Here is a 40,860-nt window from a genome sequence, read left to right as displayed (position 1 = left end):
TACTTGGCTCGTTGCTCGCGGGAATAAACAGGAGGCAGATGCGATGATTGAGCGAAAAGAATATTTACAGCGTCTATATGACTGGAAAGACGAACAGGTTATCAAAGTAGTCACCGGAATCCGCCGATGCGGTAAATCCACTCTGCTAAAGCAATATCAGGAAAAGCTTCTGCAGAGTGGTATTTTACCGGAACAGATTATTTCCATCAATTTTGAAGATTTGGAATATGAAGAGCTGCTGGACTACAAAGCTCTGTACCGTTATATAAAAGAACGGCTCTGCGAGGGGAAAATGACTTATATTTTTCTGGATGAAATCCAGAAAGTGGATTCCTTTGAAAAAGCAGTAGACAGTATCTATATAAAGGATATGACGGATATCTACATCATCGGTTCTAATGCCTATATGCTTTCCGGTGATCTGGCAACACTGCTGACCGGAAGATATGTGGAGATTTCCATGCTGCCGTTTTCCTTCCGGGATTATTATGCTTTAACGGCTCCTGAGCTGTCACCTGATGCCGCTTTTGCGGATTATATGCGCTACGGCGGCTTTCCATATCTGTCCACAATGAAAAAGACACCGGAAAAGGCTGCGGTCTATCTGGAGGGTATTTATAATACCGTTATAATAAAGGATATCGAAGACCGGCAGAACCGCAGGGAAAATGATCCGTCCAAGCGGAAAATAACCGATATTGCACTGCTGAAAACAATCGCCCGCTATCTGGCAAGTGTGGTCGGCAGTCCCGTCTCCGTTAAAAGTGTTACGGATTATCTGACCTCAAACGGACGTAAAATCTCCCCTAACACCGTAAGTGATTATATGGAAGCCCTGAAGGAATCCTTTATATTTTATAAAGCCGATCGTATCGATATCGTTGGAAAACAACTTCTGAAATCCAATTCCAAATGGTACGTTGTTGATTTGGGGCTGCGCAGCCACATGCTTCCCCGGCAGAAGTACGATTTAGACTTCTCCATTGAAAATATTGTCTATTTTGAGCTGCTGCGCCGCGGCTGCCAGATCAATATCGGAAAATCAGGAAACACGAAGGTTGATTTCGTCGCACACAGTCAGGATGCCTGCTGCTATTTCCAGGTAACTGCAGACATGACCTCTGAAGAAACCTTCTCCAGGGAAATGAGGCCGCTGGAATCCATCCGTGACAATTATGAAAAAACCGTCCTCACGCTGGACAGATTCACCGCCGGCAATTACAACGGCATCAAAGTAATCAATGTTATTGACTGGCTGCTGAATCCATAAAACAAAAATACCAATCCCCGAAGCCGAGAAACAATCTCCGGGGACCGGCTTTTCTTTTAAAGGACCAGTTCATCTATTTCTTCTGGAATGGCAAATAACGCTCCTCTCTGATCAGCTTCAAAGAATCACCATACTCTGTCATTCCAGATTTTCTATAGCCCCAACTATGCTCATCCCGGCAATTTTCCTTAAAGGGATGCAGGTCGCCGCCAGACAGGCTGTGATTGAAAGAGCCGTGGCCTGAACCATCGGAAGAAAGGGCAAAGGCGCCAGGCTAAGTTCCTCCTGCGCCGCCGCCTGTACAAAAACAGTGCAGATATATCCGGCGGCGCATCCGAGAATGGCGGCGATCAGGCCGTAATAAACACCTTCCCAGAGAAAGGTCCGGTAAAGGCTTCCCACGCTCATGCCGATAGCACGCTGTGTCCCGATTTCATTAATCCTCGTGTGGATATTGGTATAGACGGTGTTAACGATGTTAAGCAGCCCAATCAGTCCTATAAAAAGTATCAGCCCCCAGGCGAGCATTTTAATCTGGGCGAAGCTTTCCTCCAGCTGTTTGTCCGTCTGCTCAAAGGAGAGACAGCTGGTTCCCGGTATCCGGCGGGACAGCTCCTCCAGCGTGGTGTCGAATGCTTTTCTGTCCGCATCCTTTTTCAAAACAGGAAGTATCTCCTCATAGACGCTTTTGCCCGTAAGCTCTGTGTACAGGCCGTTGTTTACAATCATCTGAACACCGTTGACAAACCCGCTGCTTCCGATGCTGATATAGCCGCCGTAATCGTCCAGCACATACAGAACAGGGATTTCCTTTCCCCTAACGTGGATGGTTTCCCCTGCCCGGATGCCGGTTCTGGGAACCTGCTTCCCGTCATAGGCAAAAGGGACAGGGTTGCGGATTACGCAGCCCTCACCGGCTTTCAAAGCCTCCAGCTGTTCTTTTGTAAGCTGTGCTTTGAAAAATTTATCCATATACAGCCCGCTGAGTCCGGCGACCTGAAAGGTTTCGCCTGGCTGCAGGGAAAAATCCAGGGCCATCTCTTCTATTCTGTTTTCATCGTTCTGCAAGTATATGGAAAGCTGCAAAGCGGCGGCGGCCTCCACATTTTCATTTTGTTCCAGCTCTTCCAATATCTCCGGAGTAAAGCCAACGGTTTCATTGATCACGGAATAATCCCCCAGATGCGCCTCCTCCAATGAGCCTGCCGTATTCAGCAGGGAAACAAAGCTTTGCAGGGCAATAAAAACAGTAATGCTCATAACCAGGGATAATATGGTAATGGCCATCCGCCCCCTGTTCCTTTTCAGGTTGAGACGGGCATAATAAGCTTCAAAGCTCCTGATCCGTTTCACCTTCCGCCCTCTGCGCCTGACTCTGGTATCGGTATGGGATATCGCCACGACAGGCGGCACATTCGCAGCCGACCGGGCGGCAGGCAGGGCCGCAATCAAAGCAAAGCCTAAAGTGATAACGGCGCTCAGCGCAAGGAAAAGGCCTTTCCCGCCGCTGTTTTCTGCAATCAGCCGTTTCAGCTGTGCGGTATCGTTCACTAAAAAAATGTCCGGTGACAGCATTCCGGCCGCGGCGGACAGAATCCCCTCTGCCGAAAACATCCCCAACAGCATTCCGGCGGGGATTCCGCCAATACATAACAGGAGGATTTCGGTGGTGACGATGGCGTAGAGCTGTCCTTTTTCTCCTCCCATGGCCCGCAGCGTCCCGAACTGTCTGATCCGTTTGGATACGGCGATCTTCAGAATGTTATAAATGACCAGCCCCGCTGCCAGCAGGACCAACGTCCCCGCCAGAAGGCCCGCCACCGTCAGAAATGGAAAGCCCTGATCCGAAACCTCCGTATCGGCGGCCTCTTCATCATAGGGTATCCCCAAAGCCCTGAGATACGTCACATTATAGATTGTGTCCAGCTCATGGACATGAAGACGTGAAACCAGATCATCCATAGTATCCTGAAAGGCGCCCTTTTCAGAGGTGCGGATGTCCACAAGATAGTAAATATAGGAATCCGGCAGGACCTGTTCCGCCGTCCCCTCTCCCACAATGCCGCAGACGATTCCCGCCGCATAACCCATATAATTGCTCTCAGTAATCCCTGTAAGGATAAAATTAGACTGATACGTCAATTCTTCTGTTTCAACGCCATGCCGGAGCGTTTTTGCCGCCGTGAGGGTAATGGTATCGCCCACCTTGCCCTCAACCCCCATCAGACGCAGCGCATCCTCCGGCAGCGCGATTTCCATCGCCCGTTCCGGCAGCCTTCCTTCCCGTAGCCGCGTAAAGGATGGAAAAATCTTCCCGCTGCCATCCCGGAACTCAATCAGATCCAGATGAAGCGCCCTGCTCAATTCCACCGTGCCCAGGCTTACGGACACCCCCGTATAAGAAAGCCTGGGATCGTTTTGCAGAGCCTCCGCCTGCTCCTCATTCATCTGCACAAACGTCGCATAACGGTCGCCTCCAATCGCGATGGCCTGCTGCTGCCGCATGGCGGAAAGAACGCCGGCGGACTGCCCGATCACTGTTGTCATCGCCGTGGACAGGATGATTGCAGCCAGAATTAAAAAAGAGGTCATTTTCTGTGCCAGAAGCTCTTTAAAAGCCAGTGTGCGATATGATTTCATCCTGCCGTCACCTCCGAAAGCACGCCGTCTGTGATATGGAACTGCCGTTTTGCCATCCGCGCTATACGGCTGTCGTGGGTAATGATTACGAGGGATTTATCCATATCCTCCCAGATATTCTTCAATACCTCCATGACCTCGCTGCCGCTGCGGTTATCCAGGTTGCCTGTCGGCTCGTCGGCAAAAATAATGTCAGGCTGCGCAATCAGCGCCCGTGCAATGGCCACCCGCTGCTGCTGCCCGCCGGACAGCTCCCCCGGCAGATGCGTCAGGCGGCCGCCAAGCCCCAGGACATCGGTGAGCCGCTTTACATAGGCTTCCTCCGGCTGCTTTTTATCCAGCAGGAGGGGCATGATAATATTTTCCCTGGCCGTCAGTACCGGGAGCAGGTTAAACTGCTGGAATACAAAACCGATGCGCCTGCGCCGGAAGGCGGACAGCTCCCTGTCGCCCATGCTGTAAATATCCCTGCCATCGTAAGTCAGGCTGCCCGAGGACGGCCTGTCCAGCCCGGAAAGCAGGTGGAGCAGCGTGCTCTTCCCGCTTCCCGACGGCCCCATTATGGAAATGAATTCCTTCGAGGCGATCTGTAAATCCGCTTTATCCAGAGCCACCACCCGGTTCTCGCCGCTGCCGTAAATCTTTGTCAGTCCCTTTGCCGTTATGTTCATAAAAAAACACTCTCCTTTTCCAAGTAATAAGGAGAGTGTAGCGCATGGATCTCAAGAAACGCTCAAGGCTATTTATTAATTTGAAAAACCGCCGTTGCGGCCGCTCCATGACCCTGTACATTTTTCAGCGTCAGCGTTCCGCCATGTTTCATGCAGATCATCCGACAGACATACAGTCCCATGCCAAAGTGCTCCGCATCTTCCTTCATTTTTCAGAAGGGTTTCGGCCCGTCCTGCACGAGAGCGGCGGGATAGCCGGGGCCGTCATCCCGGACAGATAACGTAAGGAAGGAATCCCGGATACCGAGACGGAGGGCTATCTCACGTTCCGCAAAGCGCGCGGCATTCCCAAGCAGGTTCTCCGCCACTGTCAGAAACAATCCATAATCCAGAAGCACCGTACCTGTCCCGGACTGCTGTCCCGGGGCAGAATTATATATCTCGGACTGCTGCCCCGAGACGGTATCTGCCGCCTTTTCCCCAGCGCAGACAGACACCTTCAGTTTCGGAGCCAGCAGCCTCGCCGTTTCTTCCAGCTCCTCAAGCAGTACAGCACAGGATACTTCCTTTTTGCAGACCGGCATTTGCTCCAGCCGCTGGATGCTGCCCATCACCTCCACATACTGCTCAATGCGCAGCGTATAGCTCTCAAGCCGGGAAAGCGCCTGTTCGTCCGCCGTCCCCTGCCGCAGCTGCTTCACGGTACCCTTCAGGACCGTTACAGGATTGCGGAGATCGTGGGAAAAGGCCGCGTTCAGCCGCTTTCGTTCCTCCGCCTGCCTCCAAAGCTCCTGATTTGATTTTAATAATTCTGCTCTCATGGTTTCAAACGCCGCACACAGCTGCCCCAGCTCATCGTCCGACACCACCGGAATTGCAAAATCCAAATCCTGCTTCCTGATGCGCAGCACACCTTCCTGTAATATCATAATCGGCGCCCTGCATTTCAGGCGGTAGAACAAGGCCCCCGCACCGGCAAGGCCGCAGACCGGAAAAAGAATACAGGAAAAAATCTGGATATACCCCAATGCCGCCGACACCGCCCTCTGTTCCCCCGTCGGTTCCTCCAAATAAGTTATCATCCCATCCGGGCCAAACGCAATGCCTCCGGCGGGAAAGGCTGAACGGAGCGCGCTGCAGCCAGCCCAGACCGCGGCCGTCAGAAGCAGGGAGCCTAAAAGACACATGACGGCCAACAGGAAAAAGGCCTTCTTTAGCCCCATATTTTTTATCCGTTCCACTTATATCCGCACCCCCAGACCGTTTCAATATAATTATGAAGCGTATGCGCGCCCAGCTTCGCCCGGATTTTCCTGATGTGCTCCATAACAGTATCGCTGCTGCCTTCACCGTCAATACCCCAGACGGTTTCATAGATACGTTCCCTCCCGAAAACCTGCCCCTCATTCAGAGAAAGAAGCTCCACGATATCAAACTCCCTTTTTGACAGGGCCACCGGTTCACAGCCTGCCGCAACCGTCCGGGCTGAATAATCAATAGCCAGCTCACCGAAGAAACGGACCGTCATACATTTCTCCCGTCGTTTTTCCCGCCGCAGATGTGCGTCCACTCTGGCTCCCAGTTCCTCCAAATCAAAGGGTTTCACGATATAATCATCTGCCCCGGCCTGAAAGCCGCTGATTTTATCCGCAGACTCCACCCGCGCCGTCAGAAATAAAATGGGACAGCTGATATATTCCCTTAGCCTCCGGCAAACCGCAAGGCCATCCATTTCAGGCATGTTGATGTCAAGAAGAATAAGCTCCGGATTCCGGGCGGCCTTTTCCAGCGCTTCTTTGCCGCTGTATGCGGTCAGGACCTCATATCGCGCCTGAAAATAACTCTTCATCATATCTACTATGCCGTACTCGTCATCCACGATCAATATTTTCTGTTTCATCACCTTTTCTCCCATTTATTTCTATCCTATTATGTTAAGTATAAACGGTAATTCTCAAGATTTTCCCAAAATGGGGAGGGAAAATTAATTACTGTTTTTCCGTATTCCCTCCTTCTGTTTCCCTCCTATAACATCCTCCAGGAAAACCGGCCGGTATCCGTTTTGGTGGAGAATGCACAGGGCGGAATGAAGCTTCTCCTCAAAGTCCGGCTGCCAGGCAGCATAATCTTCATAAAAATACTGCTCATGGGTCATCAACTGGATAAACGGCGTATGCTGCCCCCGTTCCACATTCTGAATTATGTTTTCAATAATAGCTTCCGTCTCGCCGAACCCATGCTGGTTCAGAATGATATCGTTGTGCGCGAAGGTCAGGCCCGTCTGTGCATCATATACGAATTCTCCCCTGCGAAGTTTTTCCGCCTCATCCGGCGAAAGATGATAATGAAGGGCTTCCCTTCCCGTTTTTTCATAAAACATGCCAATCAGGCCTCTGATACCGTGATTTCCAAGCATGGAACAGCCCTCCGGGGACGCTGCCGCATAATGTATGGTAGTGGTGCGGGCCACAGCGTCCGGTCCTGCGATTCGGTAAAGCTGTGACATGACATCTTCAAAATCGCGCTCCAAAAGCGCTACATCATCTTCATAAGGATATGGGGGATCATTATGGCGCGCATGAAAAGAAAATTTAAGCCATCCCGAATTTTCTTTTAATTCCTTTTTATAAATATCGGGAACATCAGCCAGTGAAAAACTTCCGGGATAATAGCTGTAGAACATATTGAGCTGAAACTTGCAGCCAAATTCTTTATGCTGACGGAAGAGCATCGCCAGATAAGGGCTCTGTAATAAAGACGGTTCCTTCCGCCGGCAGGCATTTTCCATAAAACGGATGTTATCATCAAGCGTAAAACAATATATTTTTTCCATAAATGTGCTCCTTTTATTCGTTGGAAATTTCAATGACTGCCGGAATATGGATTGTGACCACCGTCCCGGCGCCCGGGACGCTTTTGCAGGATAATCCATATTCGTATCCATAGGCTATCTTTAAACGGTCAATAATATTTTTAACACCATATCCGCCCGGCTCCCGTGCGATTTCACCCGGTGGAGAAGAAAATACCGCATCGGCTTTTTCCTGTGGCATTCCGATTCCATCATCGGCCACCTCTATATATACGTCTTCCCCTTTCCGGTATCCATGTACCGTAATGGTCCCCGTTCCGTCCTCCCGTTCATAAATTCCATGGATCGCCGCATTTTCAATGATTGGCTGGAGCACTATTTTTATAATGTACAGATTTTCGATTTCAGGGGAAATATCCCTACGACACCAACGGCAACTGGGGCATCCGAAATGATAAATACTGGAAATCAGTGGAAGGCGGAATCCCCAATTATGACAAATTATATGACAAGTGGATAAAAACAGCGCAGGCAGGGGAATTCGCAGCATTTACCTTTAACAATGAAAGTGTGAAAAATCAGGTTGCAGCTATGAATGATATTTATAACACCAATATCAAACTGCTCTACCTTGGCTTTACAGATGATCCCCAAAAGGACATAAAGGCAACACAGGAAAAGCTGAAGGCCGCCGGAGCCGATGAGGTTTATTCGGAAATGACACGGCAGGCAAAGGAATGGAAGGATTCTTTGCAGGAATAGGCGGCAGTATATGATCTTATTGGAAACAGTCTCTGTCCGGCAAAGACTCAGGCCATAACCAAAACGGTCCGCGGACAAAGCGCCGCGGACCGTTTTCTTATCCGCAATGCATTGTCCCTATACTCTCCGGGCAGCTTCCCATACCATCCATCCGTGCAATGTCGGCCGCCCATTATTTTTTGGGAGCCGTTTTTTTCAACAGGAACAGACGGTTCAGTCCCTCCTGCCACGGATACCTGAACTCCATATAGCGTTCCACGCGGCCATAAGAGGCCAGTATCCTTTTCCAGTGTTCCGTTGTTTCCTGATGAAGCCGGAGAACCCCGTCTTCCTCATACAGATGATCCCCCATTTTCTGATAATCAAACCTTTTTAAGTCCTTGGGGGAATAAAAGGGATTCAGTTTAATGAACCAGTACCCTCCGGGGGCAAGAACACGATCCAGGTTCCGCAAGACGCTCTCGTCCGCCTTCTTTGGCATCACGTCCAGAACGTTTGACAATATGACTCCGTCAAATTCACCGGCCCCAAAGCCGGCCAGCAGACTGCTGTTTCCCGTAAAAAAATGCAGTCCCCGGTATCCGCTCATATTTGCCGTCTTCCTTGCAAATTCAATCCCCCGTTCCGCCTCATCGATTCCAACGCCTTTTTTCCCCGGAAAATTCTGGATATATTGAAAAATAATATCTCCTGTTCCACATCCAAAATCCAGTACATAACTGGTTTTTTCGCCGAATTCCCGCAGACAGTTATCAAAGCCCGGTTCCACTGTCAGGTCCGTATTCCTCAAATCCACTGCCTGATATTCTGAGTAGATTTCATTCCATATACCTGTTTTTCTTCCATATGATTCCATTTATCCCCTTTCCGTTTCTGTTTCAACCTGCATTCCCGGCAACACCTGATACTTTATAATAATTTTTTAATATCACCTTCTTCCCTCATATATAGGACACCCTCAAAACAAAGCGAGGAGTCAGATCCTCTGCCCCTCGCCGTTTAATCATATTATATGGTTATTCCATGGAGATGTATTTCTCTTTCTTATCTGACTACGTTGTACCACTTGTTACCGGCGCTGTCAATATAGCTGTCACCAGCGCCACCACCCGTTTATTTCCCTGGCTTCTCCTTTCGTTCGGAACAAAGTAACGATTATTTAATCTATGAATACAATATCATACCGCCGTTTTCCCGGTATCCACTGTTCCACAATTCCTGAAAAGACAAATACCGGTAACCTCCATAGGTTGTTTCTTTTACATAAAGCTCCCCCTCGAACTCTTCATATCCCGTCAGCATGAACCAGTGCCACAGCAAATCCTTGAATTTATTATTCTTATGCCGAAGCAGCAGATACGGAATCGGGAACTTACTGTCAATCTGATTCTTTACCACCTGCATCGCTTCCTGTACCGGATTGGAATCTGAGTAAGCACCCAACTGCAAATCCGTGTTGCCAATATCCCGAAGATACCTCCCCATTCCATCCACATAGATATCCAGCCGATCGATTCCTTTCAATCTTGGCCGCAGATATGGCTTCATCAACATGGAAAAATCCAGATAATCACTCTTATTGAGATTTTTAATATCAAACGGATACAGCTTCTTCTTCACGCCTGCTTTTTCCATTGAAATACAACTGTCACAAGCCGCGGCGGCAGCACATCCGCCCATATGCATCCAATAATCCCGAAACCAGTCCTGATTCCCGCCAAATGAATTTTCTATATAAAAATACTCCAATTCCTTTTTCATATATATCCGCTCCTGTTCCTGTATAAACAAGCTTCCGGGTTCCTCATTTTCCTGCCATTCCTTCATGATATCCAGAGGGAAGCAGTCCTCTACGACAAACTTATTATACAACGAAAAGGACCTGAGTGACAGACTTTACCATATCTTTTAGCCTGCCCTCAACTGCCTGAAAACATCCTTTCAATACAATTTCTTTTATGCTGCCGCAGTCCCGTCCCTCGTCAGAGCGGCGGTTGTATCAATCAGGACTACCATCAGGCGCTGCCAGGTGCTGTTTTAATGGACAATGCTATTATACGCAGGTGTTCCGCAGATGTTTTGGAGTAACACCGGGCAGATAATTGATCTGTACCGAGCTTTTCAAAGCCGGGATAGTCTTTTGCTTTCGCCATATCACATCCCCATCTACATTCCATAATTCATAGCGTATACAGGAAATGATAGAATATGCAGTTCAATTACGGTTTATAATTCGTATATAATCCTTGCGTTGCATTTCGTACCGCAATATAATAAAAACAAATTGCCTGCTGTAACATTTTACGGACATTCACCTGTTATAATAATTTCAAAACCCTAAAGCGAGGAATAATGATATGAAACAGATTTTGATTGTCGAGGACGATAACCTTTTGAATAAAACGTTGGCCTACAATCTGGCGTCTGACGGCTACGGGATTACTTCCGCTGCGAACGCAAGGACAGCCGCCTCTGCTCTGAAGGCAGAAGTGTTTGATTTAGTGCTGCTGGATATTAACCTGCCCGATGGCAGCGGTTACGACCTGTGCCGCCTGCTCAAACCGAAATACCCTGACACGGTGGTAATTTTCCTGACCGCAAATGATCAGGAGTGCGACCAGATACGGGGCTATGAAGCCGGAGCGGTGGACTACATCACAAAGCCCTTTTCCATCGGGGCCTTACAGCGGAAAATCAGTGCCATGTTCGCCATGTTGGAACACCATAAACCGGCAAAGGACATTTACGACGACGGGCGGCTGTTTCTGGATTTTTCGGAGCAAACCGCCAGCTTGAACGGCAAGCCCCTCCCCCTCTCCGCTATGGAATTTAAGATGCTGAACCTGTTCTGCAAAAATCCGAAGCAGGTGTTGACCCGCCAGCAGCTTTTGGAAAAGCTGTGGGACGTGGATGAAAAATATGTGGATGAACATACCCTTACCACGTCTATAAGCCGTATTCGCAGCAAGATTGAGGCAGACGGAGAAAACTATATCAAGACCGTTTACGGGATGGGCTATCAATGGATGGGAGGCGAAAAGAAATGAAGCTAAATCGCCTCTCTGTCAAAAGGCTGTGCCTGCTGATTGGGGCCGGGGCGCTGCTCTCCATGTTGGCAATTACCATCACGTTTTATGCCCTGACTGGAAATAAACTGTTTTTTCTTATGGGCGCTGCGCTGATGATCTGCGCCCTGTTTTGGCTATTCCTGCTGGTGCTGTTCTTTGGAAAGCGGCTGTCCCTCTTTACTTCCGAATTATGCCGGACATTGGATAACATGATCAACGGCAGCGCCGAACCGCAAAGGGCCAGTGACAGCGAAACACTCTTTGCCCGGATCAGCCACCGCCTGACCCGGCTCTATGAGATTATGCAGGAAAACCGCTGTAGGGTGGACGAGGAACGCAAGGAGCTTCAAAGCCTTGTATCGGACATTTCCCATCAGGTAAAAACGCCGGTCAGCAATCTGAAAATGGTAACGGACACGCTTTTAACAAAGCCGGTCACCGAACAGGAACGGACGGAATTTTTGCAGGGAATCCGCAGCCAGACGGATAAGCTGGATTTTCTCTTTCAGGCGCTTGTAAAAACCTCCCGCCTGGAAACCGGGGCAATTCTGCTGACAAAGAAAGATGGTTTGCTATTTGATACCCTGGCACAGGCCATGAGCGGGATTGTCTATGCTGCGGAGAAAAAAGGCATTGCCGTCACCGTGGACTGCCCGCAGGATTTACGCCTGTACCATGACAGCAAATGGACAAGCGAAGCCTTGTTCAATCTTCTGGACAACGCGGTAAAGTACACGCCTGACGGGGGAAAAATCCGCGTGACCGTGGAACAGTGGGAAATGTATGTAAAGATAGATGTAAGCGACAACGGCAAAGGAATTTCCGAGTCCAATCAGGCCGCCATTTTCCGGCGATTTTACCGGGAGGAAGAAGTACACGGAGAGTCGGGCGTAGGTATCGGCCTGTTTCTGGCCCGTGAGATCATTACCCGGCAGGGCGGCTATATCAAGGTGGTGTCCGAAGTCGGCAAAGGCTCTGCCTTCTCTGTTTTTCTTCCCAGCCGGTAATGCAAGCGGCAGCCTGCCCTCCATCGGCTGGCCGCCGCCTTTTCAGTCATTTTTTGCCGCCTCGGACATTTCTGAGACATTTGTGGTTTACACTGGCTTCATCAACAGGCGGAAGCCTTGAAAGGAGCATTTCTGATATGCGTATTTTACAGACGATTGACCTTAAAAAGTATTATGGCGTTAAACCCAACATTACCCGCGCTCTGGACGGTGTAAACTTTTCCGTGGAGCAGGGCGAATTTGTGGCCGTGGTGGGAACCTCCGGCAGCGGCAAATCCACGCTGCTTCACATGATGGGCGGACTTGATACGCCTACCTCCGGTAGCGTAATCGTCCGGGGCGACGAACTGGCAAAGAAGAACGATAAAGAACTGACGATCTTCCGCCGCCGCAATATCGGCTTTATCTTTCAGAACTACAATTTGGTGCCGATCTTGAATGTGTATGAAAACATCGTCCTGCCCGTGGAGCTGGATGGCGACACAGTAGATCAGAACTTTATGGACGGCGTGGTGCGTATGCTGGCCTTGGGGGATAAGCTGAAAAATATGCCGAACACCCTCTCCGGCGGCCAACAGCAGCGTGTGGCGATTGCCCGCGCCCTGATTACCAAACCGGCGATTATCCTTGCCGATGAACCGACCGGAAACCTGGACAGTAAAACCAGCGCCGACGTTCTGGGACTTTTGAAGCGCACCAGCGGGGAGTTTCGCCAGACCATCGTCATGATCACCCATAACACCGAAATCGCCCAGCTTGCCGACCGTATTGTGCGGATTGAAGACGGCAGGATCGCCGTCGAAAGGAGATAACCGGAATGACATGGCCTTTTGAAAATGATACCAACTTTTTTGTAAAGAAAATAGCAAAGGCAGACTTGAAAAGCCACAAAATGAAAACTGTGCTTTTAAGTATCATTATTATCCTGTCAACTTTCCTGATGGCAGTTGTATTTATTGTCTTTCTGAACGATGCCCTTGATCGGGCAAATAGTTCTGCTTACCATGCCATGTATCAAGCCGTCTCCCCTGAAACCATTGCAATCTTGGAAACAGAACCTCAATTTGACAAAGTGGGTTTTTATAAGTATTTTGGCAGCAGCACGACAGAAAGCGGACGGGCCAATTATGCTTATATGGATAAAATGGTTATGGATGCGACTGGATGCCATATTCTTGGCGGGACGTTTCCCCAAAAGGAAAACGAAGTTTTAGTATCTAAACAATACTTGAAGATCAGCGGACAATCCCATCAAATTGGCGATATGATAACGCTCTCCTATATTGATAGTTTGACCCACCGCCCAGTGACACGGGATTTCAATATCTGTGGCTTGATAGAAAACGCGGAACAGGAAAAAGCAAAGCAATACGATTTTTTGTTTTCAGATGCTTACCGGCTTTCCGTGATTCAGGAAAATGCCGATGTGGAAACTTCCCGTTTTACAGACCAACGTCCGGATACGCTTGACGTGGTTGTATGTTTGGATACATCATCCTCCAGCATGACGGCAGAGGAAACACTGGAGTTACTCAAGGCAATTGGAACCTCTGCCGGAGTAAGCGATTACAATGTTATCCTGAATTATGATTATATCGAGGGTGTAAAATTTGAGCCGACGCAGATTTTTCTGTTTGCCTCCTTTGCCCTGCTGCTTATGTTTGCAAGCAGTTTTGCTATATACAGCATTTTCTATATTTCCGTTACAGACTCTATCCATACTTTCGCACAGCTAAAATCGTTAGGGACAACTGGAACGCAATTAAAAGCTTTCTTGCGCGTTCAGGGAAACATTTTGGCAATACGGTGTATTCCTGTCGGGATGCTGCTTGCATTATTTTTCGGAATGTTGCTTTCGTCAGGTACATGGATTCTGGAAGACATGGTAATTGCGTTTGCTTCGGGCCTTTTAATAAAATGTGTTATCAGTCTTTCTCTACAAAAACCCACAAAAATCTTAGCAAAGATTTCTCCGATTGAAGCTATGAAATATGTTGAAGCCAGAGACCAGAAATGCCATAAAACCTTAAACAAAATTACGCCAAAAAGCCTTGCTGAAAATAGTCTGAGGGTAAATAAAAAGAAAAACAGGATGTCCATAATCTCACTTTCCATAAGCGGGACACTAATTATTGCTATGGCGCTGTTCATTGGTTCCATAAACTTAAAAACTATGATGCTGCAAACCTATCCGCTGAATGAAAACTTCATGATTGGCGTATCACTAGATAATTTTTATGAACGTCTGCCGCAAATAGCAAAGGATAATCCTTTTACGGACGATCTTTTACGGGAAGTGACTAATATTGTCGGCGTTGAAAAAGTAATAAAGGATGAAAGTATCATCGTCCGGGTAAAAGCTCCCATACTCACAGACAGCGATGGAGAACCCATGCGGGAAGTAATAAATTCTATATCGCCTGAACTCATTGAAAATGTGGGAGAAATTGTAGATGGTAATGTGGATTATACAACTTTGGGAACAGATGGCGTCATATTAAACCAGTTTCGGATTGATAGAAGCAATGTCCCAATGGACTTTAGTGTAGGTGATAAAATTACCTTTGAGATCAATACCGGGGATGGCGTAACCGAAAAAGAATTTTCCGTAAAAGGAATTGCCTATTTTCAGGATGTTGGGCTGTTTTATGTATCTCCTGATACTATTCATGAAGTATCTTCTTATAATTGGACAACACATATTTCAGTTTTCTGTGCGCACGATAATGAGCGGGCAGTGCAAAACAGCCTGCAGGAATTGGTCAACAGGAATACAAATCTCACTCTGAAAGTGTATCTGGACGATTTTTCAATGATCGAAAACTGGATGAATGCAATTATGGGCAGTGTTTACGGTGTTTGTTTATTCCTATTCCTATTTGGTATCCTTAATATGGTAAATATGCTGATTACCAGCATGATCGTGAGAAAGCAGGAGTTTGCACTGCTGCAGGCTGTAGGAATGAGCGGAAAACAGCTGCGGTCGATGCTTTATCAAGAGGGACTTGGCATAAGTCTGAAATCCCTTTTAGTGTCTGTCATTTTAGGTGTCGTTTGTGGTTATGGGCTTTCTTATCTGGGCCGCGACATTCTTTCTTTTAAGTTTATTTCGTTCCATTTTTCTGTGTTCCCTGTTTTGCTGTTTGGTATATTGATGATTGGGCTTCAAATGGCAATCAGCTATTCCATTTGCAAAACGATTGAGAAAAAGACATTGACTGAGCGGCTGCGATCAGAATAACGCAATTGGCAGTGATTTTCTGCTGAAATGCGTTTAGCTTAGCGGAGAATGTCCCAACTTGAAATATTTTTTTTAGAATAGTTATCAAGATTATAAGCTGCCATTTCTGGGTGAAGGGCTGGTTAAGCAGCTCTTCACCCAGAATCTATAATACAAGCAAAAGGGCGTGGCTTTCACCATGCCCTTAAAAAATATTCTTTTATCTACAGTTTTTACTATACTTTTTATTCCACACCCATTTTCTTTAATTCTTCCATCGCCTGTGCCTGATTTTCAAAGCAAATGCCATGGATTCCAAGCCGTTTGGCAGCCTCCACATTCATCTGCATATCATCTAAAAAGACGCATTCTTCCGCCTTCAGATGATAACGATCTAAAATCAAATGGTAAATCTCCGGCATAGGCTTGAGCAGTTTATCCTGAAAAGACAGGATCCCGCCATCCATATAAGGGAGGAAATCCAATGCAAGCCAGCATTCCTGCAATATTTTCCGGGATATATTAGACAGTACCAGTACCCTATAGCCTTTTCTTTTCAGTTCCTTCACCCAGTCAACAGCATAACCGTAATGTGTCATTATACCAGTGATACTGCTTACTGCCTGTCTGATTTCAGCTTCAATTTCAGGATCATTTTCCACAAAAAGAGAAACTATAGCTTCATCGCTCATACAGCCACGGTCATATTCGTTCCAGTCACCGCTTAAAACAGTGGCACGGCCCAGCCGGTCCGCCATCGCCGCATCAAAGCCCAGCTTTTCATAGTACTCATGCCAGGCAAATCCTGCAAGTACATTCCCAATATCAAAAATAACCGTCCGAATCATATTTTTATTCCTTTTCTGCTTTTGACAGACCGAGGGAAAGGACTTCAATTTTGTTTTCATTCCACTGTCAAAGCAAAAAACAAAAAGAAGTCCTTTCCACCGATGTGATATTCTAAGAGAACGCAATTATCAAAGATTGTTCCACAGCTTCTCATAATCCGGAACAACATTTTCGTCCTCTGCAACAAGATACAGACGGCAGCCATGAGGAGGAATATCCACTACCAGCTGATCTTTCCATAATTCCTCTTTTTCCCCTGTTTTAAAGCGAAATACATTCCAACCGGAAGGGATTCCGAGACTTTCCAGCGTATAGGCAGCGCGGAAATCCGTTTCCGCTTTGTTCATGACAAACACAAGTGCCTTTTTTTCCTCTTTATGTACCATCACAATCTCCGGCCGAACTTCGGAAAGAAACGGCAACGTGGGCTTTCTCCGTTTATCGGGCTGAATAAATTCAAAAAGCTTCTCTCTGTCGGGCGCTATCCGATGAAGCGGGTCTGAGGTATAAATACAGCCTCCCGATAAAGCGGCCAGCAATGCCAAGCTGTGAATATCACGTTCTGTCAGTCGAATCTGGAAATCCCGAAGCATCACCGCATCCGGGTCTGTCTGGAAATAATTATGGTTCATATAATTGCTGCCAACCAGACAGCGCATCATATTCTGAGGACAGAACCCGCCATCCCATCTGGAACCGACATCCCCGCCGATTCTCATACCATCCGCATAGCCGACGAACGGTAAATAAGGCGCGATACAGCCAAGCCAATAGCTTTCTTCCCCGATCGCTTCCCGAATCACCTGTAAAAATTCCCTGAAATATTCCACAGAGGTTTTACCCGGTACATAACGCTTCACCCGGCTGCTGTCCTGAAGCCCCCAGAGCATAAAGTCTGTCTTAAACAGCTCTACACCCCATCCCCGGAAGGTTGTAAAGACCTTTTTCATATAGGCCATGGCATCCGGATGGGAGGTATCCAGGCAATAGTATTCTTCATCCTGATAGCCCCAGACCTTGGGTTCATTATCCATAACCCACAAAACCAAAGGCTTTCCTTCCAAATCGTGTAATATCCAGTCCGGATGCTCCCGATACAGCCTGCTTCGGTTTCCTACCATAAAAGCGCCCACCCAGACGCCCGGTGTATATCCGGCCTCACGAATCTCCCGGAATGCCGCTTCCAGCCCCTCCGGAAACCGTTCACTGGGTTCCAGCCAATCCCCCATGGACGGGCAATAGCCTACATCCATCTGAAAATACCTGATTTTCTCACCGCTTCCCTGCCCGGCAAAGCCCTTTACATATTCTCTCAACTGAGCCATGTCAAAATTCTGGTAGCAATAATACCAAGAGCACCAGTGATACGCAGGAGGCATGAACAGTCTCGCGGACATATTCCGGCCAATCTCTTCCGCTGCCTTATTCAGGCCGTCTTCCAGGGAATCTGTCAAAATAAACTTTACTTTTTCAAAAACCTCCTGCCCTCTGTTCGTATTTTCCATTCTTACATGGAAAGACAATTGCTCCACTTCCTCCATGTTTCTGAGATCATCTCCGTCCGTGTACCGGTTTTTCTCACCGGCATTCAATTCACAGATTGTCTCATAATGGTTCTGGGAAGTAGTGTAAATCGTAAGGAAATCTTTTCCATACTGCAGAGAACATAAGCCATAGCTTAACAGAGTCCCTTTTTTCAGAATTTCTTCTTTCCCGTAATAACCAGTGTCCTTTCCCATTCCTTCCGCTGCCTGGTAGAAGCCTTCCGCCTGAATATCCGCCAGCAGGAAAAAATGAATGGTATGGACTGGAACCTCATAATTTTCCAGCGCATATTCCAGTGCAAAGCAATTCTCATCAGCTTCCGGCAGCCTGCACGCGATATTTCCATGCGCTGTCACCCATACCACACGCTTATCCTCTCTGATAATCTGTAATGCATGGACGGGATGTCCGTCAATACCGGGATACATATTTTTGATAAGACAGGTACTTTCATTGTATACCGTAAGGCTGCCGTCATTTTCAATTCTGCATGATAACCCCATTTTTTCTTCTCCTCATTGATTCTTTCCTTCACAAAATCTCTTGTCAAACGCCTTTAAACTGCGTTAATTACCGAATATCCATCCACCTTTATCCTCAGATCCTCCGGCTCCTCAATTCCGTACCAGGCCAGTTTCAGTTTTATCTTATTGCCGCCCAAATCTTTATCTGCTTTGTGATAAAATGTCCAGCCGCCTGTCCCCGGCAAATCCGTTCCGCATTCCCAGTGATAAGCCGGGTACAGCGGGCTTGCATTGGTAAAAGGAATGACAGAACCGTCTTCTTTTTCTGCCCAGACAACCGCAGACTCCTGATTCAATGCGATTCTGACAGGGCTCTCCGGTTTAGCCGTAACTGCCACATATCTGTTCTCCAACTCAATACCCGGCTCATACTCCAGCGTATACACAGCTTTGGGAAGCCTGTTTGTCAGCAGGTTATTTCCCTTCCATCCTTCAGCACTCACTTCCCGGACTCCCAGAGCTGTCTGTTCGTATACCTTTATGTTCTCCACACACAGCATATCCAGCTTCATACGCAGATACCGGATGTCCGCCGTTTCCCTGAATTCAATGGCAACCCTGTCCAGCTGAGAATCGCAATACATGGGAACTCTCTTGTAGAAAACCTTCATTTTTTCCTTTCGGAATTCCCTGCAGTCCCTGCTGTATTCACAGTATACCATATCCTCATAATCCATAATATTCCCGGTATATCTGGTAGGGCCGTATCCCTTATCCGATAGTTGTATAACCACCTTTTTCACCGGATAGACCGCTCCTAAATCCAGCCGCCACACACTGTCCTTTCTGACGGCATCCGCATAATCATTCCATTGTGTCAGCGGATCTCCATCCCATGCATTTTCCGCAACGCCGCCGCACTCCCTCTTGATTTTCTTCAAAAACGCTTCCCTGCATGCTGCAACAGCTTTCTGCTTCGATGGCGGCAGCTGCAAAAGAGCCTGTGCCTCAGATGCATCACTGGAAACCTGGAATTTTGTAAATTCTGCATTCCGGATATCCGACTCCTCCGGCCTCCTGGCTTCTGCGTTTCCCAAATAAACGGAGGAAGCTCTCATCATTCCGGCCTTCAGTGTGGAAATACGGATATCCTGTTCCCGGCTTTCTTCCTCCGTATTCACTTCAATCAAAGCGACACTGAAGGGAGACATGGAAAGACACAGCCTGTCTCCGGCAGAATTCAATGCTTCTCCTTTAACCGGATATAAAATGCGTGCGCTGCAGCCTTTAAAATCAGGCAATAGTTCCTTAAGCTCCATCGTAACCTCAGAAACATTCCAGTCATCATTTACCATACACAACAGCGCCTGTTGTTCCCCTTTATGCAGGTAACAATGAAATTCTTCCAGATATTCCGTATGTGATAACAGTTCCTTTTTCTCCTCAGCCAGCCGTGATAAATAACCCAAATCCTTAAAATCCTCATCCGGAAGCATAAAGAGACAGCCATATACCTCCGGCGAAAGCATCAGGGCTCTTCCAAAGGCCTGTACCACAAATTCGGACTGCCATCCATGGCTGATTCCGTTCATACAGATTCCATGATCCTCCAGAAGCGCGCTGTATTCGCCAAAGTAAGACGGGCACTTCCGCTCAAAGCTTGCATACCTGGTAAAGAGTCTGGCCTTGTGCTCGTTATATAAAAATACGTCCGGATAGCTTTCCGCTCCCTGCCAGAGGGTAGAATCCAAAATTCCCAGAATATAGGGGGAATTCGTAATCCGATGATTGATAACAATCAGCCTTGGATTGATTTCACGGCATTCCTGCATCAAACGTTCAAAGCGCTGCATGTATTTCTCATTATGATAAGGGTCATCCGTCAGAGGCACCGATACACAGGCATCAATCTTAAACAGATGCAGCTTCCACTCCCGTACCATATTGGTAATATCCCCGATTCTGCCCTCCGTGTATTCAAATTCATCGCCAAACCCGTCCGGGCCAATCCATACGCCAAAATCCATCCCTAACTTACGGCACCGTTCTGCACAGACACGCAATCCGTCAGGGAACAATTCCTCATGTACCAGACGATATTTGTCAAAAGTTCTTCCCCATCGGCTTTCCACCGCACCATCATCTACTGCATAGATGTCAAAATGTACGCCATACTCATTTTGCAGCCACTCCATGAAATCCAGATTCCGGTTCATCTCCCCGGCATTGGTTCCCTCCGAGGCGTGGGTCAGCCAGTCGAAATAAAAACTCGCCCGTCTTGTCTCCCGCCCCCGCAATCTCCGGAGATGTTCCATAAATGCCCGGGCTGCCTCCCCTTTCCGGGAAATTCCTGCCGTAAACGTCCTTGACCTCCATGTACCTCCGGTTTCCAGTTTATCCCCGATATACTGGCGGCATACAAAGTTTTTCCCTTCGTTTAGGGTATGCTGTGCAACCGGCCAGTCAATTCCGAAAAACAGGCTGCCTTCCGCAAAAAAGGGATAGGCCTCCATCTGCGCCTGTATATTCAAATCGGTATTCCCCGCATCCCCATGCCCGATTTCCGTACTGCTGCTGCACAGATATACATCACCTTCATAACAGCCCTTTATCAAATCCAGATAATCCAGTGCAACCGGCGCTCCTGTATTTTTTATTTCCATGTAACAATTCAATTCATTCTCCAGAAGACTGTTATGTAAGATAATCTGTATCTCCTGACACTCAGCCTGTAAGACCACTTCCGTCCCGCTGATTTCTCTGACTGCAAAATCCATGTCCTTCCCGGCCAGATTTTTCTTTGCCAAGTCAGACACTAAGCTGAATCCACAGTCAGAAAAAAGATTCTCCTGTCCGGTCAGCTTATTATAAATCCGCACAAGACCACCCGTATCGGACAGTATTACCTTTAAATCGTCATTTTCAATTTGATACATCCTTATACCTCCTGCGATACTGCACCTATCAGCAGTTTGGAAGGGACCCCCAACCTTCACGTTCCTCTGCATCCATCCGGTTTTTCAGGGCGCAGGATCGGCTGCCTGCGCCCCCACGATCAACGAACTCTGTTATTTTCCATACTCCCAGTGAAGCAGCATGTAAACACTGGCTGCCCAAGTATAGCCGGGTGCTCTCAGGCCTTCCCCGGTCAGCGCATCGAAATTCTCGTAATTTCCTTTTGCAATTTTGCAGGACATATGACAGTATTTTGCCGCAATCTGCTCTGCCAGGGAAGCATATCCTCCTCTGCGCAGGCCGTCAATCAGCAGATAAGTCGTCGGCGCCCAGATAGGGCCTCTCCAATATCCATCCGATTCATACTCTTTGCTGGACGGCATTTCTGTTGCCAGCCCGTTTGCCGTAAGGAAATCCTTTTCCAGAATTGTTTTCAGCTTCTCTCTTTTTTCCTTATCCAGAAGCTCTCCGAGAACCAGCGGCATCAGCGCCAGAAGACAGGTGGAATTTCCGTCACATGTATGTGCTCCGCTCATTTTCGCTACAAAGCGTTCTCCATTCCAGCTATGTTCGTAAAATCTTTCCAGCAACTCGTTGGCTTCTTTCTCCCAATGCTCTGCCTCTTTCGTCCAGCAGCAGCTGGTATCTTCCTTTTTCTCCAGCTCTTTTGCAATTCTTGACAGCGTCTGCATCTGCAGAATTAGAAATGCAGGCAGATCGGGTGTCTCGACAAAGAAGCCGCAGTCAAACAGTGTTGCATTATCCCAGCCGCTGTCACAGCCCTGCGGATACTCCGGTATACCGTCATGATCCGTATCGCTGTATTCCATCCACCAGCCGGTCAGTTTCTTCAGATAACCAAAAACTTTTCTTAATTCCGCTGCTTCAAAATCATACTGATCCATCAGTCTGGAGAAACACCATCCATGGATAGGCGGCTTGGTCACGCCCCATACAATCTCGCTATGGGGATTCCACATATCCGGCAGCACCCCATGCTCCGATTGCAGGACAAACGGTGCCTCAAACTGCTCCATTGCTTTCTGCTTGCTGATTTTAGCCATAGCCAATGCATTGAAGCAGTGATCCCAGCTCCAAACAGAGCTCATATACTTCTTGGACATCAGCATGGTATCATGCTGATATACATCTTCCGCGTGCACAAAGCTGGACCAGAGATTGTACCAGGTAATTCTTGCAAATTCTCCTGTTTCCTCATCCGCCTCCTCATTTTCAGACAGATAACCGAGGAATTTGTCCCACTCTGCTTTGACCGCTTCCATTTCTTCTTTTGGACAAATCGGCAGTATAACCGGTTTAGGCTCTACAAAAGACAGGGTCAGCGCCATCAGGATATGTCCGTTTTCACAGCTTACGTGTAACTGTTTTTTCTTATTTTTCAAATTTTCACAGGTGCTGTACGCTTCAAATGGCCCTTCCAGATAAGCGGCCCCCTGTTCTACAGCAAAAGTTGTATAGGTTCTCTGCTCCACGGAAATCATCCGGAACGTTCTGTCGCTTTCTTCCACACCGTATCCGTTGCTCCGAAGCAGACTTACCTGTAAATCCAGGCCAAAACTCTCAATTCCCACAGTCTGGTCATCTCTGATATAGATTTGCGCATGTCCGTTTTCATTTTCCACCCGGATTTTTTCAGGGCTTGCCATACATACAAAATCCTGCAGTTCGTCTTTTCCAAAGGTCAGGGAAAACATGGGGCCTTCCTCAAATCGTCTCTTCACATTGTGAATGATAAGCTCTTTTTTCCCCTCATCTCTGGAAACAGATACATATGCCCCATATCTGCTGAATGGAATATGTGTAATATCAATTCTTGTCTCGTTCATTTGCCAAACCTCCGTTATTCTTTCACGGAACCCAATACGATTCCTGTCATAAAATATTTCTGCACAAATGGATATACCACCATAATCGGCACCGTGGACACAAAAATTTGTGCAGCCATCAGTGTACGGTCCGATAATTTTGATGCCAACTCCAGCTCCTCCCTCGTCATCTTTGTTGGATCGATGGGATTGTTGAGCTTTTGCTGCAGAAATGTCTGCAGCGGATGCCAGTCCATATCCTTTAAATAAATCATTCCTGTAAACCATTCATTCCAAAGCCCAACCATATTGAACAAAATAAGTGTTGCAACGGACGCCATGGAAACAGGCAGATAAATTTTAAATAAGATATCAAAATGTGTTGCGCCGTCAATTTTTGCCGATTCCGAAAGCCCTTTGGGAAGATTCCGGAAAAAATTCAGTAAAATAATGCAGTTACCTACCGTAAACAAACCGCCGTTAATCACCAGAACCAACGGATTATTCAACAAATGGAGATTTTTCATCTGCAGATACGTTGGTATCAATCCTCCACTGAAAAAAGCCGGAATATATAAAAACCACATGATAAAATCCCGCCCTTTCAATTCGTTCTTCTCCAACGATAACGGATACGCAGCCAGTACCAGTATAATCATATTGAGCAGCGTCCCTGTAAAGGTCCTGCCGATTGACACTAACAGCGCTCTGAGCGTTCTGCTGTCATGAAAAATTCTTTCATAAGCATAGGTCTGAAATCCCACCGGCCAAAAAGTTACCTTATTCGCCGCAATCGCAGATTTATCGCTGAGGGACAGGACAAAAATATGATATACCGGTACAAGGCAGCTAAGTGCCAGCAACAGCAGAATAATATAAATAACCGCATCTATGATTCTGTTTTTTATCCCACGATTTACATTGTTCATTTTTATGCCAGCCTTTCTATCCATACACTATTTACAATCCGTTAGAAGATTCTGTAATCCAGCGTCTTGTAAGCGACCCATCTGGAAATAACGATCAATACCAGACCGATTACAGATTTGAACAATCCTACCGCTGTTGACAGGCTGAACTGTGCCTGCTCCAGGCCCATTCTGTATACAAAAGTATCAATGATATCCCCTGTCCTGTAGACTGCCGGATTATAAAGATTAAAAATCTGGTCAAAGCCTGCATTCAATATGTTGGACAGGTTTAAAACTACCAGCAGGATTATGGTTCCTTTAATACAAGGCAAGGTCACATTCCAGATTCTTCGGAATCTTCCCGCCCCATCCAGACAGGCCGCCTCATATAACTCCGGATTCACACCGCTGATTGCTGCCAGGTACAGAATGGAATTCCAGCCGAATTCCTTCCATACCTCTGTGATGATCATCGTTCCCTGAAAGTAATCATTGCTCCCGAGAAAAAATTTAGACGCGATTCCGAACAATCCCAGAAACTGATTGACAATACCGGAGCTTGACAACAAGTCGATGAAAATACCGCCTACAATAACCCATGAAAAAAAATGAGGCATATAAACCAGCGTCTGTACGCTTTTCTTGACATATTTGTTCCGGACCTCATTCAGCATGAGGGCAAACACCAATGGCACCAACTGGTTAAAGAACATTTTGCCAACAGCTATCACCACCGTATTGCGCATAATATCCTTAAAATCAGGCATCTGAAATACAAATCTGAACCACTTGAATCCTACCCAGGGAGATCCTGTAAATCCGAATGCCGGATTATAGTCCTGGAATGCAATCACAACCCCGTATATAGGTACATACATGAAGAGGATTGTAGCAATGACGGCCGGAGCCAGCATCAAATACAGCATCCAGTTTGCTTTCAGATTCCATTTTATTTTTTTCCTGATTACTAACTTTGTATCTGCCATGACAGCCACCCATTCTCTATTTTACGGATTGATACCACTCATTGACTTCTTTGCTGATATCATCACCGCCTGATTTTTTCCAGTTCTCCACAAACACATCAAATTCATCAATGGGCGCCTGTCCCATAATAATATTCGTGAAGGTTTCCAGCTCCAGCTTATCAAGATATGCTTTTTTCTCCTGCATCGCCTTTGTCAGTGAACCTGCATAGGCATCAAAAGTCACACATCCATCAGCATTCATTTCCTTGTACAGCCTGACAGAACTTAAAAGACTGTCATATCTGTCAACCGGATATGTATATTTATCCTTTTCCGTAATATCCAGTTCCGTAAGCTCTGAAGCATCTCTTACGCCTTCCTCAACCTCACTCATCTTATAATACTGATCCAGCAGTTCTGTGGGACCCTGGTTCATCTTAAGACCGTAACTCACTCCATATCCGTTCAGGACACCGCCTCCGATATCTTCCGGATAGTCATACGTATACTGTGAGGTGTTAAACGCAGTATCCAGATTGTTAGGCTGCAGGATTTCATAAGGCTCAAACATCATGTCATACTGATATTCTTCCTTCATCAGCTTTCGCATGGCATCGTTATTTCGATAGTATTTATCCATGAACACATTAAAGAGATAAATCACCGCCTCCGGATATTTACATTCAGCATTGATTGCGTAGCATTTTGTCTCTGTATTAAACGCGCCGTTTACGACCACCTTTCCACTTTCATTGGTACCCTTTAACGGCCTGTAGGCAACCATTTTTGCTTCCGGAATATTCACCAGCATATCCGGGAACGGCATCCATACAGCGCTCCATGGGCCATAGTAGTTGATTGCGTGTCCCTGCACCACAGCTTCATTTGCTTTTTCCAAATCTTTTACCACAAATTCCGTATCAATCCATCCCTTTTGATACCATTCGTTAAGCTTTCGCAGAGCTTCCTTCATTTCCGGCTGTACGCTGCCATAAACCAGTTCATCATTTTCTCCTACAAGCCAGTGATACGGATACGCTCCATAAGCATCCGTGATTGGACTCATACCGGAGACAGAAGTCGCATTTCCCGCGCTGAGTACGAGCCCGATGCCCTCCGGATCCACCTTTTTAAACGCTTCCATCACCTTTTCCATATCTTCCACTGTTTCAGGTATATCCAGTCCCAGTTCATCAAGCAAATCCTGACGGATCCAGTTATTGTTCCAAACAGTTGCCCAGACATCCTGAAGCGGCGGGAGTGCATACTGTACACCATTCTCAGAAAAATTCGCCCACGCATCACCATTCATGGAGTCTTCAACCTGACCTATCACATACTTCACCAGGGGAGAACCGTATGTATCCAGCAGCTCATCCAACGGCTGAAGCTTGCCTGCTTCATACAGCCCCTTCATCTGTGAAGCCTTTGTTACGATGACATCCGGCAGTTCTCCGCTTACCATTGCCAGATTCATCTTCTGTTCATTATCGGCAGGCGTTGTGGAAATCCACTCCGCTTTCCATTCAATGCCGTAGGTTTCCTTACACCAGTCTGTCCAGAAGTTTTCATCAAAGCTCATACCATCCGGAATCTGTTCCACCTGCAGGCTGTCTTCACTGAAATTCTGTGTCATCTGGATGACCGGTTCATATTTTTTCCAATATGGAGAATCTCCCGTTACAGCAACGGCTTCCTCCTGCACACTTTCTTTTTGTGCACTTTCATTCTGTGAGGTTTCACCTGCTGCATTACTGCCACATCCTGATAAGAAAACGGAACAGGCCAGCACTGCGCTCAATAAAACACTTATTTGTTTTTTCATTATCCATCCCTCCTGTTACTCCCTGATACATTATTGCTTTTCTCCTGGGAATTCCCTTCTATGCATATTCTTATTATACGTACCGGACCATTTCAAAAAAATATCCATTTCTTGCATTAACGACTCATTTCTGACTGAAAAAGCCGCCGGACAGCGAAAGTCTAATTTTCTTGCATGGATTTCTATATTAAAACAGGCATCATGAAAAGATGCCTGCTAAAAAACATTATGATTTCTGATAATCCTTTGCAGTCATTCCTGTCTGCCTTTGAAAAATACGGTTAAAATGTGCCGGACTCTCATATCCCAGCATCTGTGCCACCTGGTATATCTTAATGCCCGGCTGCCGCAACAGCTCCCTGGCACGCTCTATTTTGCAATACTGGATATATTGAATGACTGATCTTCCCGTCTCTTTCCTGAAGACTCTCGTCAGATGGCTGGCGTTAACATACAGCTCCTCCGCCAGGGCCGCAACCGAAATATTCTTATCAATCCTTTCAAGGATAATTTTCTTTGCCTGATTCACCAGATAACCACATTCCCTGTCGTTTTCATTAACACACCATTCAATGTATTTTTCAGTTACCTGACGGCACCAGGCTTTTAACTGCTCAATGGAATGGAAACCGGCATAATTGTAAAAGCCTTCTGATAAATCACCGCTCCACTGCCCGATCGAAATCCCCCTGATTCCGGATGCCCTAAGAATCGTCTGTGCGATATGGTAATAGACCAGCAGGAACCGGCTATCTTTTCCTCCATTTTCCGGTTCTGCAAAAAGCTCTTCTATTTTCTGCAAGGCTCCCTTCCTGTCAAGCGCATCAACATACATCTCATATCCCGGATATTCCTCTAAAATTCCAATGGATTGAAATGACTGATTTGATATATCCGGCCTGATTTCTTCCAGTTCTCCCTCTTCCATGGACAGATGCTGGTCTGCATGTCTTTTCAATAGCCAATAAAGTTCATGTACTTTTTCTGTTTTTTCACATTCCCATATATAAAACAGGGACAGATTACAGCCTGCCGTAGTCCGGGCTGAATAAAGAAACAGCTCCCACATATTCGTTGCATCCTGTATGGCGGCAAACGCCTGATCCTGATCCTCTTCCATAATAACCGCAAGCAGATCCCCGTCAGCGTTTTCAAAAAGAGGATAAGCCCTGTTCTTCAATAATATTTCACTGATAAGCTTCCTTACCACTACCCTGTACTTTAATTCCTGCTTTTTGTAAATCGTATCCCATGAGTCTATACGTAATAACAAAAGAGAGGCAAACTTTCCGAGCTGCTCCTTCCCCCAAAGCAATTCTCCTTCTTCTCCATTTAACTCTCTCCCTTTGATTACCCACTGCTGCAGCAGCTTTTCCTTCAGCAATGGTCTGGCTCTTTCCCATTGAGCCTGTACAGACTCCTTCTCCGCCGCCTGTTTCAGCTCTGCCCGCAGTTTATCCAATCCTTTTTTTACCGCATCGAAAAGCTCCTCATTTGCAGCCGGCTTCAACAGATATTCTGTTACACCATACCGCAATGCCTGCCTGGCATATTCAAATTCCTCATATCCTGTCATGAAAATCATTTTTACATATTTCCATCTGTCCGCTATTTTTTCCGCCAGGCGGATTCCGTCCATTCCGGGCATGCGGATATCTGTCAGCACCACATCCACCCTTCTCTTATTCATATACTCCAATGCCTCTAATCCATTATAGACACACTGAACCTCCGTGATATCCAGTTCCTCCCAGTTAATATCATATGCAATGCTTTTAGCCACATCCTTTTCATCATCCACAACCAATAGACTGTACATTCTCTTTTCAAACCTCCAACCGCTTATATTCCGCAGGAAATTCCATTACCACTATCGTATTGTTCTCCCGGCACTCCATCCACAGATCACCTTCTTCCCTGAAAAAGAGCTGCAGACGCTGGTATACATTGTTCAGTCCGTGTCCATTCATCTGTGTATGTATTTTATCATTAATTTCCTTTAATTCTTCCATTTCCAGCTTCTTTCCGTCATTGCCGATCTCTATATGGATTTTACCGTCCTCTGTTTCCGAAAAATCCAGTGTGACGTTCACCTTATCTTCAAAGCTGGAGATGCCATGTACAAAAATATTTTCAACAATCGGCTGAATTAACAAACGGGGAATCTGATAGTCCTGCATTTCATGCAAAGCCCCTATTTCAAACCATATTTTGTCCGGATAGCGCATCTGCTGTATTTGAAGATAAACATCAATATTAGCCACTTCCTCTCCAATTGTAGTAACATCAAGGTTGCTTTTCGTTGCATACCGGAAATACCTGCCCAGAAAAAGCGCCATTTTCGACGCTCCCTCCAGATTTTCCGAGGATATCATCCGATATATAAAGTTGAGACTGTTATACAAAAAATGAGGGTTTATCTGGGACTGTAACAGCTTCAGCCTGTTTTTTTCCAGCGTAATTCTTGTACGGTAAATTTCATTGATCGTATAATCCAGCCGTTCCACCATGCTGTTAAACTGCTCAAAAACAAAGTCCATTTCAGAATCAGGATGGATTTGGATGCGCACCTTCAAATCATCCTCCTTCACCTTTTTCATAGCATCTATCAACTGGTACAATGGTGTCAGCAATATTTTATGTATAGAAGAAATCATCGCAAACGCCAGAATAAAAAACAGGAATGCAAAAATAAAAATAAGCTTACGTACTATAAGAACCGGCTGCAGATACTGCGTTTCCGCAAAAACAAAGCCAAAAACCATATCTGAGTCTTTTAAAGTCTGATACAGAATCCGATATCTTTCCCTGTCCTGAAAATAGGTCAGTTCCCCACTATCCCGGGCCGCTCCTTTAATTTCAGCTGTTATTGCCGGAATGCTCAGCTGGTAGCTGTTTTCATAAAGAATCAGTTCCGATACTGGATTCACGCAAAAGGGCATTCCCTTATCCTGAATCTGAAATTCCCGGAGCATTTCTCTGATCGTTTCTTCACTGATATCCACCTCCACAATTACACTGCTGCCATCCAACAGACTGTTACCGCTCTGTACAATGGAAAGACTTTTCTTCTCCGGAAGGTAGTTTCCTTTTTCCCGCATCACCCAAACCCCTGTCCGTATTTGTTCCATATCCTGAAGTAATTTGTCAATTTCCCTTACTTCCCTTATGCCTTTACTCGATGAAAATATTCTTGACTTAAGCGGCAGTATCACATTGATATCCGCTTCTATATTATTCACCTGCTCCAATAGCACAATCTGATCCAAAAGCTCCTTATAATCCCAGATATATTCCTTTTCCAGGGTTTCCGGACGTTGATTAAGAGTCATAATATCCGCGTCAATCGCAAGCTTGGATGCCAGCCTTTTCATCCGGGACATGCTCTCGTCAAATTTATCCTGAAGCACATCAAGAGACATACCGTAGGATTCCGAAACCTCACGCTGCAGAATTTTCATACTCTGATAGTTACTCCACAACCCTACCAACAATATACCGCCGAAAATCAATACAAAAAACAAGGCCAGCTTTTGTTTTATCGTAAAAAATATTCTTTTGTAATTTCCCCTTTTACCAGATAAATTCATATTGCTTTTCATCGAGCAGACTTTCCCCCGATTTTTCACTTCCTTCCATCTTTATTGAACAAATCAAAGACCCCGCTGCAAGCAACGGGGTATCAAACTTGCAGCGCTGCAGAGCAGCGGGGTATTTGACCCTCGCGGCAGTCGCCAAATATCCATGCAAGCATGGCTACTTGGCTCGTTGCTCGCGGGAATAAAGGCTTTCCTGTTATGAATAACTCTATTTTACTACAGATATATATAAAAGTCAGCCAACCCCAAACATATAAGATACAGGAAAAAATTAACTTCGTATCAGTTCAGACTGCACTGTCCTGTCTGAACTTTTACTTAATTTCTCCTAAAAAAATACACCCGGATTAACATACAAACCGAGTGTAAAATATTCCTTATTACAGGGAACTCAACACCAGATTCCGCAGTTTATAGGTCAGTGCAAAGGTTCCTGAGTCTTTCATCTGGGTTCCCACTAAAATTGTCAGCTTCTCTCCGGGAAAATTTGCAAAATGTGTGCCAAGCCAGCCATCCCAGCCATATTCCCCTTTTTCGGCCAGATATCCACATTGTCCGGGATTTTTACATACCCGCATCAGGTTACCATAGCTGTAACCTGACAGTACATCCCATTTTTCAAAGTATTTCTGCTGGCAGTCCAAAAGCTGCCCTCCTGTCATATACCGTACCGTGGCAGGCTGCAGAATCCTGACACCGTTCAGACTGCCACCGTTTTGCAGCATACGGGCAAATTTCATATAATCATCCAGCGTAGAGGCAAGCCCTGCTCCGCCGGATGCAAAAGCAGGTTCACGGGACATATCGTTGCGGATACCCAGATGGCTGCCTGTATACCTTACCAGCTTCCTTTGCCCGTCCTGTGTCCTTATACTTTCATACACCTTCGTAAGTCTGTGTTGTTTTTCCTGAGGTACCCAAAACGCCGTATCCTCCATCCCCAACGGTTCCAGAATCTCTTTTTTTAGAAAAGCAGCATATTTCATCCCGGAAGCCACTTCAATAACCGCGCCTAACACATCTGCTGAGGTACTGTACTGCCATTCCTGTCCGGGAATCCGCCACCTCACGGGTCGTCATCTCTTCATTGCCGCCCAGTCTGCTGCATACCTGAGCAAATACCTTCCCCGTCTGCCGCCCCGCCAAAGTAGCTTCATCCGGGTATACCAGACCGGAGGTCATCCGCAACAGATCCTGCACCATCATTGACCGTCCTGCCTGTTCCAGTTTTACTAATGTACTGCCGCAGCAAACCTTCTGTTCCCTGAATGACGGAAGGAAATCTGAAACCGGCTGACACAGCTCCAATTTACCCCGTTCCATCAAAATCATTGCAGCCGCTGCTGTCACCGGCTTTGTCTGAGAATATAATCTGAAAATCGTATCCCGTGTAATTTCTTTCCCATTCTCCCTGTCTGCCAGACCCGCCTGACAATAACAAATCTCCTGACCATCCTTCTCCACCAGCAAATTCACGCCCGCCACGATATTTTTATCCACATACTGCCGCATCACACGACCGAGTTCTTCCTTTAAGTCCATCCCGTTTTCCTCCTGCACAGCGTTTTTCCCTGGTTTTTCTGATTCAGTCCTGATTCATATAACTCCTGTAAAAACCGGAAAATTCCTTTCTTTGCATACATATATTATACATACAGTATTGCTAAAAAAAATATCCGTTTCTTGCATTATCTGCTCATTTCTGACTATATACTGCTGTCCGGGGTATCACAGGAGATGCCGCATAATTGGCGGTCAGCTTTTCCTGCCTGTCATAAATGCCTGGTGCCTTAGACCCTTTACTTTATCCCAATGGTTGGCCCTTTTGCCTTTTTTGTTCTAAAGGAGGCCGATTCTGGAAAATACCTCCTGATAGGCCTCCTCTGCTCCGCCCATATCCCGCCTGAAACGGTCCTTATCCAGCTTTTCTTTGGTTTTACTGTCCCACAGCCTGCAGGTGTCTGGGGAAATTTCATCCGCAAGAAGGATCTTGCCATCAAATCTTCCAAATTCCAGCTTGAAATCAATTAGCTCAATGCCTGCGGCCGCAAAGAAATTTCGCAGCACCTCATTGACCGCAAAAGCAGTCTCCGTAATTTTTTCGATTTCCTCTTCGGTAGCCAGATTCAACGCCAGCGCATACCAGTGATTGATAAATGGATCCCCCAGTGCATCATTTTTATAGGAAAATTCCACTGTTGGGCATTTTAATGTTCTGCCCTCTTCAATGCCCATGCGTTTTGCGAAGCTGCCGGCGCCCACATTGCGGACAATAACCTCCAAAGGTACGATTTCCACTTTTTTCACAAGAGTTTCCCTGTCATTCAGTTCCTTTACAAAATGAGTGTGAATCCCGTTTTTCTCCAGCAGTTCAAACAGGAGATTGCTCATTCGGTTGTTAATGGAACCTTTTCCGTCAATCGTCCCTTTCTTCTGCCCGTTAAAGGCGGTAGCATCATCCTTGTAGCTGACAATCACCATGTTTGGGTCATCAGTTGCGAAAACCTTTTTTGCTTTTCCTTCATATAACTGTTCTCTTTTTTCCATGACTGTCTCCTGTTCTGATTTGCACATTTTATATTGTTCCTTAAAGGCCTGTATAGCCCATCAGAGATTCATCGATCCGGGCAGCGGCTTCTGTGCCTTCTGCGATAGCCCAGACCACCAGGGACTGCCCTCTGTGCATATCGCCTGCCGTAAAAATTCTGGTGTTTTCGGTACAATAAGAACCGGGAGCTGTCTCCACATTCGTCCTCCCGTCTAATTTGACACCAAAAGTTTCTGCACTATAACTCTCGCTGCCCAAAAAACCTGCTGCAATGAGCACAAGATCTGCAGGAATTTCTTTTTCGGTTCCGGGGACGGGCTCCATGCGCATCCGGCCCGTCTTTTCGTCACGTACGGGCGCCAGCTGTACTGTTTTGGCACCGCATATATCTCCCTTTTTATTTTTCAGGAATTCGGTAACCGTCGTCTGATAAATTCTTGGGTCATGGCCAAATCGGTCAATCGCTTCTTCCTGCCCGTAATCAGTCTTTAACACCTTTGGCCATTCCGGCCAGGGATTGTTGGCCATCCGCCCTGCGGGTGCTTTCGGCATCATTTCCAGCTGAACCACACTGGCGGCGCCCAGTCGGATAACGGTTCCCACACAGTCGTTTCCTGTGTCGCCGCCGCCGATCACCAGCACCTTTTTCCCTCTGGCAAGGTGATAGGGTATTTCTTTAAAATTACTGTCCAGCAGCGTTTTAGTCACATTTTTGAGAAAGTCCACCGCAAAATAAATTCCTTTTGCATCTCTGCCGGGCACTTCAATATCTCTCGGGTTTGATGCACCTCCGGCCAGAAGGATGCGGTCATATTTTTTGAGCAGCTCCTTTCCGGGGAGGTTCCTTCCCACATCCACTCCGCATTCAAAACGGACGCCTGCTTCCTCCATGAGACGAATGCGTCTGTCTATGATACCTTTTTCCAGCTTCATATTGGGAATGCCATAGCGAAGCAGCCCACCTGGACGGTCGCTTCTTTCATATACCGTCACGCTATGGCCGCGGCGGTTTAACAGTAAAGCTGCCGCCAGTCCTGCCGGTCCGCTGCCGATAACCGCTACGGTCTTTCCTGTGCGCACACGGGGAGAGTCAGCCTTTACCAGTCCTTTCGAGAAGGCATACTCGATTACAGCCTTTTCATTTTCCTTTGTAGATACCGGTTCACCGTGCAGACCGCAGGTACAAGCCGCTTCACACAAAGCCGGGCAGACCCTGGAGGTGAATTCCGGGAAGCAATGGGTTTTTGACAGTCTGATATAGGCCTGCTCCCAGTTGCCGCGATATACCAGGTCGTTGATTTCCGGTACCAGGTTATGCAGCGGACAGCCTGATGCCATGCCGGCGATCATCACTCCCGCCTGACAGAAGGGCACGCCACATTCCATGCATCTTGCTCCCTGAAGGCGCTGTTGTTCTTCGGAAAGGGTGCCATGGAAGTCTCTGAAATTTTTAATTCTTTCGCCCGGAGCTGACACCGGTCCCATTTTCCGTTCATAATCCAAAAAACCCGTCGATTTTCCCATTCTTTTTCCTCACTTTCTATTGACGCCCGCATAGAATGCTTCTATCTGTGCCTCCTGTCTGCTCATGCCCTGTTCTTCAAACTGGGAAGACAACTGAATCAGATGCTTGTAATCTGCAGGAATGATTTTTTTAAAGGCAGGCAGATATTGTGCAAAATGTGCCAGAATTTCTTTCCCTTTTCGGGAATTGGTGTGGGCCACATGGGCTTCGATCATGGCCCGCAGCTCTTCCTGGTCATATTTGGTTTCCACCTTTTCCATGAGCACCATTTCTTTATTCAGATTTTTATACAGACAATTTCCCTCATCCAGCACATAGGCGATGCCGCCGCTCATGCCGGCCGCAAAGTTTTTACCGGTGGGTCCAAGCACCGCCGTCCGGCCTCCGGTCATATATTCACATCCGTGCTCACCCACGCCTTCCACAACCGCTGTTGCGCCGGAATTTCTCACACAGAAGCGTTCGCCTGCCATGCCGGCGATATAGGCTTCCCCTCCGGTGGCCCCGTAGAGAGCGACATTGCCTATAATGACATTTTCTTCCGGCACAAAGTTTGCTTCCGGTGGCGCATAAACCGCCAGTTTTCCGCCGGAGAGGCCTTTGCCGAAATAATCGTTGCTGTCGCCGCACAAAGACAAGGTGATCCCTTTGGGCAGAAATGCGCCGAAGCTTTGTCCGCCCGCTCCCTGACAGAGTATGGTAATGGTATCCTCCGGCAATCCGGAAGGATGATGCCGTGTCACCTCCGCCCCCAGCAGGGTTCCGAAGGTGCGGTCGGTGTTGGTCAGCTTAACCTGATAGCTGCTCTTTTTCCCCTGAACCACCGACTCCAGAATTTCTTTGTTTTTCAGAAGCTCTGCTTCATCCTTTGTCTGCTCAAGCTGAAAATGATAGGCACAGTTCGGATCAAATACACAGTTCTTCCTTTCTCCTTCGTTCATTCCCTGCAGAATAAGGCTTAAATCCACCTTCGCTGCCTGTCCTGTCAGGAAATCCTTTTTCTTTAACAGATCTGTACGGCCTACCATTTCATCCACGGTGCGCACGCCCAGCTTCGCCATATATTCCCGCAGTTGCTGCGCAATAAAGAGCATAAAATTCATCACATACTCCGGTTTTCCAGTAAACCGTTTGCGAAGTTCCGGATTTTGGGTAGCAATGCCCATAGGGCATGTATCCAGATTGCAGACCCGCATCATCACACAGCCGAGCGTCACCAGGGGAGCCGTAGCAAAACCGAATTCCTCTGCGCCCAGAAGGGCTGCTATGGCCACGTCACGGCCGCTCATGAGCTTACCGTCTGTTTCAATGACCACCCGATTACGGAGCCCGTTGCGCAAGAGTGTCTGGTGTGTTTCCGCAAGCCCCAGCTCCCAGGGCAGTCCCGCATTGTGGATGGAACTTACCGGCGCGGCCCCGGTGCCGCCGTCATAGCCGGAAATCAGGATAACCTGGGCCCCCGCTTTCGCGACCCCTGCCGCCACCGTGCCAACGCCTGCCTCAGAAACCAGCTTTACAGATATACGGGCATATTTATTGGCGTTTTTCAGATCATAAATCAGCTGCGCCAGATCCTCAATGGAATAGATATCGTGATGCGGCGGCGGAGAAATCAGGCTTACGCCAGGCGTGGAATGACGGGTTCTGGCAATCCACGGGTATACCTTTTTGGCGGGAAGATGGCCGCCTTCACCAGGTTTTGCCCCCTGCGCCATCTTAATCTGAATTTCCCTGGCGCTCACCAGATACCGGCTGGTTACGCCAAAGCGCCCGCTGGCAACCTGTTTGATGGCAGAGCTTCTGTCGTGATCGGTTCCGGCAGATTCCAGACGTTCCTCACTCTCTCCGCCCTCTCCGCTGTTAGACTTGCCGTGGAGCCGGTTCATGGCAACCGCCAGCGCCTCATGGGCTTCCTCAGAAATGGAACCGTAAGACATGGCGCCTGTCTTGAAACGCTTTACAATGGATTCCACACTTTCCACCTCTTCTATGGATATCCCCGTCTGCGGATACCGAAAATCCATGAGGCTGCGTAAATATCCGGTATTTTCCTCATCCACCAGCTTTGTATAGGCACAGAATTTTTCATAGCTGCCCTCTTTTGTGGACTGCTGCAGCAGGTGGATGGTGCGGGGATTATAGCGATGTTCTTCCCCCTGGCTCCGCATTTTGTGCCGTCCCATGGAAGAAAGGGTCAAATCCGTATCCAGCCCCAGAGGATCAAAGGCTTTGGAATGCTGTTCATCAGTCTGGGCCGCAATATCCTGAAGAGTGATGCCGCCCACCCTGCTCACCGTCTGGGTAAAATACCGGTCAATGACTTCACTGGAAATTCCGATGGCCTCAAAAATCTGGCTTCCCTGGTAAGACTGGATTGTGGAAATCCCCATTTTGGAGGCAATTTTTACAATGCCCTGTAAAATAGCTCTGTCATAATCTTCCACAGCGGCATAATAGTCCTTATTTAAAAAACCCTCTTCCACCAGTTCCGCGATGGTGGAATGAGCCAGATAAGGATTGACCGCACAGGCCCCATAGCCTAAAAGGGCTGCAAAATCGTGTACTTCTCTGGGTTCCCCTGATTCCAGGATGAGGGAAAGCGCTGTGCATTTTTTCGTTTTTACCAGATGCTTGTGTACCGCAGAAACGGCCAGCAGGGAGGGGATTGCCACATGGTTTTCATCCACGCCCCGGTCAGAAAGGATCAGGATATTCGCTCCTTCCCGGTAAGCCTTATCCACTTCCACAAACAGATGCTCCAACACCCTGTCTATGGGAGTGCTTTTATAGAAAATAATTGGGACACAGGCCACCTGAAAGCCGGGTTTTGTCATCTCTTTTATTTTTAAAAGATCCAGATCCGATAAAATTGGATTATTGATTTTAAGCACCTGGCAGTTCTCCGGTTTTTCTTCCAGCAGGCTGCCGTTCTTCCCCACATATACTGTGGTGGAGGTTACAATTTTTTCCCGCACCGCATCAATGGGCGGATTCGTCACCTGTGCGAAAAGCTGCTTGAAATAGTAAAACAGGGGCTGATATTCTTTCGACAGGACTGCCAGAGGGGTATCCACACCCATGGCGCCGATTTGCTCCGTGCCGTTTAAAGCCATGGCGCAGATGCCTTCCCGGTATTCTTCATAGGTATAACCGAAGGACTTCTGCAGTCTTGCGCGTTTCTCTTTTGTGTAGGAGGGAATTTTCTCATTCGGAATTTTCAATTCCTGCAAGGTAACCAGATTGCTGTCCAGCCATTCCCCGTAGGGTTCCTTTTTTGCATAATATTCCTTTATTTCCTCATCACTTACCACCATGCCCCTCTGCGTGTCCACAAGAAGCATCTTCCCCGGATGCAGGCGTTCCTTCTTGAGAATGTTTTCCGCCGGAATATCCAGCACCCCAACCTCTGAGGAAAGAATCAGACGGTCATCATCAGTGATGTAATACCGGGAGGGCCGAAGGCCGTTTCTGTCCAGCACCGCTCCCATCAGATCCCCGTCGGAAAAAAGGATGGATGCAGGGCCGTCCCAGGGCTCCATCATAGTGGCGTAGTATTGGTAAAAATCGCGCACCTCCTGGGAAATGGTATCGTTGTTGGCCCAGGGCTCCGGAATGGTGATCATTGCCGCAAGGGGAAGCTCCATGCCGCTCATCACCAGAAACTCCAGCGTATTGTCCAGCATGGCAGAATCGGAGCCGCCTGTGTTTACCACCGGAAGGACCTTTGTCAGATCATCCGCCAAAAATGCCGGCGCCCGCATGGTTTCTTCCCTGGCCAGCATCTTATCCGCGTTTCCCCTGATGGTGTTGATTTCACCGTTATGGACGATAAAGTGGTTGGGATGCGCTCTCTCCCAGCTGGGATTTGTGTTGGTAGAAAAGCGGGAATGTACGATGGCAATTGCGGACTCATAGTCCTCGTCCTGAAGGTCTGTAAAAAAGGTACGCAGCTGTCCCACAAGAAACATTCCCTTATATACAACAGTCCGGCTGGAAAGAGAAGGCACATAGGTATTATTGTTGCTCTGCTCGAACTCGCGGCGCACCACATAAAGACGGCGGTCAAAATCCAGTCCTTTTTTTAACTGTTCCGGCTTTTTTACAAAGCCCTGACAGATTACAGGCATACATTTTCTGGCCTTATGTCCCAGCACCTCAGGCCGGATGGGAACATCCCTCCACCCCAGAAATTCCATACCTTCTTTTTCCACAATGATTTCAAACATCTTTTTGGCCTGGCTGCGTTTCAGTTCATTCTGGGGGAAGAAAAACATACCCACGCCATATTCTCTTTCACCGCCGATATGAATTTGGGCCTGCCCGCAGACCTTTGTAAAAAAACGGTGAGAAATCTGAGTCAGTATGCCAACGCCGTCCCCGGTTTTGCCTTCTGCATCCTTCCCGGCGCGGTGTTCCAGCTTTTCCACGATTTTTAAAGCATCCACCACTATCTGATGGCTTTTCCTGCCTTTAATATGAACGACAGCGCCAATTCCGCAGTTATCATGTTCGAATGCCGGACTGTAAAGATCCTGTTGTGTTTGTATCTGTTTCATTGTTATTCCTCCTCCTTGACGGTAGTGTATTCCACGGCTGCGGCGATCAGGCCCCGGAAAAGAGGATGGGCATGATTCGGCCGGGATTTAAATTCGGGATGGGCCTGAGTGGCAATAAAAAAAGGATGTTTCTCCAACTCAACCATCTCCACGATCCGTCCGTCCGGCGACAATCCGGAAAGACACATACCTTTTTGGATCAGACATTCCCGGTATGCATTATTTACCTCATAACGGTGTCTGTGGCGTTCTGAAATTTCTTTTTTTCCATACAGCCTTTGGGCCAGTGTCCCATCCTTCAATATACAGGGATAGGAGCCCAGCCGCATGGTGCCACCCAGATTAATCACATTATTTTGTTCTGGCATCAGCGCGATCACCGGACATTTTGTATCAGGATCCAGCTCCGCACTGGCTGCATCAGGCAGTCCGGCCACATTTCTGGCAAACTCTATGATAGCAAGCTGCATGCCCAGACAAATTCCAAGATAGGGAACTTTATTTTTTCTCGCATATTCGATCGCCAGGATTTTTCCCTCTGTTCCCCTCTGCCCGAATCCTCCCGGAACCAAAATGCCGTCCGCATCATGCAAATATCCCTCCAGATTTTCAGGTGTAAGCTCTTCAGCATCAATCCAGCGGATATTCACATCCGCCCGGTTCGCGATGCCGCCATGTTTTAAAGCTTCCGCCACGCTTAAGTAAGCATCGTGCAGCCCAACATATTTTCCCACAAGGGCGATCGTCACAGAGGTACAGGGATGGAGCAGATCCTCTATCATCGCCTTCCAGCCGTTCAGGTCCGGCACTGGACAGGGCAGCCTTAAACATTCGCAGACGGCCTGGGCCAGTTTTTCCTTCTCCAGCATCAGCGGCACTTCATATAAAGAGGGAGCGTCCATATTTTGCAGCACCTGCTCTTTTTTTACGTTACAAAACAAAGCAATCTTTTCCTTCATTTTTTCATCCACCGGATAATCGGAGCGGCACACCAGAATATCCGGCCAGATCCCCATGCCCTGCAACTCCTTCACACTCATCTGTGTGGGTTTTGTTTTCATTTCACCGGAAGCTTTTAAATAAGGAATCAGGGTTACATGTATGAGAATCGCATTTTCATGTCCCATTTCATGTTGAAACTGACGGATCGCTTCCAAAAAAGGCTGGCTCTCAATATCTCCTACAGTCCCTCCCACCTCTATGATGGAAATGGTCTCCTCCTCAGGGGAACTGGCCCGATAAAAACGGGACTTGATTTCATTCGTGATATGGGGAATCACCTGAACGGTTCCGCCGCCGTAGTCACCCCGACGTTCCTTATGCAGTACCGACCAGTATATTTTCCCGGTGGTGACGTTGGAATTTTTGTCAAGACTTTCATCGATAAACCTTTCATAGTGCCCTAAATCCAGATCTGTCTCCGTACCGTCATCTGTCACGAATACTTCCCCATGCTGGATGGGGTTCATGGTTCCCGGATCTACATTAATATAGGGATCGAACTTCTGCATGGTAATGTGGTAACCTCTCGCCTTCAGCAGTCGTCCCAGCGAAGCCGCCGTGATTCCTTTTCCCAGGCCGGACACAACGCCGCCTGTCACAAAAACATATTTTACCGCCATACTCTCCTCCTGCCCTGCATGAAAAATCTACATATATAAAAAGGTGCCAAAGAGCCCGCATCTGCAAGCTCTTTGACACCCTTGTCAACCTGTCTTATTCTATCTCTTAACAATGTTTTTATGCGTTTCAATATAAACTAATACTTTTGATTTGTAAAGACTTTTTTTCAAAAATTTTTCATGGAGCGTTACTGTTCACACCCCATTTGGGTCCCTG

At 47.2% G+C, this 40,860-nt stretch carries 30 protein-coding genes; 6 read left to right on the top strand and 24 right to left on the bottom strand.

Features of this window, described 5'->3' with window-relative positions; all coding sequences use genetic code 11:
* Positions 1 to 43 precede the first annotated feature (43 nt).
* Entirely contained in the window at positions 44 to 1,270 is a 1,227-nt protein-coding gene (locus HMPREF1548_RS17665) for an ATP-binding protein (RefSeq protein ID WP_035322726.1), read from the top strand.
* A gap of 138 nt (positions 1,271 to 1,408) precedes the next feature.
* On the opposite strand, the gene HMPREF1548_RS17660 is transcribed toward HMPREF1548_RS17665, so the two are convergent.
* The 6 genes from HMPREF1548_RS17660 to HMPREF1548_RS17635 form a co-directional block, all read right to left on the bottom strand.
* On the bottom strand, positions 1,409 to 3,910 hold the full coding sequence (locus HMPREF1548_RS17660) for an ABC transporter permease (protein ID WP_021637763.1): 2,502 nt from the start codon (positions 3,908 to 3,910) through the stop codon (positions 1,409 to 1,411).
* On the bottom strand, positions 3,907 to 4,581 hold the full coding sequence (locus HMPREF1548_RS17655) for an ABC transporter ATP-binding protein (RefSeq protein ID WP_021637762.1): 675 nt from the start codon (positions 4,579 to 4,581) through the stop codon (positions 3,907 to 3,909). Before HMPREF1548_RS17655 ends, HMPREF1548_RS17660 begins: the two co-directional genes overlap by 4 nt.
* Positions 4,582 to 4,793: 212 nt before the next feature.
* A complete protein-coding gene (locus HMPREF1548_RS17650) occupies positions 4,794 to 5,804 on the bottom strand; it encodes a HAMP domain-containing sensor histidine kinase (RefSeq protein ID WP_021637760.1) in 1,011 nt (336 codons plus the stop codon).
* Between the two features lie 5 nt (positions 5,805 to 5,809).
* Complete coding sequence (locus tag HMPREF1548_RS17645; RefSeq protein WP_035322738.1) at positions 5,810 to 6,481, bottom strand: response regulator transcription factor; 672 nt, start codon at positions 6,479 to 6,481, stop codon at positions 5,810 to 5,812.
* Between the two features lie 84 nt (positions 6,482 to 6,565).
* Complete coding sequence (locus tag HMPREF1548_RS17640) at positions 6,566 to 7,414, bottom strand: hypothetical protein (protein WP_021637758.1); 849 nt, start codon at positions 7,412 to 7,414, stop codon at positions 6,566 to 6,568.
* 13 nt (positions 7,415 to 7,427) lie between these two features.
* Positions 7,428 to 7,769, bottom strand: coding sequence for a sensor histidine kinase (locus HMPREF1548_RS17635; protein WP_021637757.1), 342 nt, complete (start codon positions 7,767 to 7,769; stop codon positions 7,428 to 7,430).
* Between the two features lie 95 nt (positions 7,770 to 7,864).
* Here HMPREF1548_RS17635 and HMPREF1548_RS29095 point away from each other — a divergent pair, with 95 nt between their 5' ends.
* Entirely contained in the window at positions 7,865 to 8,155 is a 291-nt protein-coding gene (locus tag HMPREF1548_RS29095) for a DUF3502 domain-containing protein (protein ID WP_021637756.1), read from the top strand.
* A gap of 172 nt (positions 8,156 to 8,327) precedes the next feature.
* Here HMPREF1548_RS29095 and HMPREF1548_RS17625 read toward each other — a convergent pair whose 3' ends face one another.
* The 3 genes from HMPREF1548_RS17625 to HMPREF1548_RS29585 all read right to left on the bottom strand — a co-directional run bounded on the left by HMPREF1548_RS17625 (position 8,328) and on the right by HMPREF1548_RS29585 (position 10,308).
* Positions 8,328 to 9,011, bottom strand: a complete 684-nt coding sequence (locus tag HMPREF1548_RS17625) for a class I SAM-dependent methyltransferase (protein WP_021637754.1) — start codon at positions 9,009 to 9,011, stop codon at positions 8,328 to 8,330.
* Between the two features lie 308 nt (positions 9,012 to 9,319).
* Positions 9,320 to 9,916 carry a hypothetical protein gene (locus HMPREF1548_RS17620; protein ID WP_035322736.1) on the bottom strand — a complete coding sequence of 199 codons (597 nt, stop codon included), beginning with the start codon at positions 9,914 to 9,916 and terminating at the stop codon, positions 9,320 to 9,322.
* A 254-nt stretch (positions 9,917 to 10,170) separates the two neighbouring features.
* Entirely contained in the window at positions 10,171 to 10,308 is a 138-nt protein-coding gene (locus HMPREF1548_RS29585; protein ID WP_021637751.1) for a hypothetical protein, read from the bottom strand.
* A gap of 204 nt (positions 10,309 to 10,512) precedes the next feature.
* Between HMPREF1548_RS29585 and HMPREF1548_RS17615 the strand changes: the two genes are divergently transcribed.
* The 4 genes from HMPREF1548_RS17615 to HMPREF1548_RS17600 all read left to right on the top strand — a co-directional run bounded on the left by HMPREF1548_RS17615 (position 10,513) and on the right by HMPREF1548_RS17600 (position 15,471).
* Entirely contained in the window at positions 10,513 to 11,202 is a 690-nt protein-coding gene (locus HMPREF1548_RS17615) for a response regulator transcription factor (protein WP_021637750.1), read from the top strand.
* Positions 11,199 to 12,230, top strand: a complete 1,032-nt coding sequence (locus HMPREF1548_RS17610; protein ID WP_021637749.1) for a sensor histidine kinase — start codon at positions 11,199 to 11,201, stop codon at positions 12,228 to 12,230. The genes HMPREF1548_RS17615 and HMPREF1548_RS17610 overlap by 4 nt, the downstream gene beginning before the upstream one ends.
* 137 nt (positions 12,231 to 12,367) lie before the next feature.
* Positions 12,368 to 13,042, top strand: coding sequence for an ABC transporter ATP-binding protein (locus HMPREF1548_RS17605; protein WP_021637748.1), 675 nt, complete (start codon positions 12,368 to 12,370; stop codon positions 13,040 to 13,042).
* A 5-nt stretch (positions 13,043 to 13,047) separates the two neighbouring features.
* Positions 13,048 to 15,471 (top strand): ABC transporter permease, encoded by a 2,424-nt coding sequence (locus HMPREF1548_RS17600; protein WP_021637747.1) that lies wholly within the window; start codon positions 13,048 to 13,050, stop codon positions 15,469 to 15,471.
* Between the two features lie 224 nt (positions 15,472 to 15,695).
* Here the strand turns inward: HMPREF1548_RS17600 and HMPREF1548_RS17595 are convergent, their stop codons facing one another.
* The 15 genes from HMPREF1548_RS17595 to pyrG all read right to left on the bottom strand — a co-directional run bounded on the left by HMPREF1548_RS17595 (position 15,696) and on the right by pyrG (position 40,643).
* Entirely contained in the window at positions 15,696 to 16,298 is a 603-nt protein-coding gene (locus HMPREF1548_RS17595) for an HAD family hydrolase (RefSeq protein ID WP_035322734.1), read from the bottom strand.
* A gap of 129 nt (positions 16,299 to 16,427) precedes the next feature.
* Positions 16,428 to 18,347, bottom strand: coding sequence for a glycoside hydrolase family 36 protein (locus HMPREF1548_RS17590; protein ID WP_021637745.1), 1,920 nt, complete (start codon positions 18,345 to 18,347; stop codon positions 16,428 to 16,430).
* A gap of 53 nt (positions 18,348 to 18,400) precedes the next feature.
* Positions 18,401 to 21,244, bottom strand: coding sequence for a hypothetical protein (locus HMPREF1548_RS17585; RefSeq protein ID WP_035322723.1), 2,844 nt, complete (start codon positions 21,242 to 21,244; stop codon positions 18,401 to 18,403).
* A gap of 132 nt (positions 21,245 to 21,376) precedes the next feature.
* Positions 21,377 to 23,110, bottom strand: a complete 1,734-nt coding sequence (locus HMPREF1548_RS17580) for an amylo-alpha-1,6-glucosidase (protein ID WP_021637743.1) — start codon at positions 23,108 to 23,110, stop codon at positions 21,377 to 21,379.
* Positions 23,111 to 23,124: 14 nt separating this feature from the next.
* Positions 23,125 to 24,018 carry a carbohydrate ABC transporter permease gene (locus HMPREF1548_RS17575; RefSeq protein ID WP_035322721.1) on the bottom strand — a complete coding sequence of 298 codons (894 nt, stop codon included), beginning with the start codon at positions 24,016 to 24,018 and terminating at the stop codon, positions 23,125 to 23,127.
* Positions 24,019 to 24,059: 41 nt separating this feature from the next.
* Positions 24,060 to 24,986: an ABC transporter permease gene (locus HMPREF1548_RS17570; protein ID WP_021637741.1), complete on the bottom strand. Its 927-nt coding sequence runs from the start codon at positions 24,984 to 24,986 to the stop codon at positions 24,060 to 24,062.
* Positions 24,987 to 25,002: 16 nt separating this feature from the next.
* The gene (locus HMPREF1548_RS17565) at positions 25,003 to 26,793 is read right to left on the bottom strand and encodes an extracellular solute-binding protein (RefSeq protein ID WP_021637740.1); all 1,791 of its coding nucleotides are present in this window, start codon (positions 26,791 to 26,793) and stop codon (positions 25,003 to 25,005) included.
* Positions 26,794 to 27,019: 226 nt separating this feature from the next.
* The gene (locus HMPREF1548_RS17560; RefSeq protein WP_021637739.1) at positions 27,020 to 28,612 is read right to left on the bottom strand and encodes a response regulator transcription factor; all 1,593 of its coding nucleotides are present in this window, start codon (positions 28,610 to 28,612) and stop codon (positions 27,020 to 27,022) included.
* 7 nt (positions 28,613 to 28,619) lie between these two features.
* The gene (locus HMPREF1548_RS17555; protein ID WP_198168646.1) at positions 28,620 to 30,254 is read right to left on the bottom strand and encodes a sensor histidine kinase; all 1,635 of its coding nucleotides are present in this window, start codon (positions 30,252 to 30,254) and stop codon (positions 28,620 to 28,622) included.
* Between the two features lie 518 nt (positions 30,255 to 30,772).
* Positions 30,773 to 31,462: a serine hydrolase domain-containing protein gene (locus HMPREF1548_RS30595; protein WP_276946299.1), complete on the bottom strand. Its 690-nt coding sequence runs from the start codon at positions 31,460 to 31,462 to the stop codon at positions 30,773 to 30,775.
* Positions 31,392 to 31,934 (bottom strand): serine hydrolase domain-containing protein, encoded by a 543-nt coding sequence (locus HMPREF1548_RS30590; protein ID WP_276946298.1) that lies wholly within the window; start codon positions 31,932 to 31,934, stop codon positions 31,392 to 31,394. The genes HMPREF1548_RS30595 and HMPREF1548_RS30590 overlap by 71 nt, the downstream gene beginning before the upstream one ends.
* A 297-nt stretch (positions 31,935 to 32,231) precedes the next feature.
* On the bottom strand, positions 32,232 to 32,939 hold the full coding sequence (gene purC / locus HMPREF1548_RS17545; RefSeq protein WP_025490379.1) for a phosphoribosylaminoimidazolesuccinocarboxamide synthase: 708 nt from the start codon (positions 32,937 to 32,939) through the stop codon (positions 32,232 to 32,234).
* Positions 32,940 to 32,979: 40 nt separating this feature from the next.
* Positions 32,980 to 34,464, bottom strand: coding sequence for a glutamate synthase subunit beta (locus HMPREF1548_RS17540; protein ID WP_021637732.1), 1,485 nt, complete (start codon positions 34,462 to 34,464; stop codon positions 32,980 to 32,982).
* Between the two features lie 9 nt (positions 34,465 to 34,473).
* Entirely contained in the window at positions 34,474 to 39,021 is a 4,548-nt protein-coding gene (gltB, locus tag HMPREF1548_RS17535; protein WP_021637731.1) for a glutamate synthase large subunit, read from the bottom strand.
* Positions 39,022 to 39,023: 2 nt separating this feature from the next.
* Positions 39,024 to 40,643 (bottom strand): CTP synthase, encoded by a 1,620-nt coding sequence (gene pyrG, locus HMPREF1548_RS17530; protein ID WP_021637730.1) that lies wholly within the window; start codon positions 40,641 to 40,643, stop codon positions 39,024 to 39,026.
* Positions 40,644 to 40,860 lie beyond the last annotated feature (217 nt).

Origin of the sequence: Clostridium sp. KLE 1755 (assembly GCF_000466465.2) — a bacterium.
In the GTDB taxonomy this organism is placed as follows: domain Bacteria; phylum Bacillota; class Clostridia; order Lachnospirales; family Lachnospiraceae; genus Eisenbergiella; species Eisenbergiella porci.
Note: the sequence above shows the minus strand (reverse complement) of the source record. Positions and strands in the feature narration are given on the sequence as shown.

Bases quoted from the DNA above. Each gene is read 5' to 3' on its own strand.
- HMPREF1548_RS17595 (WP_035322734.1), bottom strand. From the start codon at position 16,298: ATGATTCGGACGGTTATTTTTGATATTGGGAATGTACTTGCAGGATTT.
- HMPREF1548_RS17540 (WP_021637732.1), bottom strand. From the start codon at position 34,464: ATGGGAAAATCGACGGGTTTTTTGGATTATGAACGGAAAATGGGACCG.
- HMPREF1548_RS17600 (WP_021637747.1), top strand. From the start codon at position 13,048: ATGACATGGCCTTTTGAAAATGATACCAACTTTTTTGTAAAGAAAATA.
- HMPREF1548_RS17660 (WP_021637763.1), bottom strand. From the start codon at position 3,910: ATGAAATCATATCGCACACTGGCTTTTAAAGAGCTTCTGGCACAGAAA.
- pyrG (WP_021637730.1), bottom strand. From the start codon at position 40,643: ATGGCGGTAAAATATGTTTTTGTGACAGGCGGCGTTGTGTCCGGCCTG.
- purC (WP_025490379.1), bottom strand. From the start codon at position 32,939: ATGGAAAAAAGAGAACAGTTATATGAAGGAAAAGCAAAAAAGGTTTTC.
- HMPREF1548_RS17570 (WP_021637741.1), bottom strand. From the start codon at position 24,986: ATGGCAGATACAAAGTTAGTAATCAGGAAAAAAATAAAATGGAATCTG.
- HMPREF1548_RS17585 (WP_035322723.1), bottom strand. From the start codon at position 21,244: ATGTATCAAATTGAAAATGACGATTTAAAGGTAATACTGTCCGATACG.
- HMPREF1548_RS17580 (WP_021637743.1), bottom strand. From the start codon at position 23,110: ATGAACGAGACAAGAATTGATATTACACATATTCCATTCAGCAGATAT.
- HMPREF1548_RS17555 (WP_198168646.1), bottom strand. From the start codon at position 30,254: ATGAAAATTCTGCAGCGTGAGGTTTCGGAATCCTACGGTATGTCTCTT.
- HMPREF1548_RS17590 (WP_021637745.1), bottom strand. From the start codon at position 18,347: ATGGGGTTATCATGCAGAATTGAAAATGACGGCAGCCTTACGGTATAC.
- HMPREF1548_RS17655 (WP_021637762.1), bottom strand. From the start codon at position 4,581: ATGAACATAACGGCAAAGGGACTGACAAAGATTTACGGCAGCGGCGAG.
- HMPREF1548_RS17610 (WP_021637749.1), top strand. From the start codon at position 11,199: ATGAAGCTAAATCGCCTCTCTGTCAAAAGGCTGTGCCTGCTGATTGGG.
- HMPREF1548_RS17615 (WP_021637750.1), top strand. From the start codon at position 10,513: ATGAAACAGATTTTGATTGTCGAGGACGATAACCTTTTGAATAAAACG.
- HMPREF1548_RS17575 (WP_035322721.1), bottom strand. From the start codon at position 24,018: ATGAACAATGTAAATCGTGGGATAAAAAACAGAATCATAGATGCGGTT.
- HMPREF1548_RS17625 (WP_021637754.1), bottom strand. From the start codon at position 9,011: ATGGAATCATATGGAAGAAAAACAGGTATATGGAATGAAATCTACTCA.
- HMPREF1548_RS17645 (WP_035322738.1), bottom strand. From the start codon at position 6,481: ATGAAACAGAAAATATTGATCGTGGATGACGAGTACGGCATAGTAGAT.
- HMPREF1548_RS17565 (WP_021637740.1), bottom strand. From the start codon at position 26,793: ATGAAAAAACAAATAAGTGTTTTATTGAGCGCAGTGCTGGCCTGTTCC.
- HMPREF1548_RS17560 (WP_021637739.1), bottom strand. From the start codon at position 28,612: ATGTACAGTCTATTGGTTGTGGATGATGAAAAGGATGTGGCTAAAAGC.
- HMPREF1548_RS30590 (WP_276946298.1), bottom strand. From the start codon at position 31,934: ATGGACTTAAAGGAAGAACTCGGTCGTGTGATGCGGCAGTATGTGGAT.
- HMPREF1548_RS17650 (WP_021637760.1), bottom strand. From the start codon at position 5,804: ATGGGGCTAAAGAAGGCCTTTTTCCTGTTGGCCGTCATGTGTCTTTTA.
- HMPREF1548_RS17640 (WP_021637758.1), bottom strand. From the start codon at position 7,414: ATGGAAAAAATATATTGTTTTACGCTTGATGATAACATCCGTTTTATG.
- HMPREF1548_RS17605 (WP_021637748.1), top strand. From the start codon at position 12,368: ATGCGTATTTTACAGACGATTGACCTTAAAAAGTATTATGGCGTTAAA.
- HMPREF1548_RS29585 (WP_021637751.1), bottom strand. From the start codon at position 10,308: ATGGCGAAAGCAAAAGACTATCCCGGCTTTGAAAAGCTCGGTACAGAT.
- gltB (WP_021637731.1), bottom strand. From the start codon at position 39,021: ATGAAACAGATACAAACACAACAGGATCTTTACAGTCCGGCATTCGAA.
- HMPREF1548_RS17620 (WP_035322736.1), bottom strand. From the start codon at position 9,916: ATGAAAAAGGAATTGGAGTATTTTTATATAGAAAATTCATTTGGCGGG.
- HMPREF1548_RS17665 (WP_035322726.1), top strand. From the start codon at position 44: ATGATTGAGCGAAAAGAATATTTACAGCGTCTATATGACTGGAAAGAC.